This is a genomic window from Vibrio sp. NC2 (genome assembly GCF_025195005.1).
GTDB classification, from domain to species: Bacteria; Pseudomonadota; Gammaproteobacteria; order Enterobacterales; family Vibrionaceae; genus Vibrio; species Vibrio splendidus.
The window spans coordinates 1-57671 of the sequence record NZ_JANVFC010000024.1; the positions used below are offsets into that span (position 1 = coordinate 1).

The 57671-nt window shown below is 44.6% G+C and carries 53 protein-coding genes, 3 tRNA genes and 1 other RNA gene (1 of these 57 running past the window's edge); 45 read left to right on the forward strand and 12 right to left on the reverse strand.

Annotated features, from left to right (window positions below; translation table 11 throughout):
* Positions 1–318: 318 nt before the first annotated feature.
* From epd to mscS, 4 genes are all read left to right on the forward strand, one after another.
* A complete protein-coding gene (epd, locus tag NX845_RS20575) occupies positions 319–1368 on the forward strand; it encodes an erythrose-4-phosphate dehydrogenase (protein WP_032545991.1) in 1050 nt (349 codons plus the stop codon).
* A 166-nt stretch (positions 1369–1534) separates the two neighbouring features.
* Positions 1535–2698, forward strand: coding sequence for a phosphoglycerate kinase (locus NX845_RS20580; protein ID WP_004735491.1), 1164 nt, complete (start codon positions 1535–1537; stop codon positions 2696–2698).
* Between the two features lie 155 nt (positions 2699–2853).
* Positions 2854–3930, forward strand: a complete 1077-nt coding sequence (gene fbaA, locus NX845_RS20585; RefSeq protein ID WP_004735492.1) for a class II fructose-bisphosphate aldolase — start codon at positions 2854–2856, stop codon at positions 3928–3930.
* Between the two features lie 375 nt (positions 3931–4305).
* Positions 4306–5172 carry a small-conductance mechanosensitive channel MscS gene (gene mscS, locus NX845_RS20590; RefSeq protein ID WP_102569438.1) on the forward strand — a complete coding sequence of 289 codons (867 nt, stop codon included), beginning with the start codon at positions 4306–4308 and terminating at the stop codon, positions 5170–5172.
* Positions 5173–5283: 111 nt separating this feature from the next.
* Here mscS and NX845_RS20595 read toward each other — a convergent pair whose 3' ends face one another.
* Positions 5284–5913 (reverse strand): LysE/ArgO family amino acid transporter, encoded by a 630-nt coding sequence (locus NX845_RS20595; RefSeq protein ID WP_004735360.1) that lies wholly within the window; start codon positions 5911–5913, stop codon positions 5284–5286.
* A gap of 142 nt (positions 5914–6055) precedes the next feature.
* Here NX845_RS20595 and NX845_RS20600 point away from each other — a divergent pair, with 142 nt between their 5' ends.
* Both NX845_RS20600 and NX845_RS20605 read left to right on the forward strand, forming a co-directional pair.
* Positions 6056–6952: a LysR family transcriptional regulator ArgP gene (locus NX845_RS20600; protein ID WP_029222260.1), complete on the forward strand. Its 897-nt coding sequence runs from the start codon at positions 6056–6058 to the stop codon at positions 6950–6952.
* 110 nt (positions 6953–7062) lie between these two features.
* On the forward strand, positions 7063–7776 hold the full coding sequence (locus NX845_RS20605) for an oxidative stress defense protein (RefSeq protein WP_004735362.1): 714 nt from the start codon (positions 7063–7065) through the stop codon (positions 7774–7776).
* Positions 7777–7895: 119 nt separating this feature from the next.
* On the opposite strand, the gene serA is transcribed toward NX845_RS20605, so the two are convergent.
* From serA to zapA, 5 genes are all read right to left on the reverse strand, one after another.
* The gene (gene serA / locus NX845_RS20610) at positions 7896–9125 is read right to left on the reverse strand and encodes a phosphoglycerate dehydrogenase (RefSeq protein ID WP_017077788.1); all 1230 of its coding nucleotides are present in this window, start codon (positions 9123–9125) and stop codon (positions 7896–7898) included.
* Positions 9126–9386: 261 nt separating this feature from the next.
* A complete protein-coding gene (gene rpiA / locus NX845_RS20615; protein WP_017077789.1) occupies positions 9387–10043 on the reverse strand; it encodes a ribose-5-phosphate isomerase RpiA in 657 nt (218 codons plus the stop codon).
* Positions 10044–10164: 121 nt separating this feature from the next.
* Positions 10165–10764 carry a 5-formyltetrahydrofolate cyclo-ligase gene (locus tag NX845_RS20620; protein WP_102496000.1) on the reverse strand — a complete coding sequence of 200 codons (600 nt, stop codon included), beginning with the start codon at positions 10762–10764 and terminating at the stop codon, positions 10165–10167.
* Positions 10765–10770: 6 nt separating this feature from the next.
* A non-coding RNA gene (gene ssrS, locus NX845_RS20625) (6S RNA) lies at positions 10771–10953 on the reverse strand.
* An 11-nt stretch (positions 10954–10964) separates the two neighbouring features.
* On the reverse strand, positions 10965–11273 hold the full coding sequence (gene zapA, locus NX845_RS20630) for a cell division protein ZapA (protein ID WP_004735366.1): 309 nt from the start codon (positions 11271–11273) through the stop codon (positions 10965–10967).
* A gap of 307 nt (positions 11274–11580) precedes the next feature.
* On the opposite strand from zapA, the gene NX845_RS20635 reads away from it, so the two are divergent.
* From NX845_RS20635 to NX845_RS20645, 3 genes are read left to right on the forward strand one after another with little or no spacing between them, the layout of a single operon-like run.
* The gene (locus tag NX845_RS20635) at positions 11581–12156 is read left to right on the forward strand and encodes a YecA family protein (protein WP_017075399.1); all 576 of its coding nucleotides are present in this window, start codon (positions 11581–11583) and stop codon (positions 12154–12156) included.
* Between the two features lie 24 nt (positions 12157–12180).
* Positions 12181–13359, forward strand: a complete 1179-nt coding sequence (gene ubiH, locus NX845_RS20640; RefSeq protein ID WP_102575149.1) for a 2-octaprenyl-6-methoxyphenyl hydroxylase — start codon at positions 12181–12183, stop codon at positions 13357–13359.
* 12 nt (positions 13360–13371) lie between these two features.
* On the forward strand, positions 13372–14595 hold the full coding sequence (locus tag NX845_RS20645) for an FAD-dependent 2-octaprenylphenol hydroxylase (RefSeq protein WP_017087216.1): 1224 nt from the start codon (positions 13372–13374) through the stop codon (positions 14593–14595).
* 148 nt (positions 14596–14743) lie between these two features.
* Here NX845_RS20645 and NX845_RS20650 read toward each other — a convergent pair whose 3' ends face one another.
* The 3 genes from NX845_RS20650 to ygfZ all read right to left on the reverse strand — a co-directional run bounded on the left by NX845_RS20650 (position 14744) and on the right by ygfZ (position 16949).
* Complete coding sequence (locus tag NX845_RS20650; RefSeq protein ID WP_004735370.1) at positions 14744–14950, reverse strand: DUF1107 domain-containing protein; 207 nt, start codon at positions 14948–14950, stop codon at positions 14744–14746.
* Positions 14951–15511: 561 nt separating this feature from the next.
* Entirely contained in the window at positions 15512–15973 is a 462-nt protein-coding gene (locus NX845_RS20655; RefSeq protein ID WP_102575159.1) for an aminoacyl-tRNA deacylase, read from the reverse strand.
* A 4-nt stretch (positions 15974–15977) separates the two neighbouring features.
* Positions 15978–16949, reverse strand: a complete 972-nt coding sequence (gene ygfZ, locus NX845_RS20660; RefSeq protein WP_260257102.1) for a tRNA-modifying protein YgfZ — start codon at positions 16947–16949, stop codon at positions 15978–15980.
* Between the two features lie 167 nt (positions 16950–17116).
* Here ygfZ and NX845_RS20665 point away from each other — a divergent pair, with 167 nt between their 5' ends.
* Together NX845_RS20665 and NX845_RS23435 are read left to right on the forward strand one after the other, a co-directional pair.
* Positions 17117–17377, forward strand: a complete 261-nt coding sequence (locus NX845_RS20665; protein ID WP_004735374.1) for a succinate dehydrogenase assembly factor 2 — start codon at positions 17117–17119, stop codon at positions 17375–17377.
* Positions 17325–17765 (forward strand): protein YgfX, encoded by a 441-nt coding sequence (locus NX845_RS23435; protein WP_311319421.1) that lies wholly within the window; start codon positions 17325–17327, stop codon positions 17763–17765. The genes NX845_RS20665 and NX845_RS23435 overlap by 53 nt, the downstream gene beginning before the upstream one ends.
* Positions 17766–17838: 73 nt before the next feature.
* On the opposite strand, the gene nadB is transcribed toward NX845_RS23435, so the two are convergent.
* Entirely contained in the window at positions 17839–19455 is a 1617-nt protein-coding gene (gene nadB / locus NX845_RS20670; protein WP_004735376.1) for an L-aspartate oxidase, read from the reverse strand.
* Positions 19456–19844: 389 nt separating this feature from the next.
* On the opposite strand from nadB, the gene rpoE reads away from it, so the two are divergent.
* The 11 genes from rpoE (at position 19845) to acpS (ending at position 29281) form a co-directional block, all read left to right on the forward strand.
* The gene (gene rpoE / locus NX845_RS20675) at positions 19845–20423 is read left to right on the forward strand and encodes an RNA polymerase sigma factor RpoE (protein WP_004735377.1); all 579 of its coding nucleotides are present in this window, start codon (positions 19845–19847) and stop codon (positions 20421–20423) included.
* A gap of 26 nt (positions 20424–20449) precedes the next feature.
* Entirely contained in the window at positions 20450–21073 is a 624-nt protein-coding gene (locus NX845_RS20680) for a sigma-E factor negative regulatory protein (protein ID WP_004735378.1), read from the forward strand.
* Positions 21070–22032 (forward strand): sigma-E factor regulatory protein RseB, encoded by a 963-nt coding sequence (gene rseB / locus NX845_RS20685; RefSeq protein ID WP_004735379.1) that lies wholly within the window; start codon positions 21070–21072, stop codon positions 22030–22032. The genes NX845_RS20680 and rseB overlap by 4 nt, the downstream gene beginning before the upstream one ends.
* Complete coding sequence (locus NX845_RS20690; protein WP_017084321.1) at positions 22029–22499, forward strand: SoxR reducing system RseC family protein; 471 nt, start codon at positions 22029–22031, stop codon at positions 22497–22499. Before rseB ends, NX845_RS20690 begins: the two co-directional genes overlap by 4 nt.
* Before the next feature lie 137 nt (positions 22500–22636).
* Positions 22637–24430 carry a translation elongation factor 4 gene (gene lepA, locus NX845_RS20695; protein WP_004735381.1) on the forward strand — a complete coding sequence of 598 codons (1794 nt, stop codon included), beginning with the start codon at positions 22637–22639 and terminating at the stop codon, positions 24428–24430.
* A gap of 245 nt (positions 24431–24675) precedes the next feature.
* Positions 24676–25572, forward strand: coding sequence for a signal peptidase I (gene lepB / locus NX845_RS20700; RefSeq protein ID WP_017077797.1), 897 nt, complete (start codon positions 24676–24678; stop codon positions 25570–25572).
* Positions 25573–25598: 26 nt separating this feature from the next.
* Positions 25599–26276 (forward strand): ribonuclease III, encoded by a 678-nt coding sequence (gene rnc / locus NX845_RS20705; RefSeq protein ID WP_004735383.1) that lies wholly within the window; start codon positions 25599–25601, stop codon positions 26274–26276.
* On the forward strand, positions 26269–27240 hold the full coding sequence (gene era, locus NX845_RS20710) for a GTPase Era (protein ID WP_260257103.1): 972 nt from the start codon (positions 26269–26271) through the stop codon (positions 27238–27240). Before rnc ends, era begins: the two co-directional genes overlap by 8 nt.
* Positions 27241–27342: 102 nt before the next feature.
* Positions 27343–28071 carry a DNA repair protein RecO gene (gene recO, locus NX845_RS20715; protein WP_012604785.1) on the forward strand — a complete coding sequence of 243 codons (729 nt, stop codon included), beginning with the start codon at positions 27343–27345 and terminating at the stop codon, positions 28069–28071.
* Complete coding sequence (gene pdxJ / locus NX845_RS20720) at positions 28068–28805, forward strand: pyridoxine 5'-phosphate synthase (RefSeq protein WP_260257104.1); 738 nt, start codon at positions 28068–28070, stop codon at positions 28803–28805. The genes recO and pdxJ overlap by 4 nt, the downstream gene beginning before the upstream one ends.
* Before the next feature lie 95 nt (positions 28806–28900).
* Positions 28901–29281: a holo-ACP synthase gene (gene acpS / locus NX845_RS20725; protein WP_017077798.1), complete on the forward strand. Its 381-nt coding sequence runs from the start codon at positions 28901–28903 to the stop codon at positions 29279–29281.
* Between the two features lie 288 nt (positions 29282–29569).
* Here acpS and barA read toward each other — a convergent pair whose 3' ends face one another.
* Positions 29570–32383, reverse strand: coding sequence for a two-component sensor histidine kinase BarA (gene barA, locus NX845_RS20730; protein ID WP_004735388.1), 2814 nt, complete (start codon positions 32381–32383; stop codon positions 29570–29572).
* 165 nt (positions 32384–32548) lie between these two features.
* Here barA and rlmD point away from each other — a divergent pair, with 165 nt between their 5' ends.
* The 13 genes from rlmD to rpoS all read left to right on the forward strand — a co-directional run bounded on the left by rlmD (position 32549) and on the right by rpoS (position 46906).
* A complete protein-coding gene (rlmD, locus tag NX845_RS20735) occupies positions 32549–33868 on the forward strand; it encodes a 23S rRNA (uracil(1939)-C(5))-methyltransferase RlmD (RefSeq protein WP_017090806.1) in 1320 nt (439 codons plus the stop codon).
* Positions 33869–34004: 136 nt separating this feature from the next.
* Entirely contained in the window at positions 34005–36230 is a 2226-nt protein-coding gene (relA, locus tag NX845_RS20740; RefSeq protein WP_004735390.1) for a GTP diphosphokinase, read from the forward strand.
* Positions 36231–36476: 246 nt separating this feature from the next.
* Positions 36477–37292: a nucleoside triphosphate pyrophosphohydrolase gene (mazG, locus tag NX845_RS20745; protein WP_260257105.1), complete on the forward strand. Its 816-nt coding sequence runs from the start codon at positions 36477–36479 to the stop codon at positions 37290–37292.
* A gap of 132 nt (positions 37293–37424) precedes the next feature.
* Positions 37425–39065, forward strand: a complete 1641-nt coding sequence (locus NX845_RS20750; RefSeq protein ID WP_102454352.1) for a CTP synthase — start codon at positions 37425–37427, stop codon at positions 39063–39065.
* An 81-nt stretch (positions 39066–39146) separates the two neighbouring features.
* Positions 39147–40445: a phosphopyruvate hydratase gene (gene eno, locus NX845_RS20755; protein ID WP_029405988.1), complete on the forward strand. Its 1299-nt coding sequence runs from the start codon at positions 39147–39149 to the stop codon at positions 40443–40445.
* Positions 40446–40879: 434 nt separating this feature from the next.
* Complete coding sequence (gene ftsB, locus NX845_RS20760) at positions 40880–41161, forward strand: cell division protein FtsB (RefSeq protein WP_004735394.1); 282 nt, start codon at positions 40880–40882, stop codon at positions 41159–41161.
* Complete coding sequence (gene ispD / locus NX845_RS20765; RefSeq protein WP_076647454.1) at positions 41161–41862, forward strand: 2-C-methyl-D-erythritol 4-phosphate cytidylyltransferase; 702 nt, start codon at positions 41161–41163, stop codon at positions 41860–41862. The genes ftsB and ispD overlap by 1 nt, the downstream gene beginning before the upstream one ends.
* Positions 41863–41864: 2 nt before the next feature.
* On the forward strand, positions 41865–42344 hold the full coding sequence (gene ispF / locus NX845_RS20770; protein ID WP_029406469.1) for a 2-C-methyl-D-erythritol 2,4-cyclodiphosphate synthase: 480 nt from the start codon (positions 41865–41867) through the stop codon (positions 42342–42344).
* Between the two features lie 22 nt (positions 42345–42366).
* A complete protein-coding gene (gene truD, locus NX845_RS20775; protein ID WP_029405000.1) occupies positions 42367–43413 on the forward strand; it encodes a tRNA pseudouridine(13) synthase TruD in 1047 nt (348 codons plus the stop codon).
* 76 nt (positions 43414–43489) lie between these two features.
* Positions 43490–44233, forward strand: a complete 744-nt coding sequence (surE, locus tag NX845_RS20780; RefSeq protein ID WP_004735400.1) for a 5'/3'-nucleotidase SurE — start codon at positions 43490–43492, stop codon at positions 44231–44233.
* On the forward strand, positions 44234–44860 hold the full coding sequence (locus tag NX845_RS20785; protein ID WP_004735402.1) for a protein-L-isoaspartate(D-aspartate) O-methyltransferase: 627 nt from the start codon (positions 44234–44236) through the stop codon (positions 44858–44860).
* A 34-nt stretch (positions 44861–44894) separates the two neighbouring features.
* Positions 44895–45827, forward strand: coding sequence for a murein hydrolase activator NlpD (gene nlpD / locus NX845_RS20790; protein WP_102500934.1), 933 nt, complete (start codon positions 44895–44897; stop codon positions 45825–45827).
* Positions 45828–45925: 98 nt separating this feature from the next.
* Entirely contained in the window at positions 45926–46906 is a 981-nt protein-coding gene (rpoS, locus tag NX845_RS20795; protein WP_004735404.1) for an RNA polymerase sigma factor RpoS, read from the forward strand.
* A gap of 144 nt (positions 46907–47050) precedes the next feature.
* On the opposite strand, the gene mutS is transcribed toward rpoS, so the two are convergent.
* Positions 47051–49612 carry a DNA mismatch repair protein MutS gene (gene mutS / locus NX845_RS20800; protein ID WP_017077808.1) on the reverse strand — a complete coding sequence of 854 codons (2562 nt, stop codon included), beginning with the start codon at positions 49610–49612 and terminating at the stop codon, positions 47051–47053.
* Positions 49613–49735: 123 nt separating this feature from the next.
* Between mutS and pncC the strand changes: the two genes are divergently transcribed.
* The 10 genes from pncC to oadA form a co-directional block, all read left to right on the forward strand.
* A complete protein-coding gene (gene pncC / locus NX845_RS20805) occupies positions 49736–50230 on the forward strand; it encodes a nicotinamide-nucleotide amidase (RefSeq protein ID WP_029222254.1) in 495 nt (164 codons plus the stop codon).
* A 139-nt stretch (positions 50231–50369) separates the two neighbouring features.
* The gene (gene recA, locus NX845_RS20810) at positions 50370–51410 is read left to right on the forward strand and encodes a recombinase RecA (protein WP_004735435.1); all 1041 of its coding nucleotides are present in this window, start codon (positions 50370–50372) and stop codon (positions 51408–51410) included.
* A gap of 323 nt (positions 51411–51733) precedes the next feature.
* Positions 51734–54316 (forward strand): alanine--tRNA ligase, encoded by a 2583-nt coding sequence (alaS, locus tag NX845_RS20815; protein WP_260257106.1) that lies wholly within the window; start codon positions 51734–51736, stop codon positions 54314–54316.
* Positions 54317–54536: 220 nt separating this feature from the next.
* Positions 54537–55718, forward strand: coding sequence for an aspartate kinase (locus tag NX845_RS20820; RefSeq protein WP_260257109.1), 1182 nt, complete (start codon positions 54537–54539; stop codon positions 55716–55718).
* A 92-nt stretch (positions 55719–55810) separates the two neighbouring features.
* Positions 55811–56008: a carbon storage regulator CsrA gene (gene csrA, locus NX845_RS20825; protein ID WP_004415691.1), complete on the forward strand. Its 198-nt coding sequence runs from the start codon at positions 55811–55813 to the stop codon at positions 56006–56008.
* Positions 56009–56485: 477 nt separating this feature from the next.
* A tRNA-Ser gene (locus tag NX845_RS20830) sits at positions 56486–56578 on the forward strand.
* Between the two features lie 46 nt (positions 56579–56624).
* Positions 56625–56701: transfer RNA gene (locus tag NX845_RS20835), tRNA-Arg, on the forward strand.
* Positions 56702–56802: 101 nt separating this feature from the next.
* Positions 56803–56879, forward strand: a tRNA-Arg gene (locus NX845_RS20840).
* A gap of 375 nt (positions 56880–57254) precedes the next feature.
* Positions 57255–57512 (forward strand): oxaloacetate decarboxylase subunit gamma, encoded by a 258-nt coding sequence (locus tag NX845_RS20845; RefSeq protein ID WP_010435831.1) that lies wholly within the window; start codon positions 57255–57257, stop codon positions 57510–57512.
* Positions 57513–57543: 31 nt separating this feature from the next.
* Positions 57544–57671, forward strand: partial view of a sodium-extruding oxaloacetate decarboxylase subunit alpha gene (gene oadA, locus NX845_RS20850; protein WP_260257107.1) — the 5' portion only. 1654 nt of this gene lie beyond the right edge of the window; only the first 128 of its 1782 coding nucleotides appear in the window; its start codon is at positions 57544–57546; its stop codon lies off the right edge, out of view.

The window sequence follows — 57671 nt, forward strand, 5'->3', positions numbered from 1 at the left end:
ATGACAACGTTCGGCGAATCTGCACCAGCAGGCGAGCTATTCAAGATGTTCGGTTTCACTACTGAAAACGTAGTAAATACAGCGAAAGAACTTCTTGCTTAATCATTGATTATTAGCCTTGTGCGAACAATGAAATGAATGAAAAAAACCGAGCTTTAAGCTCGGTTTTTTTGTATCTGGGGTTTGTTATCACTTAGACTAAGGCTTACAAGCAACAGATCAATCTGTCATAAGTAAGCTGAGTTATTCAAGTAATGCCTTTTAGGTAGGATTCAGTTATCATCTGTTGCACGAAATTTTGGTTAGATGTACGGAACTATGCTAAAAGTCGCGATAAATGGATTTGGACGAATAGGGCGCAATGTATTGCGCGCTGTCTATGAAAGTGGCAAAAGCCAACAAATCAAAGTAGTAGCGGTCAATGAGCTTGCTCAGCCTGACGCTATGGCTCACCTATTGCAGTACGACACCAGTCACGGCCGCTTCGGCAAGAAAATCTCAAACGATCAAGAGCACATCTATGTTCATCATGGCATTGGTGCTGAAGATAAAGGAGAGTTTGATACCATTCGTATCTTACACCTGGCTGATATTGAACTGCTGCCTTGGCGTGACCTTGAAGTCGATATTGTTCTCGATTGTACCGGCGTTTACGGTTGCCGAGATGACGGCCTAGCACACATCGCTGCTGGGGCGAAAAAGGTGCTGTTCTCGCATCCTGGTGCTAATGACCTTGATAACACCATTATCTATGGTGTGAATCACGAGACTATCGAAGCCGATCATCGAATCGTTTCCAATGGTTCATGTACCACCAACTGTATTGTCCCTATCATTAAGGTGCTTGATGATGCCTTTGGTATTGAGTCTGGTACTATCACGACCATTCACTCTTCAATGAATGATCAGCAAGTTATTGATGCATACCATAGCGATTTGCGTCGTACTCGAGCTGCAAGCCAATCTATCATTCCTGTCGATACCAAATTGCATAAAGGTATTGAAAGAATCTTCCCGAAATTTTCTAACAAATTTGAAGCTATATCTGTACGTGTGCCGACGGTAAACGTCACTGCGATGGATTTAAGTGTCACAATTAATGCAAATGTGAAAGTTAATGACGTAAATCAAACCATTGTTAATGCATCCCAGTGTACATTACACAATATAGTTGACTATACTGAAGCGCCGCTCGTTTCCATCGACTTTAATCACGATCCCCATAGCGCAATTGTTGATGGTTCACAAACTCGAGTGAGCAACGGCCACTTAGTAAAAATGCTTGTGTGGTGTGACAATGAATGGGGCTTTGCGAACCGGATGCTGGATACGGTTCTTGCAATGCAAGCTTCTGAAGGCAAGAAGTAAGACCTAGAAGCAAATGTGTGGATTATTTATTTTTTAGCTTGAAATAAATACTAAGTGTCCACATATTATGAGTAGTTAAAGAATTACCAGTTGAATAATTTATAGGCTTAGCAGGGTTGCTGAGTTTCCAAAACTTTATTTTTATTTAAATTTGAGAGGACAAATCATGTCTGTGATCAAGATGACTGACCTGGAACTTGCAGGTAAACGCGTATTCATCCGTGCTGACCTAAACGTACCAGTAAAAGACGGTAAAGTAACTTCAGATGCACGTATCCTTGCATCTCTACCAACTATCAAACTTTGCCTAGAAGCTGGCGCAAAAGTTATGGTTACTTCTCACCTTGGTCGTCCTACTGAAGGCGAATACAACGAAGAGTTCTCTCTAGCTCCTGTAGTTAACTACCTAAACGACGCACTAGACTGCGACGTTAAACTAGCGAAAGATTACGTAAATGGTCTTGAGCTAAACGCTGGTGAACTAACTGTTCTTGAAAACGTTCGCTTTAACAAAGGCGAGAAGAAGAACGAAGAAGCACTTTCTAAGCAGTACGCTGCACTATGTGACATCTTCGTGATGGACGCATTCGGTACAGCTCACCGTGCTCAAGCTTCTACACACGGCGTTGGTACTTACGCTCCTGTAGCATGTGCTGGTCCTCTTCTAGCTGCTGAGCTTGAAGCTCTTGGTAAAGCAATGGACAACCCAGCTCGCCCACTAGTGGCTATCGTTGGTGGTTCTAAAGTTTCTACTAAACTAACCGTTCTAGAATCTCTTTCTAAAATCGCTGACCAACTTGTTGTTGGTGGTGGTATCGCGAACACGTTCATCGCTGCTGAAGGCCACAACGTAGGTAAGTCTCTATACGAAGCTGACCTAGTTGAAACGGCTAAGAAGCTAATGAAAGAGTGTGCTATCCCAGTAGCGACTGACGTTGCATGTGCTAAAGCATTCGACGAAAACGCAGAAGCTGAAATTAAGCACGTTTCTGAAGTTCAAGACGACGACATGATCTTCGACCTTGGCCCAGATTCAACTGCAGCTCTAGCTGAAATCATCGGCAACGCAAAAACGATTCTTTGGAACGGCCCTGTAGGCGTATTCGAGTTCAAAAACTTCGAAGCGGGTACTGCGGGTATTTCTAAAGCAATCGCTGACTCTGAAGGTTTCTCAGTAGCCGGCGGTGGTGACACACTAGCAGCTATCGACAAGTTCGGTATCAAAGCAGATGTTTCTTACATCTCTACTGGCGGCGGCGCTTTCCTTGAGTTTGTTGAAGGTAAAGTACTTCCTGCAGTAGCAATGCTTGAAGAGCGTGCTAAAGCGTAATTGATTTAGAAAGGCGAGATGTGAATCTCGCCTTTTAACGTTTGCTGCATATCACACTTTTTTGCTAGAATGGCATAAGTTGTGAGCAAACGATTGCAAATTTTTAAACTTAAGTTTTTTAATCTTAAAACGATAGAATAAATAGGACTATTTCCATGTCTAAGATCTTCGATTTTGTAAAACCTGGTGTGATTTCTGGCGATGACGTACAGAAAGTATTTGAAGTAGCAAAAGCAAACAAATTTGCTCTTCCTGCAGTAAACGTAATCAACACTGATACTATCAACGCTGTTCTTGAAGCTGCTGCTAAAGCAAAAGCTCCAGTTGTTGTTCAGTTCTCTAACGGCGGTGCTGGTTTCTTCGCTGGTAAAGGCGTTAAACTTGAAGGTCAAGGCGCACAAATTCTTGGCGCTGTAGCTGGTGCAAAATACGTTCACGCAGTAGCAGAATCTTACGGTGTTCCAGTTATTCTTCATACTGACCACGCAGCTAAGAAACTTCTTCCATGGATCGACGGTCTACTAGACGCTGGTGAAGAGTTCTTCGCACAAACTGGTAAGCCACTATTCTCTTCTCACATGCTAGACCTTTCTGAAGAGTCTCTAGAAGAGAACATCGAAACATGTGCAGCTTACTTAGCTCGCATGGCTAAACTAAACATGACAATCGAGATCGAACTTGGTTGTACTGGTGGTGAAGAAGACGGCGTTGATAACTCTGATATGGACGCATCTGAGCTTTACACTTCTCCTGAAGATGTTGCATACGCATACGAGAAACTAAACGCAGTTAGCCCACGTTTCACTATCGCAGCTTCTTTCGGTAACGTACACGGTGTTTACCAAGCTGGTAACGTTGTACTTACTCCAACTATCCTACGTGATTCTCAAGCATACTGTGCTGAGAAGTTTGGCATTGCAGCTGACGCTCTTAACTTCGTATTCCACGGTGGTTCTGGTTCTTCTGAAGCAGAAATCCAAGAGTCTATCGGTTACGGCGTTATCAAAATGAACATCGATACTGATACTCAGTGGGCTTCATGGGATGGCGTTCGTACTTACGAAGCTGAGAACCGTGATTTCCTACAAGGTCAAATCGGTAACCCAACTGGCGAAGCTGCTCCAAACAAGAAGTTCTACGATCCACGCGTATGGCTACGTGCTGGTCAGTCTTCAATGGTTACTCGTCTTGAGAAAGCATTCGCTGACCTTAACGCTGTAGACGTACTGTAATTCTTTGAATTAAGTACTCTTTAAGTTTTAAAAAACCGCTCATTGAGCGGTTTTTTTTATGTCTGATAAAAACTTGTACTAAATATGTGAAAAACCTAGCGTGCGGTGAATAAATTTCGTAGTCTTTTAGTTATCGGTATTTGTGTTTATTAGTAAGTTTTATTAATTCAAAAGCTTACATAAATATGACTTTGCAATCTGTCAAAGATAGGATATCGTGCCGAAAAATTGGACTTGGTTCAGTTTATAAAAAGGACTTAGCTTTAATTTACTTTTAACACAATGACTTAACAGGATTTGAACTGTTTCTTATTGTTAAGTAATTTTGGCTTAAGACAGTTTAGCTCATAGCATATTATATAGAGGATGCACATTATGGCTGATAGTTCGACAGCGCTTGAGACTCCAATTGTGGATGGTTTGTCTCACGCAGAGCAGTGGTTAACAAATAACTCAGATCTGTTTATTCAATACGGTGTAAACATTATCTCAGCACTGATAATTCTATTTATTGGTAATCTTATTGTTAAAGCAGTAGCGAATAGCGTGTCTAAGGTTCTTCAGAAGAAGAAAATGGACCGAGCAGTTGTGGAATTCGTCCATGGTTTAGTTCGTTACTTGTTGTTTGTTATTGTTTTAATTGCTGCACTTGGTCGTTTAGGCGTTCAAACTGCATCTGTAGTCGCTGTTATTGGTGCGGCTGGTTTGGCTGTTGGTCTTGCACTACAAGGCTCACTATCTAACTTCGCTGCGGGTGTACTTATCGTTGCATTCCGTCCATTCAAGTCTGGTGACTACGTGGAAATTGGTGGTGTAGCAGGTTCAGTTGATTCAATTCAGATCTTCCAAACCGTTCTAACAACACCAGACAACAAAATGGTTGTAGTACCTAACGGCAGCGTTATTGGTAGCCCAATTACTAACTACTCTCGTCATGATACGCGCCGTATTGATCTAATGATTGGTGTTTCTTACAACGCCGATCTTCAAAAGACAAAAGCGCTACTGACTAAGATCTGTGAATCTGATGAGCGTGTACTGAAAGAGCCTGGCGTTCAAGTTGGTGTTCACACACTAGCGGATTCTTCAGTTAACTTTGTTGTTCGTCCTTGGGTCAGCACTGCTGACTACTGGAATGTTTACTTCGACCTGATGCAAGCAATCAAAGAAGGCTTGGATAATGAAGGTATCGAAATCCCATTCCCGCAAGTGGATGTACACATGAATAAAGTAGAAGCTTAATTTCTAGTTAGTTTTTCTAGCTATAAGCTTTTATAAGGAAAGGCGGATAACTTAGGTTATCCGCCTTTTTTTTGATGAGTTAAGTTTGTGGATGACTCAATATGAACGGATTTAGCCGTACTGCTCAATGAGTCCATTGGCGAGCACAAGGGCAATAGCGAACATCATGGTTGCTACCGCGATATCGATGCCTTTCTTAACTTTGGGTTTCGATAGCGTTGGGCCTAGCTTTGCAGCGCCTAATGACAAAGAGTAAAACCACACGAATGAAGCTAAGATAGTCCCCATAGCAAAAGCTATTCTATCGTTGCCTTCAAACTGCCCGCCTATGGATCCAAGAATCACTACAGTATCTAAATAAAGATGCGGGTTTAATACGGTTACTGCCAATGCACCTAAAACAACGGTGCGCTTGCCACGAGCCAGTATCTCACCCTTTGATTCATCACTAGTACGTGTTCTGAACGCACTGCGCAATGACAATAAACCATAAACGGTTAGGAATGCGATACCACCCAGTGTCACTGAAGTGAGCAGTAATTCATTTTGCGACAGGATCGCTCCGCCACCAAAGATACCTAATGAAATGAACAAGGTATCGAGTAGGCTACAAATCGTCGCTGTGGTTAGGTGGTGATTGCGTTTAATCCCTTGATTTAAGACGTACGCGTTCTGAGCGCCAATAGGGATGATCATGCTCGCCCCTAGACCAAAACCTTGTAATAAAACCCAAAAATTCATTTTAACCTCCACTTATTTAACGATATTTACGTGCTATATGGCGAAGATACTCCGACCTCTTAAATAAGTATAATTAATGATTTTAATCTATTATTAGAGTTGCTAATGTGGGCGGTGATCAGGTCAAAAAGGAAGCAAGTTGATGCGTGGATTGGATTATAAATGGATAGAAGCACTGGATGCTGTGGTGAAACAACGCAGTTTTGAAAGGGCAGCCGAGCAGTTATATATTTCCCAGTCTGCGGTGTCTCAACGCATCAAACAACTGGAAAAATGGTTAGCTCAACCCGCGCTTGTGAGAGAGAGCCCACCAAGGCCAACACCAGCAGGAAAAAAACTGTTGGGTTTGTATCGTCGTGTTCGCTTGTTAGAGCACGAGCTTGTCCCAGAGTTGATGAACGAAGAGGGAACTCAGCCTCTTTCTCTGTCTATTGCGACCAATGCTGATAGCTTGGCGACATGGTTACTTCCTGCGTTATCTGATGTGATGAATTCACGTCAAGTTGAGTTGAACCTTGCGATTCATGGTGAATCAAGAACCATTGAGAAGATTAAAAGTGGTGAGGTTGCTGGGGCAATCAGCCTCGAACCTCAACCTATTCCGGGTTGCAGTGCGGACTATCTTGGAAGAATGGATTATGTGTGTGTGGCGAACCCTAGCTTCCATCAACGTTACTTCTCTGATGGAGTGAACTATTCAACACTAACCAAAGCCCCAGCGGTTTCGTACGACCAATACGATGATCTGCATAAGAAGTTTTTGCATGATCATTTTAACGTCCCGAGAGATAGCGTGATCAATCATACTGTCGGCAGCTCAGAAGCATTTGTACGCTTGGCATTGTCGGGCGTTGCCTATTGTTTGATTCCTCGATTGCAGATTATCGAGGAGCTAGAGTCTGGTGCTTTGATTGATATTACGCCCGGCTTTTTGTTGTCTTACCGAATCTATTGGCACCATTGGCAATTAGAGAGCGGGGTATTAAAAGAGATATCTCAAGCGATATTAAATTATGCCCACAACCACTTACCTCAGTAAGCTGTTGGTTTTTGCAGCGTCAAAGTTGTGTTAGAAGTCCTGTCGCGGGATTGGTTATGTGACAAATTGCTCTATGATAAAAGAACATTTGTTCAGCATAGGTCTACCTAATGAAGTTTGTACCAAAGATGTTAGCAACGTCTCTTACTCTTACTGCAGCATTGAGTGCTGTGAGTTTTCCATCATTGGCTGACTCGCCATCTTTTCCGCATATTTCAACGACAGGCTATGGTGAAGTGATCGCGACACCAGATATGGCGACATTTTCTGTTAGAGTCGTGGAATCGACGATGACTGCTGAGCAGGCTAAAAACACAGTTGATAAAGTGGTGACTGGCTTTCTAAATAAGCTACATCAAGCGGGTGTTGATGAGGCGAATGTACACAGCTCTAACCTGTATTTATCTCCTCAATATCATTACCCGAAAAATGGTAAACCTGAACTGGTTGGTTACCGTGCATCACGTAATGTGACCGTTCAAGTGAATGAGCTAGCCAACTTAAATGACTACATGGATATTGCCATTGGGCAGGGTATTAACCAGATCGATAATATCCAACTTCAGGTTCGTGACCAAGCTAAGTATCAGGAGCAAGCGCGCTTGGAGGCCATTAAAGATGCGACATCAAAAGCTAAATCATTGGCGAGTGGTTTTGAGCGCGAGTTAGGTGATGTATGGCGCGTAGATTACAACGCACAATCTTCTCAGCCTGTATTGATGCGTTCAATGGCGATGGATGCGAGAACCGAGTCGAATTCTTATGAAGATTCGACGATCACCATTCGTGATCGAGTGAATGTGATCTATCAACTAGAAGAGTAGTGAACATACCTCAGGAAGGGATTAGATCATCATGATCTATTTACCTACAGTAGGCCAAATACTAAAAAGGCTCTCATTACGAGAGCCTTTTCTATTTTACTTATGATCTAATTCGATGATTAGTGAAGTAGACGAGCACGAATTGTGCCTTCGATCTCTTTCAGTTTAAGCAGAGCTTCTTCTGAACGATTCGCTTCCACGTCGATAACCACATAACCCATATCTGCTGCAGTTTGTAAGTACTGACCTGCGATGTTAATCCCTTCCTCTGCGAAGATGGTGTTAATTTGAGTTAGGATACCCGGACGGTTTTCGTGAATGTGCAGCAGGCGAGAAGCACCTGTATGCAGTGGTAATGATACTTCTGGGAAGTTAACACTTGATAGCGTTGAGCCATTATCAGAGTATTTTGCAAGCTTACCTGCTACTTCAACACCGATGTTCTCTTGTGCTTCTTGAGTTGAACCACCCACGTGAGGCGTTAGGATCACGTTATCGAACTGCATCAATGGTGACTCAAATGGGTCAGCATTGGTTTTTGGTTCCGTTGGGAATACATCGATTGCTGCACCTGAAAGGTGACCTGAATCTAGGGCGCCGCACAGAGCTGGGATATCTACTACCGTGCCACGTGCTGCATTGATAAAGATAGAACCAGGCTTCATGCGCTCGAACTCTTCTTTACCCATCATGTTCTTCGTTTCATTGGTTTCAGGTACGTGCAAAGAGATCACGTCACACTTGTTCAGCAAGTCAGTCATAGTATGAACTTGAGTTGCGTTACCCAAAGACAGCTTGTTTTCGATGTCGTAAAAGTAAACACGCATACCAAGGTTTTCAGCAATAATACCTAGCTGAGTACCAATGTGACCGTAGCCAATAATACCTAAACGCTTACCACGAGCTTCGTAAGAGTTGTCAGCACTCTTTTTCCAGATACCACGGTGAGCAAGAGCATTCTTCTCTGGGATACCACGTAGTAGCAATAGAACTTGACCAAGAACCAGCTCAGCAACGCTTCGAGTATTTGAGAACGGTGCATTGAAAACAGGGATACCGCGTTTTGCTGCCGCTTGAAGGTTAACTTGGTTAGTACCAATACAGAAACAACCGACTGCAACTAGCTTTTCAGCTGCATCAATAACTTCTTGGGAGATGTTGGTGCGAGAACGGATACCAATGAAATGAGCATCTTTCACTGCTTCAAGAAGTTCATCTTCAGGTAGTGAGCCTTTATGGTACTCAATGTTTGTGTAACCAGCGGCTTGCAGTACTTCTACAGAAGAAGGGTGAAGACCCTCTAGAAGTAGAATTTTAATTTTTTCTTTTTCCAGTGAAACTTTGGCCATTGTTCTCGTCCTTAAAATGGAAAGGTTGGGCAAATGCGGCGCACGTGCTACAAAACGGCTAAAAGAGGAACTTATTCACCATTTTGTCAGGAGACAAACGTTTTCCCTGTGCGTCTTCTGAACAATAAAGTAACAAAAAAAAAATGTTTTGGGTAAGAAAATTACGGAATAAGACATAATTTTACGGGCGAAAAGCAAAAAAAACGGCGCCCTTGGGCACCGTATGTAATGAAGTAACAGAAAAACTCAATCTTCTATTCTTTATTCTTCAATTTTTGCACCTTCAGGTGTGCCTGTGATAACCACATCAGCACCACGGTGAGCAAATAGACCAACCGTAACCACACCAGCGATACCGTTGATGATATCTTCTAATTGTTTAGGGTTTTCGATCGCCATGCCGTATACATCTAGGATCATGTTGCCATTATCAGTTGTGCAACCTTCGCGGTAAACTGGGTCACCACCAAGCTTTACTAGTTCACGTGCAACATATGAACGTGCCATTGGGATAACTTCAACAGGCAGTGGGAATTTACCCAACACATCAACGGCTTTAGTACCGTCAACAATGCAAATAAACTTATCAGAGATAGCCGCTACGATTTTTTCACGAGTCAAAGCTGCACCGCCGCCTTTGATCATGTCGCGTGAACCGTTGATCTCATCTGCGCCATCAACATAGATGTCTAACTTGAATACGTCATTACACTCAAATACTTTGATTTCTAGCGCTTCTAGTTTTTCAGTAGAGGCTACAGAGCTTGAAACCGCACCTTTGATTTTTTCTTTCATTGTGCCTAGTGCGTCGATGAAGTGATTTACTGTAGAGCCAGTACCTACACCTACAATGCTGCCTTCTTCAACATATTGAAGTGCTGCCCAGCCAGCTGCTTTTTTCATTTCATCTTGAGTCATGCCATTCTCCTGAATAAGGTCTTGCGCTTTGAATTAATCGTTCGCGTATTGAAGTTAACGTTTGGGTATTGGGTTAACGTTTGGATATCGAGGTTAACGTTTGCGGCGCGATTATAGCGCTTTAATGGCTGTTTTCCCATTGCCAAGTCTTACTCGGAGTCACGATTTTAGGTAACGGAATGTCCCATTCTTCAATTGGCAGTGTATCGACATGCTGGCAATCATGAGCCAAACCAATTGGCGTTGCGCCTTCACCAGTCTCAAACCATCGAGCCAAGGTGCGATCGTAATATCCGCCGCCCATGCCTAAGCGATGCCCTTGAGAGTCAAAGCCTACAAGGGGAGTCAGAATGAGATCGAGTTGCTGACAAGGTTTAACCAGTATTTGATTGAGCTGAGGTTCGACAATGCCGTACTTATTCAAAACAGTGGGTGTGGTTGGAGAGTAATGTAGAAACAGCAGATGTCCGGCAGAGAAGGGGTGTAATACTGGTAAATAAGTTTGCTTGCCTTGCGCCCATAACCATTCAATTAAAGGCTGGGTATCGAGTTCGCCATCGATAGAGATATAGAGGGCGATATGTTGAGCAGACTGAATCTCATCAAGCTGAGAACACTGCTTAACTAAGTCTATACCGGATTGAGTTTGTTGGTCGCCAGATAAGGCATTGCGTTTGATACGGATCTGTTTGCGAAATTCGCTGCGTGTGAGCGTCTTCATAAGAAGGGATACCCCAAAGTGCCGTTGAGAATAGATGGCCCTTGAACCAGCGAGTTCAAGGCGGATCAGCAATGATTACCGTAGGCTTCTCGGCGGACCGAGCATGCTCAATAGCACTCAAGTACTAACCCTTAGGGATTGCTTATCGGCTCGGGGACGTGAATCCTCTGACAAACACTCCAGGGTAAATTTTGTGTACGCTATTGCTGTCCGTGCTTAACTTTACTGAGGACATCTGAAAGTGATGTCGTGAGCTGTTCCATTCGCTCGGTCAGTGCGTTTTGTTCATCATTTGCTTCAAACTTCTTGGTTTGTAATTCATAGCAAATGTTCAGAGCTGCGATCGTTAGCAGCTTCACTTCATTGGTTACCTTAGTACGTTCAGCCATCTCTTTCAATCGATTATCAAGATCGGCCGCCGCTGCAATCAATGACTCTTCTTGCCCTGGGGGACAATTCACTCGAGTCAGTTTTCCTAATATTTCAACGTCTACCGCTTGATTACTCATGATGGATGAACTCTTTAACGCACTATTTAAGGCTGTTGCCCTTTATCATATTTTTACAAAGAAAAAGTGCAAGTACCGATGAGGAAGCAATCTCCTCTGAGGGAGAAACTATAGGTAAACCGCTATTAAGATTCAAGCTTTTCAGAGTGACTGTTTGTAAATGAGAGCTTGAGCACACAGTAATTCAGCAAATTGAACAATTGGTAGTCAGTCATCCTTCAATTGCTCAGGATCGATGCTTATCAGAATTGGGGTGAAGTGGTACGATTATACTATCGATATAAAGAATAACTGAGCGAGCTATCTGATGAGCGAAACTACTTTACCTGACTACCTAACGGTTGCGACTGAACTTCAATCGGCAAGCCTAGCCGTAAACCCTGCTGAGATGCATGGTTTATTAACGGGTATGTTGAGCGGAGGCTTAAACCTGGCAGATAAAAGCTGGCAACCATTGATCTTTGATTACACCAATGAAGGTATGGGCTGGCCAGATCGCGCATTAACGCTAGCGGAAGCAACGCTAAAAGTCACGACCAGCGAAATCACAGGTTCAGGCATGGAGCTGTCTATGTTGTTGCCGGACGAAGACGCAAGCGCAAGCCTGTTTGATCTTGCGGACGGTGTGTCTGATTGGATTAACCACTTTATTTCTGGTTTAGGCTTGGTTGGCGCTCAATTGAATAAAGCGTCTGACGGTACCAAAGAAGCTTTGGCTGATCTTGAAGAGATGGCAAAGCTGGGTATCGATGAAGAAGATGATATGGAAGAGCAGGCGCAGCTTCTAGAGCACGTTATTGAACACGTAAAAGCGTGTGCACTAACGATTCATGCTGAATTCGGTGCTCGCCCATCTGAAGATGCGGCTCCAACCATTCATTAATCCGCTTGTCGGTTTGAGGTTATAATGGCTCAGTATGATGTTGTAATTGCTGGTGGCGCAATGGCAGGGGCGACCTTAGCCCTTGCTCTGAATCACCTTAGTCAAGGCTCTCTGTCTATTGCGGTAGTAGAGCCTTATCAGGTTGATCATCAAGCTCACCCTGGTTTTGATTCTCGTTCGATCGCTTTGTCCTATGGCACTGTGCAGATCCTCGATTCTTTACACCTTTGGCAATCTATCGCTCCGGTAGCGACCCCAATTAAAGATATCCATGTTTCGGATAGAGGGCATGCCGGAATGACGGACATCTATAGTGAAGAGCTTGCTGTTGATGCTCTTGGCTATGTGGTGGAGTTGGCGGATGTGGGGCGAATCTATCAGCAGAAGCTTGAGTCCGAAGCTGCAATTACGATGCTTTGCCCTGAGTCTGTCAGTAAAGTCGAACGTGAAGACTCGCTAACGACTATTGAGCTGACAAGTGGGCAAACCATAACGACTAAGTTACTGGTTGCAGCTGACGGTGCTATCTCAACCTGTTGTCAGCAACTCAATATCTCATTGAGTGAGCATGACTTTGAACAAGTTGCTGTGATTGCCAATATCGTGGCTAGCGAACCTCACCAAGGTCGCGCATTTGAGCGTTTTACTCATCATGGGCCAGTCGCTCTATTGCCGATGAGTGACAACCGTTTGTCGCTAGTTTGGTGTTTGTCACCGGAGCAAGCGCAAAAAGTGATGACCCTAAACGACAATGAATTTCTTGAGCAGTTGCAGAATGACTTTGGTTGGCGACTTGGCCGACTCGAGAAGGTAGGCAAGCGTGCCAGTTACCCACTGATTCTTCGTCATCGTCAGCAAAATATCTCTCATCGATTTGCGATCGTAGGCAATGCTGCTCAAACGCTTCACCCAATTGCGGGACAAGGCTTTAATCTTGGCATTCGTGATGTGGCTTCCTTGGCGGAAGAGTTGTGTACCCAACTCGATGATGTTGGGCGTTACAATGGGCTTGTTAACTTTAGAAAACGTAGAGAACAAGATAGAGACACGACGATTACGCTGACATCAAGCCTAGTCCATTTATTCTCAAACGATTTTTTGACCGCTCGCATTGGGCGTAATCTTGGGTTAGCCGTAATTGATAACCTTCCACCACTTAAAGGTCCACTTTTGCGTCATACGCTTGGCCTAGTAGAAAGATAAGGTAGAAAAATAATGATGCAAAGTGTTGATATCGCGATTGTTGGTGGAGGCATGGTTGGCCTAGCGCTTGCTGCTGCGTTGAAAGACAGTGACCTAAGAATTGCCGTCATTGAAGGCAGGGCACCCAGTGAAGGGCTTAGCGAATTGCCTGATGTGCGTGTGTCGGCATTGAGCCGCTCTAGTGAAGTGATTCTTCGTAACTTAGGCGCATGGCAAGGCATTGAACAAAGACGTGCTGCACCTTACCAAGCGATGGAGGTGTGGGAACAAGATAGCTTTGCTCGTATTGAGTTTGACTCGACACGTTTGGCTCAGCCGAATCTCGGTCATATTGTTGAGAACCGTGTGATTCAACTCGCACTGCTTGATCAGGTGAAGAAGCAAGATAATGTCAGCCTGTACATGCCCGCGACGTGCAAAACGATGGCGATTGGTGAAAGCGAAGCATGGCTAACGCTAGATAATGGCCAAGCACTGACCGCTAAGTTGGTTGTTGGAGCGGACGGCGCAAACTCTTGGGTTCGCAAACAACAAGATATCCCATTAACACATTGGGATTACGGACACAGCGCGATTGTCGCGAATATCAAGACCACAGAGCAGCACCACAGCGTTGCTCGTCAGATATTCACACCACAAGGGCCATTGGCATTCCTACCAATGCAGCCAAGCCACATGAGCTCGATAGTTTGGTCTACGGAGCCTAATCGTGCCGAGAAGCTTGTATCCATGTCGGATGCTAATTTTAATAAGCAACTGACGGCTGAGTTTGACTCAAAACTTGGTTTATGTGAAGTGGTTGGTGAGCGTTTTGCCTTCCCATTACGTATGCGCTATGCACGTGACTTTGCTGTAGAGCGTGTTGCTTTGGTTGGTGATGCTGCTCATACGATTCATCCGTTAGCAGGGCAAGGCGTGAACCTTGGCCTATTAGACGCAGCAAGCTTAGCGCAAGAGCTGTTAACGCTATGGGCTGCTGGCGAGGACATTGGTACTAAACGTAACCTTCGTGGCTATGAACGCTGGAGAAAAGCTGAGGCGGCGAAGATGATTGCTTCAATGCAGGGCTTTAAAGATCTGTTTGAAGGCGATAACCCAGCCAAGAAGCTGATTCGTGGTATCGGTATGAAGCTCGCGGGTCAATTACCGGGTGCGAAAGATGAGATCATGAAGCGAGCTCTGGGCTTGTCAGGCAATCTTCCTGATCTAGCCAAGCGTCCAGTTACGCACCAATAATCAACAATCGTAAATCAATAGTCGCGCACGGGTAAGCCGTTGTTGATGGTCAGTAGCTGGAGCTGATTGCCATTGACTCAATCTGAACACGAAAAAAGGGTTGGCATTATGCCAACCCTTTTTGTTTTTAATTCTGTAGATAATCAGGTCATGCGTATGCGCAGCGCAGTTTCATGATTTCACTATTTATTTCTTTTACCGTTTGAAAGTGACGCCTTTCTGCTCGGTCTGGCAGCACGAGTTTACCGTTATCAAACTCAAATTTTCCTACGCCGTAAATGTAGATTCGTCCTTTGAAAAGTCGACTTACATGTTTAGCAATCATACTCGGTGTATAGCGCTTAAACAGTCTCATTTTAATTATCCTTATATTTACCTAGCCTGCATATTATAGAAAAACTCCGAGATAATAATTGTGATAAGCATGGAGTAATATGCAGTAGAGTTGACGTGAATTAGATATTTGTGCTGTTCTAAGCACTTTCTTCAGTAAATATCTATTTTTACGTGAGCTCCTCCCCAAAATAATACTGAGTAGTGAACTGCTGTGAACTTTCCTGTCCGGTATTAAGCAGTGATAATGTTACAAGTATAAGAATAGGCGGGATTTTTTTGTTTGTGTAATCAAATTGTAAATTTTTGACAAAAAAAAGCCCGTCTAAAACGGGCGAATAGTCACAGATGCATTACACAAAAGTGGATACTGATGTTACTCAGTGGATTCACTTGTACTGATTTGCTTAAAAGCTAGTCAGTAAATTCACAATAACGTAAATTTACCTTTGTGACTACTTATGCTTTTATTTTGAGTAACTATTTATTATTGACGTGTTCTTCTTATGACGAACTTCACACTAAAAATGTATTCAATGAAAAGTTGTACTGAAGTTTGCGAACGATGACGCGATCGAAAAGATCATCGACTGATGTCAGCAACGATTGGTGCGCAAAGTACCATAAGATCATTGGGATCCAGCGCAACACCAGCCATTCGATCACCCGAGCTAATAGTAACCGTCGAGTTTTTTTGAATTGAAGGATCAAAAATGATCGGCATGTGTCTCTTTAGAGCAAGAGGGCCAACACACCCAGCCTTAAAGCCTGTGATCGTTTCAACATCAGCGAGTGATACACAGGTCATTCGACGGCAATTCAGTACCGAGCGTACTTTCTTGGGGTCGACAGAGCGATCACCAGCAGTACAGGCCAACGCATATTGGTTGCCCATATCCTTGAGCAAAATACACTTCACCATTTGAGAGGCGTCGATGCCTCGCTCTTGAGCTGTTTCTTCGATGCTGGTGGTTGGTTTACTTTGCATCAGCAGGCGATAGTTCACCTGCTGTTGATCCAGCCATTGTGTAATCAGTGTTTCCACGTGGTTACTCGTCGTCAAGGCTGTAAGGCAGTGGCAGGATATTCCATGTTTGATCAGGCTGCGCGGTCAGTCGAAGCTGAACATCGTCATCAAGGTTGTTTGGTAACACCATCAAACCCATCGCGTGGTTATCAGCAAATTGATAGACGTTTAATAGTCGGCCTGCACCACGCCAGTTCTCACCCACGCTACGTTCAAGTTCAATCGTATTCTCTAGAGACAGTACATCTGAAGTTGTCCCAGAAACAATGCGCATCTCACGCTTGTTCATGCCACGGTACTTGGCACGAGCAACCGTTTCTTGACCTGTGTAGCAGCCCTTTGAAAAGCTGATACCGCCAATCGCTTGTAGGTTAAGAGCTTGAGGGATGTGCTCGTTTTGCTCTGCTTTTGATAGGTTAGGCTGAGCATCAAGAATTTCATGATACTGCCAAAGCGCTTCCGATACTTTTTCAGCTGAGCTGCTTGATACCAAGGATTCTGCTGCTTCTTCTGTCACAAGTAGAGCCCAACGGTTGTCTGAGACTTGAACGGCTGTACCACCAGAGATAGTACGCACTTTACCTTGACCCTCTGCAATCGAATCAACGTATTGGTTCGCTGAAGTGCCCATGATTCCGATAACAACGTCAGACGTCTGCTCGATATCAATTTTAGAGAACACGGCGTATTTCTTGATTTCAACTAACTCGACTTCAATTGCCGATTTCGGCTGCATAAGTGCGTAACCACCATTGTGGTGGAACAAACGAAAGATACTCCAAACCTTTCCTTTCGCATCACAATGCGCGCCTAATGTAGATTCATCATTAGGAAGAGTGACGACATCGCACGTTACTTGACCTTGTAGGTACGACTTTTTGTCATCGCCTATCATGGTGATTGCGCTCCAATCCGACACGTGTGTCATCATCAGTTCTGGAAGCGATTCATTTTGCGTATGAGCGAGCGGCTGAAATGTGTTTTTCCAATTCATTTTATCTTTCCTAAGAATTTTATTTGGCTCTATGTTAATCCGGTTCTATTTCTTTGTCAGCCTAGGTTTTTTTGTGAGCTTAGATAGGGACTGTGACTCACATAGTAGTTGCAGAGCGTATGACTTGTTACACTCCGAGAAAGAAAAATTATAGGTGAGGATAGCCAATGTACACTGCAGAGCAGAAAGCACGAATTAAATGGGGTTGCCGTCGTGGCATGTTAGAACTTGATGTAGTCATCATGCCATTTTTTGAAGAGTGTTTTGATTCATTGCAAGAGCAGGAACAGCGCGAGTTTGTTTCTCTACTTGAGTGTGATGACCCAGATTTGTTTACTTGGGTTATGGGACATGGGCGCAGTGAAAATCTAGGCCATGCTTCAATGGTTGATAAAATTGTCGCGCATAACCTCAGCAAGGTTCGTTAAGCTTCAGCTTAAACCTTCATATTCCGCATTATTTGCAAAAGGCACTGTTTCTGGGTGCCTTTTGTTTTTCATCGTCTTTTCTTCTATCCCGCTCGTTGTTGCCCTCTACTGTTTAGCTTTAATGTTCAGTTTGTTTAAAGCCAATCAGGTAATCTTGAATACAGCACATGGATGCTTTGATTATAAAGAAGATGGCGAGATTCGACTCAATGACCAATCCTACACACTTAAGTCCGTTGATAAGATCTGGGCACAGTTTTTCGTCAAACTAAAATTCGAATGTGGGCATTCGGTAATGCTTTGGCGTGATAGTTGTCGTGAGCGTGAATATCGCCACTTTCTGGCGAACTTACAACGATCGCACGAGGCAAATGGGAACGCGAGATAAAAGAAAAAGGAGCACTAAGCTCCTTTTCGTTTGATTGCGTTTAGTTGATTAGCTAATCGCTTTCAAATAATGATTACGACTGGTTTCTCTCTGGCGTCAGAATCGTTGGGCCACTGTCTTTTGCAAGTTCTGGGTAATCCAACGTGTAGTGTAAGCCGCGGCTCTCTTTACGTTGCATCGCACAGCGAACCATTAGCTCAGCCACTTGTAGTAAGTTACGCAGTTCTAATAGGTTGTTCGAAACCTTAAAGTAGCTGTAGTACTCATGAGTTTCTTGCTGCAGCATCTGAATACGGCGCATTGCACGTTCTAGACGTTTATCCGTTCGAACAATACCCATGTAATCCCACATGAACAGTCTTAGCTCGTGCCAGTTGTGCTGAATGATCACTTCTTCATCACTGTTGGTGACTTGGCTTTCGTCCCATGCAGGCAGTTCAGCGCACAGTTGAGATTGGTCGATGTTTTCAACGATATCTTTTGCTGCTGCCCAAGCGTACACAACACATTCAAGCAGTGAGTTTGACGCCATGCGGTTCGCACCGTGTAAGCCGGTGTAACTCACTTCACCAATCGCATATAAGTTAGTTAAGTCGGTTTGACCTTGCTTATTCACCATCACACCACCGCAGGTATAGTGCGCAGCAGGTACTATCGGGATAGGCTCTTTGGTCATATCAATCCCTAAATCCATCAAACGAGTATGGATCATTGGGAAATGCGTTGTGATGAAGTCTTCAGGCTTGTGGCTGATATCAACATACATGCAGTCAGCACCTAGGCGCTTCATTTCGAAGTCAATCGCACGAGCAACCACATCACGCGGAGCCAGTTCACCGCGCTCATCGAAGTCCTTCATGAAGCGAGAACCGTCTGGACGACGCAGGTAGGCACCTTCACCACGCAATGCTTCCGTCAGTAGGAAATTACGCGCTTCTGGATGGAACAAGCAAGTCGGGTGGAACTGGTTGAACTCAAGGTTGGCTACACGGCACCCCGCACGCCAAGCAATAGCAATACCATCACCTGAAGAGACATCTGGGTTAGAGGTGTATTGGTAAACCTTGGAAGCGCCGCCTGTTGCTAACACAACAAATTTAGCGCGCACGGTTTCAACGTGTTCTTGGTTACGGTTCCAAATGTAGGCACCGATAACTTTGTCTTTCGAACCACCAACCTTATCTTCTGTGATCAAATCTAGCGCGTTGTGGCGCTCGAAGATCTCGATGTTTGGGTGATTGTTGACGTTATCTTGCAGTGAGGTTTGCATTGCCATGCCAGTTGCATCGGCAGCGTGCAGAATTCGGCGGTGACTGTGGCCACCCTCACGAGTGAGGTGATATTTTGGTTGGCCTTCCGTGCTGTTCTCATCTTTATCAAATGGAACACCACCATCAATCAGCCATTGCACACACTCTTTAGCATTTTCAGCAATGAATTGAACTGTATCTTCTTCGCATAACCCAGCCCCAGCAATTTGAGTATCTTCTACATGAGACTCAATACTGTCCGACTCATCGAATACCGCGGCGATACCACCTTGTGCGTAATACGTCGATCCTTCGCTGCGTGGTCCTTTGCTTAATACAATTACTTTTGCATGTTCTGCTACACGTAAGGCTAATGACAAGCCTGCCGCACCACTTCCTACCACTAATACATCACACTGATGTTCACGGTTTGCGTTCATAAAACTTATTAAATCCCGGGCTATAGTCGAGTTGTCCACTCTCAATTGACGTTGTCTTGTTTTAGGAGTTTGGCTAAGACTGTTATAATCTCTCCAGAGTCATCCTAAAACGCTACACAAAATCAATGTACAGACAGCTATCTAGAAATATTTAATTGCTCAATACCATTGCTTTTGCTCAAGTTTCCCCAAATTGATAGGGATAGCTATTTTTATTACATCACATTGTGAAACAATAATGGCAAATAATTTTAAGAAAGTTGGAACTTTCGGTATTTGGCTTAGTCACAATAGTGCTCTTGTAGACGGTGGTGTCAATACTACATTTCGCATAATTAGTACCCATATCTGTGAAGGTAAGGGTTATAACAATAGGAGTACCCGCTCGAATGAACGAGCAGCTAACCGATCAAGTGTTGATTGAGCGAGTTCAGAGTGGAGATAAGCAGGCTTTTAACTTACTAGTGGTTAAGTACCAAAATAAAGTTTGTAATCTTATCTCTCGATACGTGAATAATTCCGGTGATGTACCTGATGTAGCACAAGAAGCTTTTATTAAAGCTTACCGCGCGATACCTAACTTTCGTGGCGAGAGTGCCTTCTATACATGGTTGTACCGAATTGCCGTGAACACCGCTAAAAATCATATCGTTGCCCAGAGCCGTAGGCCGCCAGCAACAGATGTAGATGCAGAAGATGCAGAATATTACGAAACAGGCAGCGCGTTAAAAGAAATATCGAACCCTGAGAACTTAACGCTGTCAAACGAATTGAAACAAGTTGTTTTTGGAGCGATTGAAGCGCTACCAGAAGACTTAAAAACTGCAATGACGTTGCGTGAGCTCGAAGGTTTGAGCTACGAAGAGATTGCAGAAGTAATGGATTGCCCTGTAGGAACCGTACGTTCGCGTATTTTCCGAGCTCGTGAAGCGGTGGAAAAGAAAATTAAGCCTCTTTTGCAACGCTAGAACTTGTAATAATTATGGTGAAAATAATGGCTGATAAAGAAAAGCTTTCGGCACTCATGGATGGTGAAACGATCGATAAAGCTCTCATTGTAGATCTCGAATCTGATCAAGAAAGCATGGATACCTGGCAGAGTTACCATCTAATTGGTGATGTTATGCGTGGGGATGCGCCAGAAACTCCAGAGTGGAACATTGCTAACAGTGTTGCGGCAGCGCTTGATAATGAGCCTGCACATAGTGCAATGCCGAACCTGCACCAAGTGCATGTTGAACCAACTGTTGCTCCAATTGAAGAGCAGCCTAAACCTCAGCAAGCGAAGCGTCAGCTTCCAGCGTGGTTACAACAGTTTGGACAAGTTGCCGTGGCAGCGTGTGTCTCACTAGTCGTTGTACTAGGTGTTCAACAATATGGTGGCAGCGACCCTGCTGCGCCAGAGCAGTTGCCTGTACTCCAGACGATTCCATTTGCGGGTTCTGCGGAACCAGTAAGCTTAACGCGTGACTCTGTTGAGAAGCCAGCATCTGAAGCTAACTTGCAAGAGCAGCGTAAACGCGTTCATGCAATGCTAGAGGATTATGAGCTGCAGCTAAGATTAAACAGTGATGCATCGCCAATGCAAGATGCACATCTAGAATCGGACATTGAATGAAGAAAATCCTGGTCAGTGCACTGACACTGTTCAGCTTGATGTCTCCAACAGCCTTTGCAGAGGAACCCACTGCAAAGGCGTTGTTACATCAGATGAACGAGGCCAGTCAGCATCTAAATTACGAACTCTCCTACATTTTGATTAAGAAGAGCAGTATTGAACCTCTTGTTTATCGCCATGCGGTTAACGACGACCAACAACTCGCGCACCTTGTTTACTTGAGCGGGCCTATCCGTGAAGTTATTCGACGTGGTGATGAAGTCAGTTATATTGAACCGGGCACAGAACCGTTTACCATTCAATCTGGCAGTATGGTTGCCCCTGTTATTCCGATGATTAATCGAGATATTGACGCGCTCAACGACTATTACGATTTCGTTAAAGTGGGTCGTGCTCGTGAAGCTGGAAGTACTACGCAAGTATTGCGCGTGGTGCCGAAAGATGGCCTTCGTTACTCTTACGTCGTTTGGGTAGATGAAAAAACGAGTCTTCCTTTGCGTGCCGATCTGTTGGATCGTGACGGCGAAGTGCTTGAACAGTACCGCACTATCTCTTACGTGGTGAACGATAAGATTGCTGAGGCAATGGGGGGCTTGAATAGCGCTCAACTGCCGAAAGTCTTATCGCTGCCGGAAGGCTTAGTGAGTGAAACTAACTGGCAAGCCTCTTGGATTCCTGAAGGATTTAAGTCAAAAGAGCTTAGTCGTTATCCAATGGCTGCGACCGATAAAATGGTTGAAAGCCAACTTTTCAGTGATGGGTTGTTTAGCTTTTCAGTTTATATCGCCGATAAAGACGAACATTCATTGAAAGGGCAGTTGGTACGCCAAGGACGCAGAACATTACACAGCTTAGTGATTGGTGACAAAGAGATCTCTGTGGTGGGTGATATTCCGCCAGCAACCGCCAAACGTATTGCCCAATCAGTTACGTTCAATAAACCGGTACCAGCGCAATGATGACGGCGCTGGCAACCGTTAGCTCGGTTGAACAAAGCGGTCAACAATACTTTGTTCAACTGAGCTGCGAACAACAAACCAGTTGCAGCAGTTGCTCATCTCAAAAAAGCTGCGGAACGGGTATTGTTACTAAGGCTGTTGGCAATAAATCCTTGTTTTGGCAGCTTAAAACCAAAAGTTTAGTTAAAGCCGGACAAATCGTAGAAATTGGCTTTCCAGAAAAAAGCTTACTGCAGTCTGCGGCGATTGTTTACCTCATTCCACTTTTCATGTTGATGATTGGTGCTGGTTTTGGACAACTCTTATTGCAACCCTTACTCCAAGGGGGCGAGGGCATTGTTATCTTAAGTGCAGCGCTGTTTACTGCTGGTGGTATTGCCTTAGCGAAGCGGTTAGCCAAACCAATGGAAGACAAATCTAAGCAAGAAGTCGTCTTGATTCGAATCCTAGGTGAGCCTCTCGTCTAATTTATGATGCTTCTTGCCCTTAAATTGGGTAGAATCTGCCAACTTGATTGAAATGCCGCCACCAATGCTGACTGTAGATTGGACGCGTCGCGGCTTTCTTATTATCCCTATTCAAAGAGTTTAGTCACACCAAGCCTATGAAGCACATTCGTAATTTTTCGATTATCGCCCACATCGACCACGGTAAGTCGACCCTTTCTGACCGCTTAATCCAAGTTTGTGGAGGGTTAAGTGAACGTGAGATGGCAGCTCAAGTCCTCGATTCTATGGATATAGAACGCGAGCGTGGTATTACAATTAAAGCGCAGAGTGTGACTTTAGATTATACAGCGAAAGATGGTGAAACTTACCAACTTAACTTTATCGACACTCCAGGACACGTAGATTTCTCTTACGAAGTATCTCGTTCTCTAGCCGCTTGTGAAGGCGCGCTATTGGTTGTGGATGCTGGTCAAGGTGTTGAAGCTCAAACTCTAGCAAACTGTTACACCGCGATCGAAATGGAACTGGAAGTAGTGCCAATCTTGAACAAGATTGACTTACCTGCGGCTGAACCTGAGCGTGTTGCTGAAGAAATCGAAGAGATCGTTGGTATCGATGCGATGGAAGCGACGCGTTGTTCTGCAAAAACCGGTATCGGTGTTGATGACGTTCTTGAAAACATCGTAACAGCTATCCCACCACCGGAAGGTGATCCAGACGCGCCACTACAAGCGCTGATCATTGACTCTTGGTTCGATAACTACTTAGGCGTTGTTTCTTTGGTTCGTATCAAGAACGGTAAGCTGAAGAAAAACGACAAGATTAAAGTAATGTCGACAGACCAAGTTTGGGGTGTTGACCGTCTAGGTATCTTCACACCTAAGCAAATCGACACAACAGAGCTAAATACTGGCGAAGTTGGTTGGGTTGTTTGTGGTATTAAAGACATCCTTGGCGCACCTGTTGGTGATACGTTGACGCTTGCAAAAGGCGGCAGCACAGAACGTCTACCTGGTTTCCAAAAAGTGAAGCCTCAGGTATATGCAGGTCTATTCCCAGTATCGTCTGATGACTACGAAAACTTCCGTGACGCACTAGGCAAATTAAGCCTGAACGATGCATCACTGTTCTACGAACCAGAAAGTTCAGCAGCACTTGGCTTTGGTTTCCGTTGTGGCTTCTTAGGAATGCTTCACATGGAGATCATCCAAGAGCGTTTAGAGCGTGAATACGACCTAGACCTAATCACAACGGCACCAACCGTAGTGTACGAAGTTGTAAAAACGGATGGCAGCATTCTTTACGTTGATAGCCCGGCTAAACTGCCTGCGACTAATGATGTAGAAGAGATTCGTGAGCCTATCGCTCGTTGTAATATCCTTGTACCGTCAGACTACCTAGGTAACGTAATTACCTTATGTGTAGAAAAACGTGGTGTTCAAGTGGATATGGTTTATCACGGTAAGCAAGTTGCTGTGACGTACGACTTGCCAATGGCTGAAGTGGTTCTAGATTTCTTCGACCGTTTGAAATCAACATCTCGTGGCTATGCGTCACTGGATTACAACTTCCAACGTTTTGAAATGTCGAACATGGTTCGTGTAGACGTATTGCTTAATGGCGAAACAGTTGACGCACTGGCTATCATTACGCACAAAGACATTGCACAGTCTCGCGGTCGTCTACTGGTTGAGAAGATGAAAGAATTCATCCCTCGTCAAATGTTTGATATCGCGATTCAAGCAGCGATTGGTAACCACATCATTGCTCGTTCTACAGTGAAACAACTGCGTAAGAACGTAATCGCAAAATGTTACGGTGGTGATATCAGTCGTAAGAAGAAACTTCTTAAGAAACAAAAAGAAGGTAAGAAGCGTATGAAGCAGATCGGTAACGTTGAACTGCCTCAAGAAGCATTCTTAGCGATTCTTCATGTTGGTAAAGACTAGGTATCAATCGCACTAACTATCTGCTGAACATTACTGGTTAAAATCGTTTATTTCTTTGTTGCAAAGATTGCAATTAGGCCCACTAGTCACTGCACTTTGCGCCTCGAACTAAACGATTTTTCCTGCGTAATCTCCCCAGCATTTAGTCAGCATGATTGATACAGATTAGAAATATTAAGCAGAGTGAAAGGGTTATACTCTTTCACTTTCGTTATTTTTAAAGAAATGAAATTTAAGGGATATCAATGGCTAATACATTTTCGCTTATTTTAGTGATCGTAACTCTAGTGACCGGCATTGTATGGGCGTTGGAAAAGTTTGTGTGGGCGAAGAAACGCCAACAAAAACTGGCTGACGTTGAAGCACAATCGAATGGCCTAGACGCTGCAACCAGCGCAAAAGTTACGGCTCAGCCTTGGTGGGTTGAGAACAGTGTGTCCATTTTCCCTGTAATTGCATTTGTTTTGGTTTTGCGTTCATTTATTTATGAACCGTTTCAAATCCCATCTGGTTCGATGATGCCAACACTATTGGTTGGTGATTTCATCTTAGTAGAGAAGTACGCATACGGTCTAAAAGACCCGGTATGGCGCACTCAACTGGTCGAAACGGGCAAGCCAGAACGCGGTGATTCAATCGTATTTAAGTACCCACCTCAGCCGAATATCGACTACATCAAGCGTGTTGTTGGTATGCCGGGTGATACTATTCGCTACAGCAGCAATAAAGAAGTCTGCATTCAAGCGAAGGGTGGCAGTAGCTGTAAACCAGTGAAGTTAAGTAACGTTGAAGAAAGCCAATTTATTCAAGATGGTGTGCCTCTGATTCAGCTGAATGAACAGCTGGGTGATGTGGAGCACCAAATTTTAGTTAACCCATTACGTCGTGATCGTGTGCAAGCATATCAACCTCGCAATGGTGTTAACGAGTGGATCGTTCCAGAAGGCCAATACTTTGTTATGGGTGATAACCGTGACAACAGTGCTGACAGCCGTTACTGGGGCTTTGTCCCTGAAGCAAACCTTGTTGGTAAGGCTGTTGCTATTTGGATCAGCTTCGAATTCGAACGCGGTTCAGACAGTGTACTTCCAACATGGATTCCTACTGGTGTGCGTTTTAATCGCATCGGTGGGATTCACTAATCGATCACATAACACATCGAGAGAGCATGAATTCTCCAATTGATAAACTAGAGAGAAAGATTGGCTATCAGTTTAATGATGCCGATCTTATCCATTTGGCGCTGACTCACCGTAGCGCCGCAGGTAAACACAACGAACGTCTTGAGTTTCTGGGCGATTCAATTTTAAGTTTTGTTATCGCTGATGATCTTTACCACCGTTTCCCTAAGGTAAACGAAGGTGATATGAGCCGCATGCGCGCAACATTAGTACGTGGTCATACATTGGCAGAACTAGGTCGTGAATTCGAACTAGGAGATTACTTAAAATTAGGTCCAGGTGAGTTGAAGAGTGGCGGTTTCCGTCGTGATTCTATTCTAGCGGATGCGGTTGAAGCGATCATCGGCGCTGTCTATTTAGATAGTGATACCGAGGTTGTTCGCCGCATTATTTTAAGCTGGTACCAATCTCGCCTAGAGTCTATTCAGCCTGGTGTATCTCAAAAAGATCCTAAAACTCGCTTACAAGAGTTTTTACAAGGTCGAAGAAATCCCCTACCTGTCTACACAGTGACTAATATTAAAGGTGAAGCACACAACCAAGAGTTTACGGTTGAGTGTGAAGTGGCAGGTGTGGATAAACCTGTTATCGGTAAAGGCACTAGCCGCCGCAAGGCAGAACAAGCGGCTGCTGAAACAGCATTAGAGCAACTAAGCAATGTCTGATAACAATCAAGATTTCGATATCGATGCATTCTTTTCATCTGATAGCAAAAAAACGGGCCTACCGGAAAACCAACACTGTGGCTTCATCGCTATCGTGGGTCGACCAAACGTAGGTAAATCGACGCTTCTGAACCATATTTTGGGCCAGAAAATCTCGATCACATCACGTAAACCTCAGACGACACGTCACCGTATTATGGGCGTAGAAACTGAAGGTGATTACCAAGCGATCTACGTTGATACTCCTGGACTTCATATCGAAGAAAAGCGTGCAATCAACCGTTTGATGAACCGTGCGGCGAACAGCTCACTGAGCGATGTGAACCTAGTATTCTTCCTTGTTGACGGTACTCACTGGACTGACGACGATGAAATGGTACTGAACAAGCTGAGAAAAACAGATTTCCCAGTCGTCCTTTGTATTAACAAAGTAGACAACGTTCAAGACCGTACAGACGTGATGCAACATATGATGGAAGTGTCTAAGAAGATGGCCTTCCTTGATGTTGTACCAATCTCGGCGAAGCAAGGTAAGAATATCGATGTACTGCGTAAGCACGTTCGTAACTCTTTACCTAAAGCGACGCATCACTTCCCTGAAGAGTACGTAACGGATCGTTCACAGCGCTTTATGGCCTCTGAAATCATCCGTGAAAAACTGATGCGATTCACAGGCGAAGAGCTACCTTATTCAGTAACGGTTGAAATCGAGCGTTTCGATTACAACCCTGATAACGATGGCTTCCACATCAATGCTTTGATTCTTGTTGAACGTACTGGTCAGAAGAAGATGGTGATTGGTAAAGCGGGCGAGAAGATCAAAACGATTGGTCGTGAAGCTCGTATCGACATGGAAGAACTGTTCGGTCGTAAGGTTTACCTAGAGACTTGGGTTAAAGTTAAGTCTGGTTGGGCTGATGATGAGCGTGCACTTCGCTCGTTAGGCTACATCGACGATCTATAATATATTGAACGTCACTTTCTGAGATTAAGAAAGTTGAACTGAATATAATTTCAAGAGAGAGTGCGAACTCTCTCTTTTTGTATCTGTAAGAAGGGTAAGTTATTGAGCGAAGGGTTACAGCGATGCTTTGTGTTGCACCGTCGACCATACAGTGAGTCGAGCCTAATTCTGGACGTCTTCAGTGAAGAGTACGGAAGGGTGACGTTGATGTCTAAAGGTGCAAGGAGTAAGCGTTCTAATTTGAAAGGTGCATTGCAACCTTTTACGCCTCTGCTGCTTAAGTGGTCTGGCAATGGTTCAATGAAAACGTTGCGCCAAGCTGAACCGATCAGCTTGGGGCTTCCTCTTGCCGGTATCAATCTGTACTCAGCCATGTACGTCAACGAGTTAGTTGGGCGAGTGTTAATGGCCGAAGTGGCCATGCCCGCATTTTTTCATGACTATCTTCATGCCTTAACAGAACTCGCTCATAATGAGAACCCTGAGCCAGCGCTGCGTCGTTTTGAATTGGCTCTACTATCCGCTATGGGATATGGCGTCGACTTTTTGCACTGTGCTGGTACTGGTGAAGCGATCGATCCAAGTATGACTTATCGTTATCGAGAGCAGAAAGGTTTTATCGCATCGGTGCGTCGAGATAACCTGACATTTATGGGCGATGAACTTATCGCAATTAGTGAACGTAGGTTTATCACTAAAGAGCAGTTAAAAGCAGCAAAACGCTTTACACGCATAGCCTTAAAGCCGTATCTTGGCGGCAAACCATTAAAAAGTAGAGAGCTATTTATGCCAACAATAGCCCTCTCTAGAGCACGGAGTATTGGAAAATGAGCTCAATCCTTTTAGGCGTTAATATCGACCATATTGCTACACTACGTAATGCTCGTGGTACTAAATACCCAGATCCAGTACACGCAGCTGAAATTGCTGAACGTGCGGGTGCTGACGGCATTACCATTCACCTGCGCGAAGATCGCCGTCATATTGTTGATCGCGATGTACGTATTCTTGCTGAGACAATCCAGACTCGCATGAACTTAGAGATGGCAGTGACGGACGAGATGGTTCAAATTGCACTCGATACTAATCCTGAGTTCGTTTGTCTCGTTCCAGAAAAGCGCGAAGAGCTGACGACGGAAGGCGGCTTGGACGTGGTTGGTCAACTTGAAAAGATCAAAGCGGCGACGGAAAAACTGTCGGCAGCGGGTATCAAAGTATCTCTGTTTATCGATGCAGATCGTGAGCAAATTGATGCAGCAAAAGCGTGTGGCGCACCGTTCATTGAACTGCACACAGGCCACTATGCTGACGCTAAAACAGAAGAAGATCAGCAAGATGAGCTTAAAAAGATTGCTGCAGGCGCAAGCTACGCAGACGATCTTGGTATCACCGTGAATGCTGGTCATGGTATGACTTATCATAACGTAGCGCCGATTGCGGCACTTCCTGAGATTTACGAGTTGAACATCGGTCACTCGATCATGGGACGCGCAGTATTTGATGGTTTGAATAAAGCCGTTGCAGACATGAAAGCCGTGATGGAAACAGCACGCAACAACGCTTAGTTCTTTAACTCGTCATTAGTTTAGTAGTAAGCGTTAAGCGGTTAATCAGTAGAATCGATAACGTTAATAGATAGAAGTTTGGTAGTAGGGTAAACATGGCTGTTGTTGGATTGGGTACAGATATCGCAGAAATCGAACGTGTTGAAAAGGCACTGTCACGAAGTGGCGATGCTTTTGCTCAGCGTATTTTGACCGACTCTGAGTTTGAAGTATTTCAGCAACTGAAGCAAAAAGGACGTTATCTTGCAAAACGCTTTGCTGCAAAAGAAGCGGCATCTAAGGCGTTGGGCACGGGTATCGCGCTTGGTGTGACCTTTCACGATTTCGAGATTTCAAACGATGAGCATGGCAAGCCAGTTCTAAGCCTACATAAAAAGGCGCGTGAAATCGCAGAAGCGAGTGGTACAAAGTCGATTCATCTGACTATCTCAGATGAGCGCCATTATGCGGTGGCGACGGTACTACTCGAGTCGTAAATAGATTACCGTTACTTTATACCAATCGTAGTAAATAACTGTTCACCCTAGCTTGTTAAAAAACTCGATAACTTCGTTAGAATTTTTGATTGTAGAATAACTACTTATCGAAAAATCCTGCCTTGTTCTCAAGCCTTTTTCCTGCTCTATTTCTGAACACTTACTTACTGTGATTGGTATTATATCTAGCACCCTAGGTTCTAGACAGAAAAAAGCAGAGCTCATGAGCTCTGCTTTTTTATTGGCTGGTAAACCGTTTGACGAATATTTGTGAGTAAGAAATGTTCGCTAGGTCTTGGCTGGTTTCAAATAATGAATCGCGGTTGCTTGAACCTTATCTAATTCATCCTGAAGTTCAAAAAGTTCAGGTTCAATATCTTCAACGGAAGTGCCGGAACGCAGCTCTTTCTCTATCGTCGCACACACCGACTTCAGCCTTGGTACACCGCTGTATGAGCTGCTGCCATGCATCTTGTGGATGATGTGTGTCAGCGCTTCAACGGGGTAGTCACTGTCTTCTATCGCTTTCTCTGCGGCTTCATAAACCTCAGGAATGAAGTCGACTAGCATTTGCAGCATATCGCGTGCGAGGTCTTCTTTGTTGGCGGCTTGCTTCATAGCTGCTTGCCAATCAATGATGATATTCTTATGCACGTTAGCCTCAGAATCTGAAACTGAGCTATTGTCTACTTCCGCAGAGACTGCCGGGTGGGCGGGGTCTATTTTTTCAATGTGCTCAACCTCAGAGGTAGGGCTCCAATGAATCAGAACCTGCTGTAACACGTGCTCTTCTATCGGTTTGGTTAGGTAGTCATCCATGCCGGCTTCAAGTAGACGATCCCGTTCGCCAACCATCGCGTGTGCTGTGACGGCAATGACGGGGGTATTCGCATTATTCGCTAGCTCTTTTATATTCTTACAGGCCGTCACACCATCCATTTGTGGCATTTGGATATCCATGAAGATGATATCAAATGGGGTCTCCTTCGCCTTGTCTATGGCCTTCTGTCCGCTGGTGCAACTGATGACCGTCTCTACACGCTCTTTTAGTAGCGCGGTGATCAATTTAAGGTTTGCTGGGTTGTCGTCTACCGCCAATACAGTAAGTGGCAGCTTCTCTTCCGAGTGCGTTTCAATCGCTGGTGCAATCAAAGTGGGTGCTTGATTAGAGATCAGAGTTTGTAGAAGTTTCTTACGAGAGAGAGGCTTGGTAATGCATTGAACATCGACCTCTTTCATCAGTTGCTCACCTAATGCAAGCTCGGTACTTGGCGTACCAATAATTACGTTCTGAGCGATTTTCTTCGCGCCAATCGCCCAACCACTCACGGTATCAAATTGATACTCTTGGTTGGCGGCTAGGTTGAGTAGAACGTAGTCATATGAGGTCGACTCGTCAGGCATCACCGAACGATACGTTACCACCAAGCCTTCTTGGGTTAAGATTTGCTGAGTAATCGAAGCCGCTTGCATGTTTGGCTCGATAAGCAGCAGCTGCTTGTCTTGCAGACACTGAGTCTCAATCAGCTCAGTCATCGGCATATCAGTCGTTGATAGTCTCAAAGTAAACCAGAAGGTTGAACCTTGGTGTAGGCGACTGGTAAGACTGATCTCTCCGCCCATTTGGCTGACCAGTTTTTGGGTGATAACCAGACCTAGCCCCGTACCGCCATAACGACGAGAGATGCTTGCGTCGGCTTGGCTGAAGGCTTGGAATAGCTGAGCTTGTTGACGCTCAGAGATACCAATACCTGTATCGCGAACCATGAATTGCAACTCGATGCTGTCTTCGCTTTGTGAACGAAGTTCAACACTGATATCAATGTTGCCACGTTCAGTAAACTTGATTGAGTTACCAACGAGGTTGGTTAGGATCTGCTGAATACGCAGTGGGTCACCAACAACGCCTGGTGGCACTTTCGGGTCTATCTTAAGAGTTAACTCTAGGCCTTTCTCATGGGCGTTAGTTGCTTGAAGGTTCACAACCTCTTCAAGGCTGGCTTGGAACTCGAATGGGATGTTCTCGAGCGCTAATTTACCGGCTTCCAGTTTCGAGAAATCAAGAATATCGTTGATGATGCTGAGTAGGTTATTTGCTGAGCGTTCAATGGTTTGCAAGTAATCTGTTTGACTGGTCGATAGGTGGGTTTTAAGCATTTGACGAGTAAAGCCAATCACACCGTTAAGCGGTGTTCTCAATTCGTGAGACATGTTAGCCAAGAACTCAGATTTAACACGAGCCGCTTCTTGAGCGCGTTTTTTCGCAATGTCTAACTCAACGTTTTGAATCTCTAATTGCTCTAGGGTTTCACGCAGATCAGACGTAGCCTGGTCGATACTGTGCTGCATCTCGACGTGATATTCTGATAGCGATACCGCCATCGCGTTGATACCGTTTTTCAGTGAGTCTAGCTCACCGTGCATTTTTCCTTCGATACGCACATCGAGATGACCACGACGAATTCGGTCGACCATGTTTTTCATGTGTGTGATCGGTTGGGTGACGTCATGCATCAAGCGAAAAGCAAATACACCAGAAAGTCCCAGCCCCAAAATCAACACCAAGAAGGCAGAGAACACTTCTTGATACTGCTGCAATCGAAGTGACGACAAGTCTAACTCTATCGCAATATAGCCGATCGCTTGGTTGGCTTGAGACTGCCCATTGGCTGAGTTGATGTATTGACCTTCAGCGATGATGGGTGTCCGAAGAATCAGCGTATTATCGAGCAGGTTCGATGAGCTTAAATGCGGGATGGGTTTATCTTTCGGATAGGTCAGGCTTTCAAAATCAGGGTGGAAGTTTGAGGTTACAAACAACTCATGACGTTCATCAAACACCGCGATACTGCGCACTAGCTTAGAGTTTTTTCGATGCGCATAGCTAATAAGCTGACGAACAGACTCTCGACTTTCGAGCTTCATGCCTGATTCACTAGCAATTGCCAGCGGTTCAATGATGCTAGTACCAGTATTAACCACTTGGCCCTCAAGGTCTTGATAGCGGTTAAATGAGAAAAATGCACTCAATAGCAACCCAATAATCAAGGTTGGAGCTAGAGTTAAGGTAATTACACGGGCTCTTAAGCCATATCTGGTCATGTTCTTTAATTACATCGAGGTCTGGATATGGGAAAATAACGCACACAATGGCGGTTAAGTGAACGGTAAGCTTAATCAAAGCCGTGACGTTCGACAATGATTCCAAGACATAATAGTGAGTCCTGGATACCAATTACTTATTAAAAGATACATTAGGCACAAGCAATGGCACGTTTTTTCCAACCAAAAAAGAAAACTCAACTCGAGACCAAGCATCAATCGGTTTTGGTTGAACGAATGGATCACAATGGCGCTGGCATCGCTTATCAGAAGAATAAACCTGTTTTCATTGATGGCGCATTGCCCGGTGAGCAGGTGGTTATTCAACTTACTGAGAGCAAAAGTAAGTTTTCGCGAGCAAAACTCATCAAATTACTTAAACCGAGTGAGCTGCGTTTAAAGCCATTCTGTAAGCACTTTAATCAGTGTGGTGGCTGTCACCTTCAACATCTTGGTTACGCTTCTCAGGTTGAGCATAAATCGCAATCTTTGACGCACCTGATGAGTCAATACCAAACGGCTAACACCGAAGTTGTTGAGCCGATTGTGGGTGATGAAACCGGTTATCGACGTCGCGCGCGTATCAGCCTGTTTGTTGATAAGAAGACACAGCAGCTTCAGTTCGGTTTCCGTAAGAAGCAAAGTAAGCAGATTGAAAACATCACCGATTGTGCCGTGCTGGATCCTCGCCTCAATGTATTGCTGCCGAAACTGAAAAGTTTACTCAATACTTTCAGCAACCTTACGTCTTTAGGACACGTTGAATTGGTGTTGGGCGATACTGGCCCTGTGATGGTCCTGCGTCACCTTAAGCCTTTGGTTGAGAAAGATGAGCAAGCATTGATTGCACTCGCTAAAGCGGAAGGTGCCACGTTGTATACTATGCCTGAAACGGACAAGCTCGTTCGTTTAGTCGGTGATGCGCCAGCTTATAGCGAAACAGGCGTGACTTTACCTTTTGAGCCAAACCACTTTATCCAAGTTAACCAGAAAGTGAACCAGCAAATGGTTGCTCAAGCGATTGAGTGGCTAGAGCCTCAAGCCGATGAGCGAGTGCTCGACCTGTTTTGTGGCTTAGGGAACTTCAGTTTGCCTATTGCACAACAATCTGCGTTTGTAGTGGGTGTTGAAGGTGTCGATGAAATGGTTCAACAGGCCACGTCTAACGCGACTTTGAATCAATTGAGTAATACAGAATTCTACCAAGCGAACCTTGAAGAAGAGCTGTCTTCACAGCCTTGGGCAAAAGAAAGATTTGATAAAATCTTACTTGATCCAGCACGTGCAGGAGCGAGTGGGATCGTTGATCAAATTTCAGGGTTAGGTGCGAAGCGTGTGGTTTATGTTTCGTGTAATCCTGCTACTCTAGCTAGAGATTCAGAGAGCTTAGAAAAACAAGGCTATCAACTAGCCAAGCTTGGTATGTTGGACATGTTCCCACACACCAGTCATCTAGAATCGATGGCTCTCTTTATCAAGGCTTAGAGGCCCTTAAACAAGGCTTAAAAATGAATCACAAAGGTGCAGGGAAGCCTGCGCTGATATCAATATGAGTCGAACTAACTTGGAATCAGTTAGTCATATTGAATTGGGTATAAAACATAATAACTAGGAAGGCATGATGGTTGCGGTACGAAGCGCACATTTAAACCCAAGCGAACAGTTTGAGCTAGATAATTGGATTGCGTCATTGAATCAAGACGCAAAAACCTCGAATAAACTGACCAAAGTTTATCGTCACTGTGAAGAGCTATTAAAAGATCATGAGCAAGGCGAACTCTTGCTTTGGCGTGGGCGCGAGATGATTGAAATCTTGGTCACCTTGTCTATGGATCGCGCAACTTTAGTGGCAGCGCAGCTCTTCCCTGTCGTATCAAGCGGTGTTTTTGAGCGTGAAGCGTTTGAAGAAAGTTACGGAAAGGAAACCGTAAAACTGATTGATGGCGTGGAAGAAATGGCGGCTTTGGGTCAGCTAAACGTCACCCTTGAAGGCAGTGCTGCCTCGGGTCAAGTCGATAATGTTCGACGAATGCTGCTTGCGATGGTGGATGACTTCCGTTGCGTCGTCATCAAACTAGCAGAGCGAATTTGTAACCTAATCGAAGTGAAAAAGGCCCCTGATGCTGTGCGCCGCGCGGCAGCAAAAGAGTGTGCCAACATTTATGCTCCTCTAGCAAACCGTTTAGGTATTGGTCAGCTAAAGTGGGAAATTGAAGACTACGCTTTTCGCTACCAACAACCAGATATCTATAAGCAGATTGCTAAACAGTTGTCTGAGCGCCGTATCGTGCGCGAACAATACATCACTGACTTTGTTGACGATTTAACGTCAGAAATGAACCGCTCAAGCATCAATGCTGAAGTTAGCGGTCGACCAAAACACATCTACAGCATCTGGCGCAAAATGCAGAAAAAAGGCTTAGAGTTTGATGAGCTTTTTGACGTGCGTGCGGTACGTATTATCGCAGACCAACTGCAAGACTGTTATGCCGGTTTAGGCGTGGTTCACACCAAATATAAACACCTCCCAAGTGAATTTGATGACTATGTGGCGAACCCTAAACCCAATGGTTATCAATCGATTCATACCGTAGTTCTTGGCCCTGAAGGCAAGACCATTGAAATTCAGATCCGTACCAAGCAGATGCATGAAGACTCTGAATTAGGCGTTGCAGCGCACTGGAAATACAAAGAAGGTGCTTCAAGCGGCGTACGCAGTGGCTACGATGAGAAAATCACCTGGCTTCGTAAGCTTATCGACTGGCAAGAAGAGATGTCGGATTCTGGTGAAATGCTGGATGAAGTGCGTAGCCAAGTCTTTGATGACCGTGTTTATGCCTTTACACCTCGTGGTGATGTAGTCGATCTACCAATGGGTGCAACACCGTTGGATTTTGCTTACCACATCCACTCGATGGTTGGACACCGTTGTATCGGTGCCAAAGTAGCAGGTCGAATCGTCCCGTTTACTCATAAGCTGGCGATGGGCGATCAAGTTGAGATCATTACTCAAAAAGAACCGAACCCATCACGTGATTGGTTAAACCCGACCACAGGCTTTGTTCACTCGAGTCGAGCTCGTGCAAAAATTAACGCATGGTTCCGTGCTCAGAGTCGTGAGAAAAACCTTGAAGCCGGACGAGATATTCTAGAAGTCGAGCTAGGCAGAGTCGGAGCGACGCTGAAAGATGCCGAGCAATACGCGCTGAAACGATTCAACGTCAATACTCCAGATGAACTGTATGCGGGTATTGGTAGCGGCGATATGCGTATCAACCAAGTCGTTAATCATATCAATGCTTTGGTCAACAAGCCGACAGCGGAAGAAGAAGATAAAAAAGCGCTCGAAAAGTTGCTTGAGTCTGACAATAAGCCCGCTCATCAGAGTCGTCCGAAAAAGGATGCCGTCGTCGTTGAAGGTGTCGATAACCTAATGACCCACTTGGCTCGTTGTTGCCAGCCAATCCCAGGTGATGTGATCAAAGGTTACATAACTCAAGGTCGCGGTATTTCAGTGCACCGTAGCGATTGCGAACAGTTAAGTGAACTTAACCTACATGCCCCCGAGCGTATCATCGATACTGTGTGGGGCGATGGTTTCGTAGGCTCGTATATCTTAACGCTGCGTGTAGAGGCGCTAGAACGTACCGGCTTGTTGAAAGACATCACATCCCTGTTCTTGAACGAAAAAGTCAGTGTAACGACAATGAAGAGCCGTATTGACTATAAACGTCAGCTGTCGGTGATGGATTTTGATTTGGAAGTGACCAATATTGAGATTCTGAGTCGAGTGACCAGCCGAGTAGAACAGATCAAAGATGTCATGAGTGTAAAACGCCTCGGCTAACTTTCACGTTGCATTAGTCACTTTTACTGCGTTAACTGCGCTTTCTTGTTCCATCACATAGGCGAGCTATGCTCAGGAATCGCGAAAGCTTGTTGCCTTGTTAAAGTAACAACTGCTTAGTAAAAGATGCGTAATTTAGAGAATTAGACAGTATCAACAAAGGTGAGTGGTTTTGGCTACTCACCTTTTTTAGTTCTAGTGAAGTTTTAAATTTAAAAATCAAAGACAGTGAATAGGAAGAAAACGATGAATCACCCGATTGAACAACTTGAACAGATCATGACTAAGCTGCGCGATCCTGAAGGTGGCTGTCCTTGGGATTTGAAACAAAATTTTGAAACAATTGTGCCGCATACTATCGAAGAGACGTATGAGGTGGTGGACGCGATTCACAACAAAGACTGGCCGAATCTACAAGAAGAGTTGGGCGACCTGTTGTTTCAGGTGATTTTCTACAGTCAGTTAGCAAAAGAGCAGGGCTTGTTTGAGTTCTCTGATGTGGTCGACGGTATCAACGAGAAGCTAACGCGCCGCCATCCGCATGTGTTCTCTGATACTGAGTTTGCCAGTGATGAAGAAATTAATGCCAACTGGGAAGCTGAAAAAGCCAAAGAAAAAGCACAGGCAGGCAAAACTCAAGAAAGTATTCTAGACTCAATACCAAACTCTCTACCTGCACTTTCGCGTGCTACAAAGATTCAAAGGCAAGTCGCGAAATTTGGCTTTGATTGGGACGCTATCGGCCCGGTCGCTGATAAGGTTTTAGAGGAAGTTGATGAGGTGCTAGAAGAAGCACTTCAAGTAACGCCAAACGAAGATTTAGTTGAAGAAGAACTGGGTGACTTGTTGTTTGCTACCGTTAATTTAGTGCGACATTTGGGTAAAAATCCAGAAACGGCTCTCAATAAAGCCAATCTGAAATTTTCACGCCGCTTTAAAGGTGTGGAACAAAAAGTTCGTCAGCAAGATAAAATTTTGACCGACTTTTCTCTACAACAGCTTGATTCCATGTGGGATGAAGTCAAAGTGGCGGAGAAAAGATCATCAAAGCTTTTATCATGAATTGATTTGAAGCAAAAAATAAAAAATTGCAGTGTGATAGATTTCACGTTGTGGCGATAAGGGGCTTCTGGTATATTTTCATCCCGTCCAGAAGTAATCCATTTCCCTCATTCAACCAATTTCAGGTTAAACATGACGACAAATTACATTTTTGTTACTGGCGGGGTTGTATCCTCTCTAGGTAAAGGTATTGCAGCAGCATCTCTTGCGGCTATTTTAGAAGCTCGTGGTCTTAAAGTGACTATGATGAAGCTTGACCCTTACATCAACGTTGATCCAGGCACTATGAGCCCGACTCAGCACGGTGAAGTGTTCGTTACGGAAGATGGCGCTGAAACTGACCTTGACCTTGGTCACTATGAGCGATTCATTCGCACCAAGATGACTAAGCGTAACAACTTCACAGCAGGTCGTGTTTATGCTGACGTTCTACGTAATGAACGTCGTGGTGACTACCTAGGTGCAACAATCCAGGTTATCCCTCACATTACTAACTCTATCAAAGAACGCGTAATCTCTGGTGCTAAAGGCCACGATATCGCGCTTGTTGAAGTTGGTGGTACTGTAGGTGATATCGAATCTCTACCATTCATGGAAGCGATTCGTCAGCTAGCAGTAGAATTAGGCCGTGAACGCGCAATGTTCATGCACTTAACTCTCGTTCCTTATTTAGGTGCAGCGGGTGAGCTTAAAACTAAGCCAACGCAACACTCTGTAAAAGAGCTACTGTCTATCGGTATCCAACCTGACATTCTAGTTTGTCGTTCAGATCGTGTTATCCCAGCAAACGAACGTAAGAAAATTGCTCTTTTCTGTAATGTACAAGAAAAAGCAGTTATCTCTATGAAAGACGTAGATTCAATCTACAAGATCCCACAGTTAATCCGTGCACAGGGTACTGATGATCTTGTATGTAAGCGTTTCGGTATCGATGCTCCAGAAGCTGATCTGTCTGAATGGGAACAAGTAATTTACGAAGAAGCTAACCCAACGGGTGAAGTGACGATTGGTATGGTTGGTAAGTACATTGAACTGCCTGACGCATACAAATCAGTAAATGAAGCGCTGAAACACGCAGGCTTGAAAAATCGCCTAAGTGTCACAATTAAATATGTAGATTCACAAGATGTTGAGTCTAAAGGCACTGAAGTTCTACAAGGCCTAGATGCAATCCTAGTTCCTGGTGGTTTTGGCGATCGTGGTGTTGAAGGTAAGATCCTTGCTGCACAATACGCTCGTGAAAACAAAGTACCTTACTTAGGTATCTGTCTAGGTATGCAAGTTGCTCTTATTGAGTACGCTCGTAACGTTGCGAAGATGGAAGGTGCACACTCTTCTGAATTCTGCAAAGAAACTAAATACCCTGTTGTTGGCCTAATCACTGAGTGGATTGACGGCGAAGGTAAAGTTGAAGAGCGTACTGAAAAATCTGACCTAGGCGGCACAATGCGTCTTGGTTCACAGCTTTGTCACCTAGCGAAAGGGACGAAAGCTTACGAATTATACGGTAGCGCGACGATCCATGAACGTCACCGTCACCGTTACGAAGTGAACAACAATCTTCGTCCACAAATTGAAAAAGCGGGCCTAAAAGTATCGGGTCTATCTGCGGACAAGAAACTGGTTGAAGTTATTGAGAACCCGAACCACCCATGGTTCGTTGCTGCTCAGTTCCACCCAGAGTTCACTTCAACACCTCGCGATGGTCACCCATTGTTTGCAGGTTTCGTTAAAGCGGCTGGCGAATTCCAGCGCGGCGAATTAGAAAAGTAAAAAGGAATCCAGGTAGCTGCGTAAGTTGTGCTGCTACCTTTAAATTTGACATTTATATATTCAACGAGAAGGAAACATTCAATGTCTAAGATCGTTAAAGTTCTAGGTCGTGAAATCATCGATTCACGTGGTAACCCAACTGTAGAAGCTGAAGTACACCTAGAAGGCGGTTTCGTAGGTATGGCTGCTGCTCCATCTGGCGCATCTACTGGTTCTCGCGAAGCTCTTGAGCTACGTGACGGCGACAAATCACGTTTCCTAGGTAAAGGTGTTCTTAAAGCAATTGAAGCTGTAAACGGCCCAATCGCTGACGCTCTAGTTGGTAAAGACGCTAAAGCACAAGCTGACGTTGACCAAGTTATGATTGACCTAGACGGAACAGAGAACAAATCTCAGTTCGGTGCTAACGCTATCCTTGCTGTTTCTCTAGCGAACGCTAAAGCTGCTGCTGCTGCGAAAGGCATGCCTCTATACGAGCACATTGCTGAGCTAAACGGTACTGCTGGTCAGTTCTCTATGCCTCTACCAATGATGAACATCATCAACGGTGGCGAGCACGCTGATAACAACGTTGACATCCAAGAGTTCATGATCCAACCAGTTGGCGCTAAAACTCTTAAAGAAGGTCTGCGTATCGGCGCTGAAGTATTCCACAACCTAGCTAAAGTTCTTAAGTCTAAAGGCTACAGCACTGCAGTTGGTGATGAAGGTGGTTTCGCTCCTAACCTTAAATCTAACGCTGAAGCTCTAGAAGTTATCGCAGAAGCTGTTGCAGCTGCTGGTTACGAACTAGGTAAAGACGTTACTCTTGCTATGGACTGTGCAGCATCTGAGTTCTTCGACAAAGAAGCTGGCATCTACAACATGAAGGGCGAAGGTAAAACTTTCACTTCTGAAGAGTTCAACCACTACCTAGCTGAACTAGCGAACAACTTCCCAATCGTTTCTATTGAAGACGGTCTTGACGAGTCAGATTGGGATGGTTTCAAGCACCAAACTGAACTTCTAGGCGACAAGCTTCAAATCGTTGGTGACGATCTGTTCGTTACAAACACTAAGATTCTTGCTGAAGGTATCGAGAAAGGCGTAGCTAACTCTATCCTTATCAAGTTCAACCAAATCGGTTCTCTAACAGAGACTCTAGCTGCTATCAAGATGGCTAAAGACGCTGGCTACACTGCAGTAATCTCTCACCGTTCTGGCGAAACTGAAGATGCAACTATCGCTGATCTAGCGGTAGGTACAGCTGCAGGTCAAATCAAAACTGGTTCTATGAGCCGTTCTGACCGTGTTGCTAAGTACAACCAACTTATCCGTATCGAAGAAGCTCTAGGTTCTAAAGCTCCTTTCAACGGTCTTAAAGAAGTTAAAGGTCAATAATCTCTCTGGTTTTTAAACCAAAGGAATTGTTAATCTAAGCTTTTTAAATGCCTCGCTAATGCGGGGCATTTTTTTGTCTGTAGAAAACTGAGGTAAAGAAGCTCTAGGTTCTAAAGCTCACCTTTTTACAACAGAAGCGGTCTTAAAGAAGTTAAAGGTCTGGTCTCTTTTCAATATTTGAAGCCTAGCGGATTATTAACTTAAAGCTTTTGAAAAATGTTCTACTTCGGTAGGGCATTTTTTTGCCTCAAACTCGTCATTCCCTAGATTGACGGAGAAAGGAGTAGGGAACTTCATTGTTACCACTCACTATTCTGTCCAATAATTCCCCGACTTATTGATTCCCTGACACCACATATCTCGCACCAATAAGCGCATTATGGTATATATGTGCCTTATTCTAGTTCCTTCTTTTTCAACCGGCGAAAGGTGTTATGCGAATTTTTGCTTTAGTACTGCTCATAGTGTTTGGCTGGCTACAACACACACTGTGGCTCGGTAAAAATGGTATTTCTGATTACTACGGTGTGAACAACGAAATCCAAGTTCAGCAGCAAGTAAATGAAAAGCTTCATCTTCGCAATGCTGAGATGTTTGCGGAAATCGACGATCTACGCCAAGGCTTAGACGCGATAGAAGAGCGCGCACGTCATGAGCTGGGAATGGTGAAAGAAGGCGAAACGTTTTATCGTATTATTGGTGAGGAATCTCATTAATGTCGAACCAACTTCAAAGCGTTATTGCAGTGGTCCCCGCAGCGGGCGTCGGCAGCCGAATGAAGGCAGACCGTCCCAAGCAATATCTTCAAATTCACGGTAAAACGATTTTAGAGCACACGGTTGAGAAACTGTTGTCTCACCCTCAAGTGTCTAAAATTGTGGTAGCGGTCAGCGACGATGATCCTTACTACCCTGAATTACCGCTTAACCTTAATCCCCAGGTGATCAGAGTATCCGGCGGAACGGAACGAGCCGACTCGGTGCTTTCTGCTCTGGACTATATTGCCCAACAGCAACTCAATGATTGGGTGATGGTGCATGATGCCGCTAGGCCTTGTATCCAATTGAGCGATATCGACAAACTGATCTCTGGGGCTATGACCCATGATGTGGGCGCGATTTTAGCTGCGCCGGTCCGCGATACAATGAAGCGTGGTGCTCAAGGACAAATTGAACACACGGTCGATCGCGTCGATCTCTGGCATGCGCTTACCCCTCAGATGTTCCGATCTAAGCCTTTACGGAAAGTCTTGAGTGAAGCCTTGCAACAAGGTGTTTTAATTACCGATGAAGCGTCTGCGTTTGAGTGGAAAGGTTTATCACCAGCACTGATTGCTGGGCGTTCAGATAATTTTAAGATTACTCAGCCTGAAGATTTGGCTTTGGCTGAGTTCTATTTAAGTCAGAATAAGGAATAATGATGATTCGTATTGGCCATGGCTTTGATGTACACAAATTTGGTGGTGAAGGCCCGGTAATTATTGGTGGCGTGAGCGTCCCTTATGAACAGGGTCTTATCGCACACTCAGACGGTGATGTTGCCCTGCACGCATTATGCGATGCTTTACTGGGTTCAATTGCAGCCGGTGATATTGGTCGTCATTTTCCTGATACGGATGATGAGTGGAAAGGCGCAGATAGCCGCGAATTACTGAAAGATGTTTACCGTCGAGTAAAAGAGCAAGGTTATGTGATTGGTAATGCAGATATTACTATCATGGCGCAAGCTCCAAAGATGGCTCCTCATATAGACTCTATGTGCCAAGCCATTGCTCAAGATTTAGAAACAAGTATTGGCAATGTGAATGTAAAAGCCACGACTACCGAGCGTTTAGGTTTTACAGGTCGCAAAGAGGGCATCGCATGTGAAGCGGTGGTCCTAATTACTAAAAGTGCGTAAGCACCAACACGAAAAGAACAGCATGTCAGATATTTTATCTTCATTGGCTTACCTAAACGGTAAACCAACTGCGAAAGCAAAACTAAAAGCAAAAGCCGAACACTTTGTCGTTAATGAAGACTTGGGTTTTGAGTTTACTGGTGAAGGCGAGCACTTAATGGTGCGTATTCGTAAAACTGGTGAGAACACGAGCTTCGTAGCAAACGAACTGGCTAAAGCGTGTGGTGTTAAGTCGAAAGACGTGAGCTGGGCTGGTTTGAAAGACCGTCATGCTGTAACAGAACAGTGGTTGAGCGTGCATCTGCCAAAAGGTGAGCCTGACTTTTCTGCTTTTCTCGCACAATACCCAAGCATTGAGATCTTGGCGACAGCACGTCACAACAAAAAGTTACGTCCAGGCGATTTAGTTGGCAACCAATTCGAGCTAACTTTGTCTGAAGTAACGGATTGTGATGATGTGGTAAAGCGTTTAGAAAAAGTCGCTCAAGTGGGCGTGCCAAATTACTTCGGTGCTCAGCGCTTTGGTAATGAAGGTAACAACTTATCTGAAGCTCGTCGTTGGGGTCGTGAAAACGTTCGTACGCGTAATCAGAATAAGCGCAGCTTGTATCTTTCTGCGGCTCGTTCTTGGATTTACAACTTAATTCTTTCTGACCGTATTGAGCAAGATGCGTTTGCGTCGGCATTGGTTGGCGATATTGTCGTGAAAGACGGCGCTCAATTAGCGGTAACAGCGGATAACATCGAAGCGGTAAACCAAGACATCGCGAACGGCTCTGCGTTTATTACTGTTGCTTTAGCAGGAGATAATGCGTTACCGACGACGGATGCCTCTCAAGCTTTAGAGCAGAAACACCTTGATGCTGAACCGGATCTAATGGCTCTTATTTGTGGCAACCGTATGCGCCATGATCGCCGCGAAGCTTCGCTGAAGCCGATGGGTTTAGCGTGGGAAGTGAACGAAGACAATGTCACTCTTAAGTTCTCTCTCGATGCAGGTTGTTTCGCAACCGCTATTGTTCGTGAATTGGTTGAAGAAGTTCACGTAGAGAGAAGCTACGAGCAATAACGATTCTGCTTGGAGCGAAGTCACTTGATATCGGAAATTAAGTGACTTGGCATTGGAACAAAAGAAAGGATACAAGATGAAGATTTTACTCAGCAACGATGATGGTGTGCACGCTCAAGGTATTCATGAGCTGGCCAATGAATTACGTGATCTTGCTGAAATTATCATTGTTGCACCTGACCGTAATCGCTCGGGCGCTTCAAATTCATTAACTTTAGAACAGCCTTTACGTGTTCAAGAAATTACCGAAAATACATATTCGGTACAAGGAACACCGACCGACTGCGTACATTTTGCGTTAAATGAACTGCTAAAGAATGATATGCCTGATCTGGTATTAACGGGTATTAATCATGGTGCTAACTTGGGTGACGATGTGCTTTATTCAGGCACAGTGGCAGCCGCAATGGAAGGGCACTTTTTAGGCGTTCAATCGGTGGCGTTTTCTCTGGTGGGTAAAAAACATTTTAAGACAGCGGCGGCCATTGCTCGTCGTATCGTCGAACAACATTTAGCAAACCCAATCCCAACCAATCGCCTGTTAAACGTCAATATCCCTGATTTAGCGTTAGAGCAGTTGTCTGGTACTCAGGTAACACGCTTAGGTGCTCGTCATCATGCTGAAGATATGATTAAGCAAAAAGACCCACGAGGTCATGATATCTATTGGCTTGGTCCTCCGGGAAAAGAGCAAGATGCCGGTGAAGGCACGGATTTTTACGCTATCGAGCATGGCTTTGTATCGGTAACACCATTACAAGTTGACCTGACTGCCCACGAGTCGTTGGGTGCGATGACAACATGGTTAGAGGAGAAGTAAGTGAGTAATCCGCATGCAGAGCGCTTAATTACTTTTCTGATTGAAAATGGCATTCAGGATCAAAAGGTTCTTGATGCTATTTATCAACTGCCGAGAGAGAGCTTTTTATCACAGGCGATGTATCATCAAGCTTATGATAATAATGCGCTTCCAATCGGACAGGGCCAGACGATTTCTCAGCCTTACATTGTTGCTAAGATGACAGAGTTGCTAGAATTACAGCAAGATAGCCGTGTTTTAGAAATCGGAACCGGCTCAGGTTATCAAACGGCGGTCTTGGCTCAACTGGTTGATCATGTGTATTCGGTTGAAAGAATTAAATCATTGCAATGGGATGCCAAGCGTCGTCTTAAACAGCTTGATTTCTACAATATTTCAACCAAGCATGGTGATGGCTGGCAAGGATGGTCTTCGAAAGCCCCTTTTGATGCGATTATCGTAACTGCTGCTGCAGAGTCGATTCCTCAAGCGCTTTTGCAACAGCTGAAAGATGGTGGTCGCTTATTGATTCCTGTCGGTGATGACGAACAGCAATTGTTGAAGATTGTTCGCCATGGTGACGAGTTTTTATCGAGTGTTATCGAGATGGTGAGATTTGTACCTCTCGTCCCTGGTGAGCTAGCTTAATAAAAGACTAATGGTGTAGGTGGATAGAGAGTCGATGCGTTCGAAGTTGTTAAAAGGAAGTACTTTATTGCTTAGTTGTGCACTTGTTGGGTGTGCGGCGAATTCACCTGCGCCTGTTTCAAGCCTAAACAAGAATTACTCATCGATTGATCGTGGTAGTTATCGCGGCAGTTACTATGAAGTAAAAAAAGGCGACACCCTTTACTTCATTGCTTATGTCACCAATAAAGACGTTAAAGACCTCATCGGTTATAACAAACTCGCTGCTCCTTACACTATCCACCCGGGGCAGAAGCTTAAGTTGTGGCGCCCGAGTTACAATGCGCCAGCGTATGGTAAATCAACAGTAGCGGTTGCAGCCGTTGCTGCGCCTGTCGCGGCATCCACTACATCATCGGCATCCACTACGTCATCGACAGCAAGTAAACCGAAAACTACGCCGCAGAAGAGTAAAAACTCTAAACCTGCTCCAGCTCAAACTACCACCAAAGTGGTGAAAAAAGATCCACCAAAGAAGGTTGAACAATCCAAATCAAAGGAGTATGTTGGTTCTAAAGGTAAACAGAATGTTACACCGTCCACCAAACCAACAAGTGATAAAGTATCCAAATGGTTATGGCCAACTAAAGGGAGAGTAATCAAGAATTTCTCTGTAGGCGAACAAGGAAATAAAGGCATCGACATAGCAGGACAGCGAGGTCAGCCAATAGTATCTACTGCAGGGGGAACGGTTGTTTATTCGGGTAATGCACTACGAGGCTACGGCAATCTAGTGATTGTGAAGCACAATGATAATTACTTAAGTGCATACGCGCATAACGACCGACTATTAGTATCTGAAGGGCAAAGTGTGAAACCAGGGCAGAAGATTGCAACTATGGGAAGCTCTGGAGCCAGCAGTGTTAGGCTGCACTTTGAGATTCGTTACCAAGGTAAATCGGTTAATCCAAAACGATATTTACCTTAAATACAATATGCAAAAATTACGTATTGTATGGAGTGACATAGTCATTTAGCGACATATCAAGTTGTGATGTCATGCTAATTTCGCCAGGGGGAGGCGTTATGAGTATAAGCAATGCAGTAACCAAAGAAGAGTTCGATCTTAACCAAGCAACCACGGAACCGGAAGCTCTTGGAAAAGCAAAACGAACAGTCAAAAAGAAAACCGAAGCGAAAGAAGAAGTTGAAGTTACGTCTAAAAGTTTAGATGCTACTCAGCTTTATTTAGGCGAAATCGGTTTCTCACCACTACTAACCGCTGAAGAAGAAGTGCTTTATGCACGTCGAGCTCTACGCGGTGATGAAGCAGCACGTAAACGCATGATCGAAAGTAACCTGCGTTTAGTGGTAAAAATTTCACGTCGTTATAGTAACCGTGGTCTTGCACTTCTTGATCTTATTGAAGAAGGCAACCTAGGTTTGATTCGCGCCGTAGAGAAATTTGACCCAGAACGTGGTTTCCGCTTCTCAACTTACGCGACATGGTGGATTCGTCAAACCATTGAACGTGCGTTAATGAATCAGACTCGCACTATCCGTTTGCCAATCCATGTTGTGAAAGAGCTGAACATCTATCTGCGTACCGCAAGAGAGCTATCACAAAAACTTGATCATGAACCAACGGCGGAAGAAATTGCTTCTAAGCTAGATAAGCCTGTTGGTGATGTGAGTAAGATGCTTCGTCTAAACGAAAGAGTGAGCTCTGTTGATACGCCAATTGGTGGTGACGGTGAGAAAGCACTGTTGGATATTATTCCAGACATCAACAATTCAGATCCTGAGGTTTCAACTCAAGATAGCGATATCAAGAACTCGTTGATTTTCTGGCTTGATGAACTGAATCCTAAGCAGAAAGAGGTGCTTGCACGTCGCTTTGGACTACTGGGTTACGAACCGTCAACACTAGAAGAAGTAGGCCGTGAAATCAGCCTGACTCGCGAACGTGTTCGTCAAATTCAAGTTGAAGGCCTTCGCCGTCTACGTGAGATTCTTATCAAGCAAGGTCTGAATATGGAAAATCTATTCAATGTAGAAAACGACTAAATGAACTGATGATGTTTCTTTGAATAGAAGACAAATAAAAACGCTGACTTTAAGTCAGCGTTTTTTTGTTTGTGGTTTTTGTATTTTATGCTGTTGACTTAAGCGACAGTACAAAACGACAATAGCAAGCTACTTGGAAAGGGACTAAAGCAACTTCTTCAAACGGTAGAGCTCTTCTAATGCTTGGCGAGGTGTCAGATCATCTGGATCAACATTCGCAAGTGCTTGTTCTACTTCACTCGGTTCAGGTATCAGGCTCAGTTGGTTAGCGATATCAACGCCGCTTGGCTTTGATGTCGGAGAGTCGATACTCAATGCCTCTAACTGAGTCAGCTTCGCGCGTGCATTTTTGATTACCGCTTTAGGTACACCAGCCAATCCAGCTACCGCTAGACCGTAAGATTTACTTGCGGCACCTTCTTGAACTGCGTGCATAAAGGCAATGCTGTCGCCGTGTTCTACCGCGTCTAGGTGCACGTTAGCCAGTGTTGGAAGTTGGTTAGGCAGCTCAGTTAGTTCAAAGTAGTGCGTTGCAAATAGTGTCATCGCATTGATTTGATTAGCTAGCCACTCCGCACTTGCCCAAGCTAGAGACAGACCATCGTAAGTACTGGTACCACGACCGATTTCGTCCATTAGCACAAGGCTGTTTGGTGTTGCGTTGTGCAGAATGTTTGCGGTTTCTGTCATCTCAACCATGAAGGTTGAACGACCCGAAGCTAAATCATCGGATGCGCCAATACGCGTAAAGATACGGTCGATAGAACCAATCGTCGCGCTTTCTGCTGGAACATAACAACCGATATGAGCCATCAGCGCAATGAGTGCGGTCTGACGCATGTAGGTCGACTTACCACCCATGTTTGGGCCTGTAATGATCAGCATCTTACGTTGATCGTTGAGGTCGATAGGGTTAGCAATAAAGGGTTCGTCCATCACTTGTTCAACTACGGGGTGACGACCCGCCTGAATTTGTACACCAGCAGACTCTGTCATGGTTGGACGACAGTAATCAAGGGTGTCTGCACGTTCAGCTAAGTTTTGTAGAACATCAAGCTGAGATACTGAAGATGCAATGTTTTGCAGTCGCTCTAGATAAGGCAATAACAAATCAAACAACTCTTCCCACAACTTCTTCTCGATAGCTAGGGCTTTCGATTTAGAGCTGAGAACTTTGTCTTCGTGCTCTTTCAGCTCAGGAATAATGTAACGTTCTGCATTTTTCAGCGTTTGGCGGCGAACATAGTGTGGTGGCACAAGATGGCTTTGTCCGCGGCTTACCTGAATGAAGAAACCGTGGACGTTGTTGTAGCCAACTTTAAGTGTGTCGATACCGTGACGTTCACGTTCTTCTTGTTCAAGCTTATCCAGAAACTCGGTTGCACCTGCAGCAAGGTCGCGCCATTCATCTAGCTCGGCGTTGTAGCCTTCTGCTATCACACCACCATCGCGGATAACCACGGGTGGGTTCTCTTTGATCGCACGCTCAAGCAGTTCAGATACTTCATCCACAGGCGAAGCATACTGAGCAAGCTGAGTTAGATATGGGTGTTTAAGTTGCGTTAGCGTTTCAGCAAGCTCTGGTAGGTATTCCATCGCTTGGCGAAGTCGTGCCATATCACGTGGACGTGCAGAGCGAAGGGCAAGACGAGCAAGAATACGTTCGATATCACCGATCTGTTTCAGCGTTGGTTGTAACTCTGTAAATAGAGCAAGATCTTTCATTTCACCAATCGCATCTAAGCGTTGGTCAAGAGCTGAAATATTACGCATGGGTTGATGTAACCAACGCTTAAGCATGCGGCTACCCATCGCGGTTGCGGTATGATCGAGTACTTCGGATAGGGTGTTATCGGTGCCGCCACTAAGATTTTGGGTGATCTCCAAATTACGGCGAGTAGCCGCATCAAGGATCACGGAATGATCTTGCTTATCCATTGTGAGTGAACGGATATGCGGAAGAGCGGTACGTTGCGTGTCTTTAACGTATTGGATCAGACAACCCGCAGCGCATAAACCTAGTTTTGCGCTTTCAACACCAAAGCCAACTAAGTCACGAGTACCAAATTGTTGATTCAGTTGCTGCTTCGCTGTATCTAATTCAAATTCCCATACCGGGCGACGGCGATTGCCATTACGACTTGCCATCAAATTTACAGGTTCGAAATCTTCAGGGAACAGCAGTTCACGTGGTGACGTTCTTTGTAGCTCTGCCGCCATTGCTTCTTCGGTTTCCGGCTCACATAGTTGGAATCGACCAGAAGTAATATCAAGCGTCGCGTAGCCAAATTTACCATTGTGGTGGTAAATGGAGGCTATAAGGTTATCAACACGCTCAGAAAGCAATGCTTCATCCGTTACAGTTCCCGGTGTCACAATTCTTACGACAGCGCGATCAACCGGGCCCTTTGAAGTTGCTGGATTACCAATCTGCTCACAAATCGCTACGGACTCGCCCAACTGCACTAACTTCGCAAGGTAACCTTCAACGGCGTGGTATGGAACGCCCGCCATAGGAATAGGCTCACCGTTTGAAGAGCCACGCTTGGTTAGCGAAATATCGAGGAGTTGAGAGGCTTTTTTAGCATCATCGTAGAAAAGCTCGTAGAAATCTCCCATGCGATAGAACAGCAAAATTTCTGGATTTTCTGCTTTTAGTTTTAGGTACTGCTGCATCATAGGAGTATGTTTTTGATCGGCTTTCACAGTTAACTTCTTTCGTTTATTTCTATTGCGGCTTAGGATACGTGAAAGCGTTTCGTGCGAAAAGCGACACATGCGAAAAGATGCAAATCCAAATGATATACATCTAGATAAGGGAAGCCAAAGATGCAGACGACTCAAGCTCTTAGTGAAAAACTCGGACACTTACTTGCGAAACATAAACATGTATTAGTGACGGCTGAATCTTGCACTGGCGGTGGCGTTGCAAGCGCGGTAACGGATATTGCTGGTAGCTCGGCTTGGTTTGACCGTGCTTTCGTGACCTATAGTAATGAAGCGAAACAAGAGATGATCGGTGTTCAGCTTGAAACCTTAGTTGAGTTTGGTGCTGTGAGTGAGCCGGTGGTTATAGAAATGGCTCACGGGGCACTGCAACATTCAAACGGCACTATTTCTGTGTCTATCAGCGGTATTGCTGGCCCGGGCGGCGGCACGGAAGAGAAACCGGTAGGGACTGTGTGTTTTGCTTGGAAAGCAGTAAATGGGTGGAACAAAGTAGGAACGCATGTATTTACAGGCGATAGATCACAAGTACGCCAACAAGCTACGCACCATGCCTTACAAGTTATTTATGATTACCTATCAATGGAAGACAAGTAACATTTGTACAAATTATTTTCATACAGGTATAGACACTGTATGAATCAACAGTATAATAAAAGCCAATTAGTCACCCCTTTGTGGGTTAGAAATAGATTCTAAGTCGCTTGTTGAAACAACCGATTATGTGGAGATAGAAATGGACGAGAATAAACAAAAAGCGTTAGCTGCAGCCCTTGGTCAGATTGAAAAGCAATTTGGTAAAGGTTCTATCATGCGTCTTGGTGATAACCGCACAATGGACGTAGAAACTATTTCTACAGGTTCTCTATCTCTAGATATCGCACTAGGTGCTGGTGGCTTACCGATGGGACGTATCGTTGAAGTTTACGGTCCAGAATCATCAGGTAAAACAACGCTAACGCTTGAGCTTATTGCTGCAGCGCAGAGAGTGGGTAAAACGTGTGCATTCGTGGATGCGGAACACGCACTTGACCCTATCTACGCTCAAAAGTTGGGTGTTGATATCGATGCTTTGCTTGTATCTCAACCTGATACCGGTGAACAAGCTCTAGAAATCTGTGATGCACTGGCTCGTTCAGGTGCTATCGATGTTCTTGTTATTGACTCGGTTGCTGCACTAACACCTAAAGCTGAGATCGAAGGCGAAATGGGCGATAGCCACATGGGTCTTCAAGCGCGTATGCTTTCTCAAGCAATGCGTAAGCTGACAGGTAACCTTAAACAGTCTAACTGTATGGCTATCTTCATTAACCAAATTCGTATGAAAATTGGTGTAATGTTCGGTAACCCAGAAACAACAACAGGTGGTAATGCACTTAAGTTCTACGCATCTGTTCGTCTTGATATTCGCCGTACTGGTGCAATCAAAGATGGTGATGAAGTTGTTGGTAACGAGACTCGTATCAAGGTTGTTAAGAACAAGATTGCTGCACCATTCAAACAAGCTGAAACTCAAATCCTTTACGGCAAAGGCTTCAACCGCGAAGGTGAGCTTATCGATTTAGGTGTTAAGAATAAGCTAGTAGAGAAAGCGGGCGCTTGGTACAGCTACAAAGGCGACAAGATCGGCCAAGGTAAATCAAACTCTTGTAAGCACCTACGTGAAAACCCAGAGATCGCTCTGGAACTTGACACTAAGCTTCGCGAATTGCTACTGACTCCTGCTGTTCTTGAAGAAAAAGGCGCAGAGAAAGAAGAAGAAAACGAAGAGCTATAAGCTAACGGTTTATAGAGCGGGTGTTTGAAAGGAACATCCGCTTTGAAAGAATAGGAAGCCTCGCATATTTTATGCGGGGCTTTTTTTGTCAAAGTATCTGTCCCCATCCTTGCAGCGCCTTGCTAGATCTATTTGGTTGTTTGAGGTAGCTTGCCAATTTTTTGTTTGTTCCCTATCTGAGCTAGTGGAATATTCTTCATTTTATCGATTTCCAACTAAAATCCTGCCCAAGGGTGTCTTTTCTACAAGAAAACTAGTCGAAGCCTTAACCATGATCTACAATACGGCAAAATTCTAACTCGACTATTTTCAGGAAGAGCTGCATGTACATGAGCACTGATGAGGTTCGCAACGCGTTCCTTAAGTTCTTTGAGAGCAAAGAACACCAAATCGTAGACAGTTCATCGTTAGTTCCACATAACGATCCAACCCTGCTGTTCACTAACGCAGGTATGAACCAATTCAAAGATTGCTTCCTAGGCGCCGAAAAGCGTGCCTACTCTCGAGCAACTACGGCTCAGCGTTGTGTACGTGCGGGTGGTAAACACAATGACCTTGAAAACGTAGGTTTCACGGCTCGTCACCACACATTCTTCGAAATGCTAGGCAATTTCAGCTTTGGCGATTACTTCAAAGAAGAAGCGATTGGGTTTGCTTGGGAATTCCTGACTGAAACACTAGGTCTGCCAAAAGATCGCCTGTTAGTAACGGTTTACGAGACAGATGACGAAGCATTCGAAATCTGGAACAAGAAAGTAGGTATTCCTGCTGACAAGATTGTTCGTATCGGCGATAAAGAAGGCGGCAAGAAGTTTGAATCTGATAACTTCTGGACGATGGGTGACACAGGTCCTTGTGGTCCATGTACTGAAATCTTCTACGATCACGGTGAGCACATTTGGGGCGGCCGTCCTGGTACACCTGAAGAAGATGGCGACCGTTTCATCGAGATCTGGAACAACGTATTCATGCAGTTCAACCGTCACGCTGACGGCACTATGGAACCGCTGCCTAAGCCAGCTGTAGATACTGGTATGGGTATTGAGCGTATCTCTGCAATCATGCAGGGCGTTCACTCTAACTACGAAATTGATGTATTCCAAAAGCTAATCAAGGCGACAGCAGAAGTAGTAGGTCACGACGACCTATCTAACCAATCGCTGCGCGTTATTGCTGACCACATCCGTTCTTGTTCATTCCTGATCGCTGATGGCGTAATGCCTTCAAACGAAGGTCGTGGCTACGTTCTACGTCGTATTATTCGTCGTGCAGTTCGTCACGGTAACAAGATTGGTGCACAAGGCGTGTTCTTCCACAAACTTGTGGGCGTACTGGCTGAAGTGATGGGTTCTGCAGCTGAAGAGCTTAAGAAACAACAAGAGCTTGTTGAAAAAGTACTTCGCATCGAAGAAGAGAACTTTGGTCGCACGCTAGAGCGCGGCATGGTTATCCTGAACGACGCATTAGACGCACTTGAAGGCAAAGAACTTGACGGTGAAACAGTCTTCAAACTTTACGATACATACGGCTTCCCAGCTGACCTTACTAACGATGTAGCTCGTGAACGCGACTTTACTATCGATGAAGAAGGCTTTGAGAAGGCGATGGAAGCACAGCGTAAGCGTGCACGTGAAGCAGGCCAATTCGGTACTGATTACAACGCGACGATCAAAGTAGACACGAACACTGAGTTCTGCGGTTACACAGCGACTGAAGGCGCTGGTGAAATCTCTGCGCTATTTGTTGACGGCGAAGAAGTATCTTCACTATCGGCTGGCGACAAAGCAATCATCATCCTTGAAGAGACACCATTCTACGCTGAGTCAGGCGGTCAATGTGGTGACGCTGGTACGCTAAAAACAGCATCTGGTCTATTCAAAGTACAAGACACTCAGAAGCTAGGTAACGCATTTGCGCACCACGGTGAGCTAGTTGAAGGTGTATTTGCTCAAGGCGATAAAGTAGAAGCTATTGTTGACGCTGAGCGTCGAGCTGCTATCTCACTAAACCACTCTGCAACTCACTTACTTCACTCTGCACTGCGCGAAGTTCTAGGTGAGCACGTTGCACAAAAAGGTTCTTTAGTTAAGCCAGACAACCTACGTTTTGACTTTTCTAACCTTGAAGCGGTAACACCGGCACAGATTAAAGAAGTAGAGCGTTTGGTTAACGTACAAGTTCGTAAGAACCACGTGATTGAAACCAACATCATGGACATCGAGTCAGCGAAAGAAAAAGGTGCAATGGCACTGTTTGGCGAGAAGTACGATGATGAAGTTCGCGTTCTATCTATGGGCGATTTCTCGACTGAACTTTGTGGTGGTATCCACGCAAGCAACACGGGTGATATCGGCCTATTCAAGATCACTTCTGAAGGTGGTATTGCTGCGGGTATTCGTCGTATTGAAGCGGTTACGGGTGAAGCTGCTCTAGATGCAGTAGAAGCTCAGGCTAACGCTTACGAAGAGAAATTGGCTGAATCAGCTAAGAAAGCGAAATCGCTAGAGAAAGAAATCCAACTGCTTAAAGAAAAGATGGCTGCTGCAGAAAGCGCAAATATCATGGGCAAAGTAGAAGACATCTTTGGTACTAAAGTTTTGGTTGCTGCAATTGAAGGCGCAGACAACAAGAACCTACGTACTATGGTTGATAACGCTAAAAACCAAGTAGGTAGCGGCATCATCCTGATTGCGAATATCGCAGACGGTAAAGTTGGCTTGATTGCTGGCGTAACCAAAGACCTTATCGGCAAAGTAAAAGCGGGTGACCTCGTTAAGATGGTTGCTGAGCAAGTTGGCGGTAAAGGCGGCGGTCGTCCAGATATGGCTCAAGCGGGCGGTACAGACGTTGAAGCGCTGCCTGAAGCGCTTAAATCTGTACGTACTTGGCTAGAAGAGCGTCTTTAAGCTTAAGTAATTGATATAAAGATGCCCAATCAGTTGATTGGGCATCTTTTATTTTGCCTATTGGAAGCGTGTTTAAACAAGGTTTGATTGAGATTAACCAAGAAGTCTAATGGTGGCGTTAGACTCCTTGGTTAATTTTTTATTGCTTCGCCCTGACGCGGAGTATGTGTTTTTTTGTCATATATAGACATTGGTCTTGGGAAGGTGAGGACGGGTGAAAATGCCTCTTATCGTGCAGAAATTTGGTGGAACGTCGGTGGGTTCAATAGAGCGGATCCATCATGTAGCAGAAAAAATCATTGAAGCGAAAAATGAAGGGAACCAGATCTTGGTTGTCGTTTCTGCTATGTCAGGTGAAACAAATCGGTTAGTTAACTTAGCTTCACAAGTTGATAGTGTCCCAAACGCTAGAGAATTGGATGTGTTGTTAACGGCTGGAGAACAAGTTTCTATGGCTTTGTTGGCGATGACGTTGCACAAGTTGGGTTATGAAGCGACATCGATGACCGGCTATCAAGCCAAGATACACACCGATTCTAATCATAATAATGCGACGATTGAGCGTATTGATACCGCTCCTATTAGAGCGCTGTTAGATGATGACCAGATTGTCATTGTTGCAGGTTTTCAAGGTGTTAACGCGAAAGGTGATATCACAACCTTAGGGCGAGGTGGTTCAGATACCACGGCCGTTGCATTAGCGGGCGCGCTTCAAGCTAAAGAGTGTCAGATCTATACCGACGTTGATGGCGTATATTCCTGCGACCCTAGAGTGGTTAAGCAATCTAAAAAATTAGATACCTTAGACTTTCCCTCTATGGAAGAAATGGCTCGCAGAGGCGCTAAGGTTTTGCACCTTCCATGTGTTCAGCATGCGTGGCGACACAATGTACCACTGAGAGTACTTTCGAGTTTTGAAGAAGGCGAGGGCACTCTCATCGCGGGTAATGATTGTTTGAATGATATTGCTGGAATAGCCATTCAAAGAGATATGGTTCGCATCGAGTGTTTGAATCAAGATTTACCGTCTATCATGTCGCATTGCCAGTTGTTAGGGATCGAAGTCTGTAGTGTGATCGAGGAAACAGAACGGGCAGCGCTCATTATCAAACCGGACATAAGTGCTAAATTAAAACTAGTTTTTGCTGAAAAAATCCGTAATAGTGAATATGTTAGTTTGTTAACTGTGGTAGGAAGCCGAACGCAAGAAATTGTGGTCAGTTCACATGGATTGTTGTCTGAAGGCGAAATTGATGTACAACATCACTTATTGCAGCAGCAGTCTTTAACTTTGGTGATATCACCAACGCAAGTCGATATAGCTGCTAACATATTACACAATGCATACATCGTAGCGCGTGAAACACAGGGTTATCTTAAAAAAGAAGTGCATTTTGGTTAAATAAACTCAATCGATAGTTTACGAAAATATAACTTTTGTTGGATAATGCTCTCGTAGCTAGATAAATTTAGAGATTACTCAAGGAGCAAAGAATGCTAATTTTGACTCGCCGTGTTGGCGAAACACTGATGATTGGTGATGAAGTAACAGTTACTGTACTAGGTGTTAAAGGTAACCAAGTACGTATTGGTGTTAACGCACCTAAAGAAGTATCTGTTCACCGTGAAGAGATCTACATGCGCATTCAAGCTGAAAAAGGTAATGGTAACGTTGCATCTGGCAACTACTAATACTTTTGCGTAGAAGAGGGGCTAGCATTGTTGCTAGCCTTTTTTGATCTTGGGGTGCACATAATCACAACTTAGCAATAGGTTGATTCACTAACTGGCTTAGTTTTAGATGCTGGATGGAGTGCTTGATATAGAAAAGCCAAGCCACCAGAGTTAACTCTTATTGAAGCATCATGATATTTGTTTGCCATAGTTCAAGTTTTACTGACTTGCCCTATGGCGAAATAGAGCATCCCGTAGTATGGTGCAAACAGCAGTGACACTTACTGCGAGATAAATTAGATAATTGTTTTCCGCTGTTAATTATTGCCAATCTTTCACCTTAATTTTTAAGGGAAAAAGCGCTAATTGGATGTTATAAGTTCAATTTGCAAGCGCTTTGATTAAATTGCAAACGGTTGAATGTTTTTGTCCGGTTTTTTTCAATAAAGTGTTTGACATATTTTCGGTAAAACGTAATATGTGCCTCCGCAAGACGGTGAGGTGGCCGAGAGGCCGAAGGCGCTCCCCTGCTAAGGGAGTATGTGGTTTATAGCCGCATCGAGGGTTCGAATCCCTCCCTCACCGCCATTTCTTGCACGTTTGAATTTGCAAGCAAACACAGAAGTAACAATGTGCGCCCTTAGCTCAGCTGGATAGAGTACCTGGCTACGAACCAGGCGGTCGGAGGTTCGAATCCTCCAGGGCGCACCACTATTTAGGGGTTTTAGTAATCCTGATGTTAAACGTTTAGTTTTGCTTTATTGCCTTAACTGCTTTATTGCCTTAACTAACGGCTTAATATCGAAACCGTTGCGCCCTTAGCTCAGCTGGATAGAGTACCTGGCTACGAACCAGGCGGTCGGAGGTTCGAATCCTCCAGGGCGCACCACCTTATTAAAGAAAGCCTCGTTTATACGAGGCTTTTTTTATGTCTGCTGCAAATTTGTTGCGATAATGTTAAATTTTGTCGTTGTTTAACTTGTTGTATTTAAAGTAATTCTTGATTGCTTCTTTGTTATTCCACCTTTCTCATATCATTTCTAAGAAAAGCCCCGTTTAAGTCACAGTTTAAATATCTATAAATGACGTATTTGACAGATTTATGTGATCTGATAGGCGAATAATTAACCTTATGTGTGCGTTATCCGTAACAGAACCTTAAACAAAATTGACAAACTTTTACCAATCGAGATAATCCATGGGTCGGGATCACTATTCGCTGAAATCCTGCACGTATGTCAGGATGACGAAGAAAGGAAGCAACATGACTAATATTGGAAGCCTGCTAGGAGATGCGGCGACTCTAATGATAACGGGGATGTCCGTTGTCTTTATTTTCCTAACTATTCTAGTTTACCTCGTTCGGTTGATGTCAAAACTGGTACCAGAAGAAGTACCAGAGCCGATCGCAGCACCTAAAAAAATCAAAAAATCACAATCAAACCCTTCAGCTGTTAGTCCACAGGTAGTGGCAGCAATTTCGGCCGCGGTTCATCAATACCGTGCGTCTACTGCTAAGTAGCATTTAAAGGATTAAAAAGGAGTTTATGAGCATGTCTAAACCACTAGCTATCACAGATGTGGTACTTCGTGACGCGCACCAGTCACTATTTGCTACTCGTATGCGTATCGAAGATATGCTGCCAATTGCGGAAGAACTGGATAAAGTCGGTTACTGGTC

Coding starts and splice junctions, on each gene's coding strand:
- epd (WP_032545991.1), top strand. CDS start 319: ATGCTAAAAGTCGCGATAAATGGATTTGGACGAATAGGGCGCAATGTA.
- NX845_RS20580 (WP_004735491.1), top strand. CDS start 1,535: ATGTCTGTGATCAAGATGACTGACCTGGAACTTGCAGGTAAACGCGTA.
- fbaA (WP_004735492.1), top strand. CDS start 2,854: ATGTCTAAGATCTTCGATTTTGTAAAACCTGGTGTGATTTCTGGCGAT.
- mscS (WP_102569438.1), top strand. CDS start 4,306: ATGGCTGATAGTTCGACAGCGCTTGAGACTCCAATTGTGGATGGTTTG.
- NX845_RS20595 (WP_004735360.1), bottom strand. CDS start 5,913: ATGAATTTTTGGGTTTTATTACAAGGTTTTGGTCTAGGGGCGAGCATG.
- NX845_RS20600 (WP_029222260.1), top strand. CDS start 6,056: ATGCGTGGATTGGATTATAAATGGATAGAAGCACTGGATGCTGTGGTG.
- NX845_RS20605 (WP_004735362.1), top strand. CDS start 7,063: ATGAAGTTTGTACCAAAGATGTTAGCAACGTCTCTTACTCTTACTGCA.
- serA (WP_017077788.1), bottom strand. CDS start 9,125: ATGGCCAAAGTTTCACTGGAAAAAGAAAAAATTAAAATTCTACTTCTA.
- rpiA (WP_017077789.1), bottom strand. CDS start 10,043: ATGACTCAAGATGAAATGAAAAAAGCAGCTGGCTGGGCAGCACTTCAA.
- NX845_RS20620 (WP_102496000.1), bottom strand. CDS start 10,764: ATGAAGACGCTCACACGCAGCGAATTTCGCAAACAGATCCGTATCAAA.
- zapA (WP_004735366.1), bottom strand. CDS start 11,273: ATGAGTAATCAAGCGGTAGACGTTGAAATATTAGGAAAACTGACTCGA.
- NX845_RS20635 (WP_017075399.1), top strand. CDS start 11,581: ATGAGCGAAACTACTTTACCTGACTACCTAACGGTTGCGACTGAACTT.
- ubiH (WP_102575149.1), top strand. CDS start 12,181: ATGGCTCAGTATGATGTTGTAATTGCTGGTGGCGCAATGGCAGGGGCG.
- NX845_RS20645 (WP_017087216.1), top strand. CDS start 13,372: ATGATGCAAAGTGTTGATATCGCGATTGTTGGTGGAGGCATGGTTGGC.
- NX845_RS20650 (WP_004735370.1), bottom strand. CDS start 14,950: ATGAGACTGTTTAAGCGCTATACACCGAGTATGATTGCTAAACATGTA.
- ygfZ (WP_260257102.1), bottom strand. CDS start 16,949: ATGAATTGGAAAAACACATTTCAGCCGCTCGCTCATACGCAAAATGAA.
- NX845_RS20665 (WP_004735374.1), top strand. CDS start 17,117: ATGTACACTGCAGAGCAGAAAGCACGAATTAAATGGGGTTGCCGTCGT.
- NX845_RS23435 (WP_311319421.1), top strand. CDS start 17,325: ATGCTTCAATGGTTGATAAAATTGTCGCGCATAACCTCAGCAAGGTTC.
- nadB (WP_004735376.1), bottom strand. CDS start 19,455: ATGAACGCAAACCGTGAACATCAGTGTGATGTATTAGTGGTAGGAAGT.
- rpoE (WP_004735377.1), top strand. CDS start 19,845: ATGAACGAGCAGCTAACCGATCAAGTGTTGATTGAGCGAGTTCAGAGT.
- NX845_RS20680 (WP_004735378.1), top strand. CDS start 20,450: ATGGCTGATAAAGAAAAGCTTTCGGCACTCATGGATGGTGAAACGATC.
- rseB (WP_004735379.1), top strand. CDS start 21,070: ATGAAGAAAATCCTGGTCAGTGCACTGACACTGTTCAGCTTGATGTCT.
- NX845_RS20690 (WP_017084321.1), top strand. CDS start 22,029: ATGATGACGGCGCTGGCAACCGTTAGCTCGGTTGAACAAAGCGGTCAA.
- lepA (WP_004735381.1), top strand. CDS start 22,637: ATGAAGCACATTCGTAATTTTTCGATTATCGCCCACATCGACCACGGT.
- lepB (WP_017077797.1), top strand. CDS start 24,676: ATGGCTAATACATTTTCGCTTATTTTAGTGATCGTAACTCTAGTGACC.
- rnc (WP_004735383.1), top strand. CDS start 25,599: ATGAATTCTCCAATTGATAAACTAGAGAGAAAGATTGGCTATCAGTTT.
- era (WP_260257103.1), top strand. CDS start 26,269: ATGTCTGATAACAATCAAGATTTCGATATCGATGCATTCTTTTCATCT.
- pdxJ (WP_260257104.1), top strand. CDS start 28,068: ATGAGCTCAATCCTTTTAGGCGTTAATATCGACCATATTGCTACACTA.
- acpS (WP_017077798.1), top strand. CDS start 28,901: ATGGCTGTTGTTGGATTGGGTACAGATATCGCAGAAATCGAACGTGTT.
- barA (WP_004735388.1), bottom strand. CDS start 32,383: ATGACCAGATATGGCTTAAGAGCCCGTGTAATTACCTTAACTCTAGCT.
- rlmD (WP_017090806.1), top strand. CDS start 32,549: ATGGCACGTTTTTTCCAACCAAAAAAGAAAACTCAACTCGAGACCAAG.
- relA (WP_004735390.1), top strand. CDS start 34,005: ATGGTTGCGGTACGAAGCGCACATTTAAACCCAAGCGAACAGTTTGAG.
- mazG (WP_260257105.1), top strand. CDS start 36,477: ATGAATCACCCGATTGAACAACTTGAACAGATCATGACTAAGCTGCGC.
- NX845_RS20750 (WP_102454352.1), top strand. CDS start 37,425: ATGACGACAAATTACATTTTTGTTACTGGCGGGGTTGTATCCTCTCTA.
- eno (WP_029405988.1), top strand. CDS start 39,147: ATGTCTAAGATCGTTAAAGTTCTAGGTCGTGAAATCATCGATTCACGT.
- ftsB (WP_004735394.1), top strand. CDS start 40,880: ATGCGAATTTTTGCTTTAGTACTGCTCATAGTGTTTGGCTGGCTACAA.
- ispD (WP_076647454.1), top strand. CDS start 41,161: ATGTCGAACCAACTTCAAAGCGTTATTGCAGTGGTCCCCGCAGCGGGC.
- ispF (WP_029406469.1), top strand. CDS start 41,865: ATGATTCGTATTGGCCATGGCTTTGATGTACACAAATTTGGTGGTGAA.
- truD (WP_029405000.1), top strand. CDS start 42,367: ATGTCAGATATTTTATCTTCATTGGCTTACCTAAACGGTAAACCAACT.
- surE (WP_004735400.1), top strand. CDS start 43,490: ATGAAGATTTTACTCAGCAACGATGATGGTGTGCACGCTCAAGGTATT.
- nlpD (WP_102500934.1), top strand. CDS start 44,895: ATGCGTTCGAAGTTGTTAAAAGGAAGTACTTTATTGCTTAGTTGTGCA.
- rpoS (WP_004735404.1), top strand. CDS start 45,926: ATGAGTATAAGCAATGCAGTAACCAAAGAAGAGTTCGATCTTAACCAA.
- pncC (WP_029222254.1), top strand. CDS start 49,736: ATGCAGACGACTCAAGCTCTTAGTGAAAAACTCGGACACTTACTTGCG.
- recA (WP_004735435.1), top strand. CDS start 50,370: ATGGACGAGAATAAACAAAAAGCGTTAGCTGCAGCCCTTGGTCAGATT.
- alaS (WP_260257106.1), top strand. CDS start 51,734: ATGTACATGAGCACTGATGAGGTTCGCAACGCGTTCCTTAAGTTCTTT.
- NX845_RS20820 (WP_260257109.1), top strand. CDS start 54,537: ATGCCTCTTATCGTGCAGAAATTTGGTGGAACGTCGGTGGGTTCAATA.
- csrA (WP_004415691.1), top strand. CDS start 55,811: ATGCTAATTTTGACTCGCCGTGTTGGCGAAACACTGATGATTGGTGAT.
- NX845_RS20845 (WP_010435831.1), top strand. CDS start 57,255: ATGACTAATATTGGAAGCCTGCTAGGAGATGCGGCGACTCTAATGATA.